The sequence below is a fragment of the Rhodohalobacter sp. 8-1 genome (assembly GCF_038150125.1).
GTDB lineage: Bacteria > Bacteroidota > Rhodothermia > Balneolales > Balneolaceae > SW132.
In genome coordinates this window covers 1-57,671 of sequence record NZ_JBBVMF010000014.1, presented here as the reverse complement: position 1 = coordinate 57,671, position 57,671 = coordinate 1, and the positions used below count along the sequence as shown (strand labels likewise).

Annotated in this window: 41 protein-coding genes (1 of these 41 running past the window's edge); 16 read left to right on the top strand and 25 right to left on the bottom strand. The window is 44.0% G+C overall.

Annotation, left to right across the window (positions count from 1 at the left end; all coding sequences use genetic code 11):
• The 7 genes from AABW11_RS13580 to AABW11_RS13550 all read left to right on the top strand — a co-directional run.
• A protein-coding gene (locus AABW11_RS13580; RefSeq protein WP_340105660.1) for a plastocyanin/azurin family copper-binding protein crosses the window boundary here: on the top strand, positions 1-1,632 show its 3' portion. It extends 348 nt beyond the left edge of the window; only the last 1,632 of its 1,980 coding nucleotides appear in the window; the start codon falls outside the window, past its left edge; the stop codon is at positions 1,630-1,632.
• A gap of 470 nt (positions 1,633-2,102) precedes the next feature.
• Complete coding sequence (locus AABW11_RS13575) at positions 2,103-5,234, top strand: SusC/RagA family TonB-linked outer membrane protein (RefSeq protein WP_340105659.1); 3,132 nt, start codon at positions 2,103-2,105, stop codon at positions 5,232-5,234.
• Between the two features lie 18 nt (positions 5,235-5,252).
• The gene (locus AABW11_RS13570) at positions 5,253-6,821 is read left to right on the top strand and encodes a RagB/SusD family nutrient uptake outer membrane protein (protein ID WP_340105658.1); all 1,569 of its coding nucleotides are present in this window, start codon (positions 5,253-5,255) and stop codon (positions 6,819-6,821) included.
• A gap of 108 nt (positions 6,822-6,929) precedes the next feature.
• Entirely contained in the window at positions 6,930-8,384 is a 1,455-nt protein-coding gene (locus AABW11_RS13565) for a fasciclin domain-containing protein (RefSeq protein ID WP_340105657.1), read from the top strand.
• A gap of 189 nt (positions 8,385-8,573) precedes the next feature.
• Positions 8,574-12,161: a VCBS repeat-containing protein gene (locus tag AABW11_RS13560; protein ID WP_340105656.1), complete on the top strand. Its 3,588-nt coding sequence runs from the start codon at positions 8,574-8,576 to the stop codon at positions 12,159-12,161.
• Positions 12,162-12,303: 142 nt separating this feature from the next.
• Positions 12,304-12,858: a hypothetical protein gene (locus AABW11_RS13555; RefSeq protein WP_340105655.1), complete on the top strand. Its 555-nt coding sequence runs from the start codon at positions 12,304-12,306 to the stop codon at positions 12,856-12,858.
• 17 nt (positions 12,859-12,875) lie between these two features.
• Positions 12,876-16,484 carry a VCBS repeat-containing protein gene (locus AABW11_RS13550; RefSeq protein WP_340105654.1) on the top strand — a complete coding sequence of 1,203 codons (3,609 nt, stop codon included), beginning with the start codon at positions 12,876-12,878 and terminating at the stop codon, positions 16,482-16,484.
• Between the two features lie 241 nt (positions 16,485-16,725).
• Here the strand turns inward: AABW11_RS13550 and AABW11_RS13545 are convergent, their stop codons facing one another.
• The 13 genes from AABW11_RS13545 to kduI form a co-directional block, all read right to left on the bottom strand.
• Positions 16,726-17,541 carry an SDR family oxidoreductase gene (locus AABW11_RS13545; RefSeq protein WP_340105653.1) on the bottom strand — a complete coding sequence of 272 codons (816 nt, stop codon included), beginning with the start codon at positions 17,539-17,541 and terminating at the stop codon, positions 16,726-16,728.
• A 96-nt stretch (positions 17,542-17,637) separates the two neighbouring features.
• The gene (locus tag AABW11_RS13540; RefSeq protein ID WP_340105652.1) at positions 17,638-18,933 is read right to left on the bottom strand and encodes a TRAP transporter large permease; all 1,296 of its coding nucleotides are present in this window, start codon (positions 18,931-18,933) and stop codon (positions 17,638-17,640) included.
• Positions 18,934-18,963: 30 nt separating this feature from the next.
• The gene (locus tag AABW11_RS13535) at positions 18,964-19,458 is read right to left on the bottom strand and encodes a TRAP transporter small permease (protein ID WP_340105651.1); all 495 of its coding nucleotides are present in this window, start codon (positions 19,456-19,458) and stop codon (positions 18,964-18,966) included.
• A gap of 23 nt (positions 19,459-19,481) precedes the next feature.
• Positions 19,482-20,513: a TRAP transporter substrate-binding protein gene (locus tag AABW11_RS13530; RefSeq protein WP_340105650.1), complete on the bottom strand. Its 1,032-nt coding sequence runs from the start codon at positions 20,511-20,513 to the stop codon at positions 19,482-19,484.
• The gene (locus tag AABW11_RS13525) at positions 20,470-21,138 is read right to left on the bottom strand and encodes a bifunctional 4-hydroxy-2-oxoglutarate aldolase/2-dehydro-3-deoxy-phosphogluconate aldolase (RefSeq protein ID WP_340105649.1); all 669 of its coding nucleotides are present in this window, start codon (positions 21,136-21,138) and stop codon (positions 20,470-20,472) included. Before AABW11_RS13525 ends, AABW11_RS13530 begins: the two co-directional genes overlap by 44 nt.
• A 159-nt stretch (positions 21,139-21,297) precedes the next feature.
• Entirely contained in the window at positions 21,298-22,470 is a 1,173-nt protein-coding gene (uxuA, locus tag AABW11_RS13520; protein ID WP_340105648.1) for a mannonate dehydratase, read from the bottom strand.
• A 70-nt stretch (positions 22,471-22,540) separates the two neighbouring features.
• Positions 22,541-23,578, bottom strand: a complete 1,038-nt coding sequence (locus tag AABW11_RS13515; protein WP_340105647.1) for a sugar kinase — start codon at positions 23,576-23,578, stop codon at positions 22,541-22,543.
• Between the two features lie 433 nt (positions 23,579-24,011).
• The gene (locus AABW11_RS13510) at positions 24,012-25,049 is read right to left on the bottom strand and encodes a sugar kinase (RefSeq protein ID WP_340105646.1); all 1,038 of its coding nucleotides are present in this window, start codon (positions 25,047-25,049) and stop codon (positions 24,012-24,014) included.
• Between the two features lie 15 nt (positions 25,050-25,064).
• Positions 25,065-26,465, bottom strand: coding sequence for a glucuronate isomerase (gene uxaC / locus AABW11_RS13505; protein WP_340105645.1), 1,401 nt, complete (start codon positions 26,463-26,465; stop codon positions 25,065-25,067).
• A 145-nt stretch (positions 26,466-26,610) separates the two neighbouring features.
• Positions 26,611-27,639 carry a LacI family DNA-binding transcriptional regulator gene (locus AABW11_RS13500; protein ID WP_340105644.1) on the bottom strand — a complete coding sequence of 343 codons (1,029 nt, stop codon included), beginning with the start codon at positions 27,637-27,639 and terminating at the stop codon, positions 26,611-26,613.
• Positions 27,640-27,711: 72 nt separating this feature from the next.
• A complete protein-coding gene (locus tag AABW11_RS20165; RefSeq protein WP_445263776.1) occupies positions 27,712-27,939 on the bottom strand; it encodes a DUF4861 family protein in 228 nt (75 codons plus the stop codon).
• 350 nt (positions 27,940-28,289) lie between these two features.
• Positions 28,290-29,078, bottom strand: a complete 789-nt coding sequence (locus AABW11_RS13495; protein WP_340105643.1) for a gluconate 5-dehydrogenase — start codon at positions 29,076-29,078, stop codon at positions 28,290-28,292.
• Positions 29,079-29,111: 33 nt separating this feature from the next.
• Positions 29,112-29,951 (bottom strand): 5-dehydro-4-deoxy-D-glucuronate isomerase, encoded by an 840-nt coding sequence (kduI, locus tag AABW11_RS13490; RefSeq protein ID WP_340105642.1) that lies wholly within the window; start codon positions 29,949-29,951, stop codon positions 29,112-29,114.
• A 160-nt stretch (positions 29,952-30,111) separates the two neighbouring features.
• Between kduI and AABW11_RS13485 the strand changes: the two genes are divergently transcribed.
• The 4 genes from AABW11_RS13485 to AABW11_RS13475 all read left to right on the top strand — a co-directional run bounded on the left by AABW11_RS13485 (position 30,112) and on the right by AABW11_RS13475 (position 32,464).
• Positions 30,112-30,498 (top strand): VOC family protein, encoded by a 387-nt coding sequence (locus AABW11_RS13485; RefSeq protein ID WP_340105641.1) that lies wholly within the window; start codon positions 30,112-30,114, stop codon positions 30,496-30,498.
• Between the two features lie 223 nt (positions 30,499-30,721).
• Positions 30,722-31,012, top strand: coding sequence for a hypothetical protein (locus AABW11_RS13480; RefSeq protein ID WP_340105640.1), 291 nt, complete (start codon positions 30,722-30,724; stop codon positions 31,010-31,012).
• Positions 30,906-31,193 (top strand): pectinesterase family protein, encoded by a 288-nt coding sequence (locus tag AABW11_RS20160; RefSeq protein ID WP_445263777.1) that lies wholly within the window; start codon positions 30,906-30,908, stop codon positions 31,191-31,193. The genes AABW11_RS13480 and AABW11_RS20160 overlap by 107 nt, the downstream gene beginning before the upstream one ends.
• Before the next feature lie 23 nt (positions 31,194-31,216).
• Complete coding sequence (locus tag AABW11_RS13475; protein WP_340105639.1) at positions 31,217-32,464, top strand: tagaturonate epimerase family protein; 1,248 nt, start codon at positions 31,217-31,219, stop codon at positions 32,462-32,464.
• Between the two features lie 13 nt (positions 32,465-32,477).
• On the opposite strand, the gene AABW11_RS13470 is transcribed toward AABW11_RS13475, so the two are convergent.
• The 8 genes from AABW11_RS13470 to AABW11_RS13435 all read right to left on the bottom strand — a co-directional run bounded on the left by AABW11_RS13470 (position 32,478) and on the right by AABW11_RS13435 (position 42,996).
• Positions 32,478-33,977 carry a xylulokinase gene (locus tag AABW11_RS13470; RefSeq protein ID WP_340105638.1) on the bottom strand — a complete coding sequence of 500 codons (1,500 nt, stop codon included), beginning with the start codon at positions 33,975-33,977 and terminating at the stop codon, positions 32,478-32,480.
• A gap of 121 nt (positions 33,978-34,098) precedes the next feature.
• Positions 34,099-35,673, bottom strand: a complete 1,575-nt coding sequence (locus AABW11_RS13465; protein WP_340105637.1) for an MFS transporter — start codon at positions 35,671-35,673, stop codon at positions 34,099-34,101.
• 274 nt (positions 35,674-35,947) lie between these two features.
• Positions 35,948-36,721 carry a DUF885 family protein gene (locus tag AABW11_RS13460; protein WP_340105636.1) on the bottom strand — a complete coding sequence of 258 codons (774 nt, stop codon included), beginning with the start codon at positions 36,719-36,721 and terminating at the stop codon, positions 35,948-35,950.
• 9 nt (positions 36,722-36,730) lie between these two features.
• Complete coding sequence (locus AABW11_RS13455; RefSeq protein ID WP_340105635.1) at positions 36,731-37,732, bottom strand: DUF885 family protein; 1,002 nt, start codon at positions 37,730-37,732, stop codon at positions 36,731-36,733.
• Between the two features lie 36 nt (positions 37,733-37,768).
• On the bottom strand, positions 37,769-39,025 hold the full coding sequence (locus tag AABW11_RS13450) for an NAD(P)/FAD-dependent oxidoreductase (RefSeq protein WP_340105634.1): 1,257 nt from the start codon (positions 39,023-39,025) through the stop codon (positions 37,769-37,771).
• A 357-nt stretch (positions 39,026-39,382) separates the two neighbouring features.
• On the bottom strand, positions 39,383-40,387 hold the full coding sequence (locus tag AABW11_RS13445; RefSeq protein ID WP_340105633.1) for a 4-hydroxyproline epimerase: 1,005 nt from the start codon (positions 40,385-40,387) through the stop codon (positions 39,383-39,385).
• Between the two features lie 66 nt (positions 40,388-40,453).
• Entirely contained in the window at positions 40,454-42,025 is a 1,572-nt protein-coding gene (locus AABW11_RS13440) for an aldehyde dehydrogenase (NADP(+)) (RefSeq protein ID WP_340105632.1), read from the bottom strand.
• 32 nt (positions 42,026-42,057) lie between these two features.
• On the bottom strand, positions 42,058-42,996 hold the full coding sequence (locus AABW11_RS13435; RefSeq protein ID WP_340105631.1) for a dihydrodipicolinate synthase family protein: 939 nt from the start codon (positions 42,994-42,996) through the stop codon (positions 42,058-42,060).
• A gap of 519 nt (positions 42,997-43,515) precedes the next feature.
• On the opposite strand from AABW11_RS13435, the gene AABW11_RS13430 reads away from it, so the two are divergent.
• Positions 43,516-44,403: an AraC family transcriptional regulator gene (locus AABW11_RS13430; protein ID WP_340105630.1), complete on the top strand. Its 888-nt coding sequence runs from the start codon at positions 43,516-43,518 to the stop codon at positions 44,401-44,403.
• Positions 44,404-44,562: 159 nt separating this feature from the next.
• Here AABW11_RS13430 and AABW11_RS13425 read toward each other — a convergent pair whose 3' ends face one another.
• Positions 44,563-44,901 (bottom strand): hypothetical protein, encoded by a 339-nt coding sequence (locus AABW11_RS13425; protein WP_340105629.1) that lies wholly within the window; start codon positions 44,899-44,901, stop codon positions 44,563-44,565.
• Positions 44,902-45,311: 410 nt separating this feature from the next.
• Entirely contained in the window at positions 45,312-46,694 is a 1,383-nt protein-coding gene (locus AABW11_RS13420; RefSeq protein ID WP_340105628.1) for a BspA family leucine-rich repeat surface protein, read from the bottom strand.
• A gap of 555 nt (positions 46,695-47,249) precedes the next feature.
• Here AABW11_RS13420 and AABW11_RS13415 point away from each other — a divergent pair.
• From AABW11_RS13415 to AABW11_RS13400, 4 genes are all read left to right on the top strand, one after another.
• Positions 47,250-50,828, top strand: coding sequence for a BspA family leucine-rich repeat surface protein (locus AABW11_RS13415; RefSeq protein ID WP_340105627.1), 3,579 nt, complete (start codon positions 47,250-47,252; stop codon positions 50,826-50,828).
• Positions 50,829-51,341: 513 nt separating this feature from the next.
• On the top strand, positions 51,342-52,004 hold the full coding sequence (locus tag AABW11_RS13410) for a response regulator transcription factor (protein ID WP_340105626.1): 663 nt from the start codon (positions 51,342-51,344) through the stop codon (positions 52,002-52,004).
• Between the two features lie 413 nt (positions 52,005-52,417).
• Positions 52,418-52,873: a hypothetical protein gene (locus tag AABW11_RS13405; RefSeq protein WP_340105625.1), complete on the top strand. Its 456-nt coding sequence runs from the start codon at positions 52,418-52,420 to the stop codon at positions 52,871-52,873.
• 16 nt (positions 52,874-52,889) lie between these two features.
• A complete protein-coding gene (locus AABW11_RS13400; RefSeq protein WP_340105624.1) occupies positions 52,890-55,733 on the top strand; it encodes a sensor histidine kinase in 2,844 nt (947 codons plus the stop codon).
• 25 nt (positions 55,734-55,758) lie between these two features.
• Here AABW11_RS13400 and AABW11_RS13395 read toward each other — a convergent pair whose 3' ends face one another.
• Both AABW11_RS13395 and AABW11_RS13390 read right to left on the bottom strand, forming a co-directional pair.
• Entirely contained in the window at positions 55,759-56,682 is a 924-nt protein-coding gene (locus tag AABW11_RS13395; RefSeq protein ID WP_340105623.1) for a hypothetical protein, read from the bottom strand.
• A 39-nt stretch (positions 56,683-56,721) separates the two neighbouring features.
• Entirely contained in the window at positions 56,722-57,609 is an 888-nt protein-coding gene (locus AABW11_RS13390; protein ID WP_340105622.1) for a YfaP family protein, read from the bottom strand.
• Positions 57,610-57,671: the final 62 nt, after the last annotated feature.

Here is a 57,671-nt window from a genome sequence, read left to right as displayed (position 1 = left end):
GGAGAGCTGGTGAAGCTTTCAGACCACGATAGTGATGACATAGCCGACAGATTTGAAACTATTTACCGCTGGCCTTTGACGGGCAATTATCATGAATATTCCTACGGACCGAAATTTCTGCCTGATGGGGACATGGTTGTTACACTGAATCTTTCGTGGGTCGGGTATGGTGCAAGTCTTACGGACTGGCGGGGGTGGATGCTGAAGATCACAGAGGAAGGCGAAATGACGCCGTTTGCTACGGGTATGCGATCTCCTGCAGGGTTTGGATTTAATAACGAGGGCGAGATTTTCTACACCGAAAACCAGGGTGACTGGATTGGATCCGGCTGGATGACGCATCTCGAAAGCGGAGATTTTGCAGGTCACCCCGAGGGGCTCCGTTGGACTTCAAATGAAGGATCTCCGCTTGATTTAACGATGGAAGAGATTGACGATTCCGAAGGGCTGACGCTGTATGAGCAGTCACAAATCATTCCTGAGATAAAAAATCCAGCTGCTTGGTTTCCGCATACAATCATGGGCATTTCAACATCCGATATTTTGTACATCGATGGTAATGACAAAGTTGGTCCGTTCAATGGTCAGTTTTTAGTGGGTGACCAGGGGCATTCCAAAATAATGCGGGTTGCGCTTGAAAAAGTAAATGGAGAGTACCAGGGAGCGGTCTTTGGTTTTCGGGAAGGGTTTCAATCCGGAATCATTAAACTGGCCTGGGGGCCTGATAGAGATATATACGTGGCTATGACCAGCAGGGGTTGGGGAGCAACCGGTGGTGATCCGTATGGCGTTCAGCGGCTCGACTGGAATGGAAATGTACCGTTTGAAATGCAGACAATTGAGGCAGAATCAAATGGATTTACTATTAATTTTACTGAACCTGTAGATCCCGAAACAGCAACGAATATGTCAAATTACAGAATTACAGATTTTACCTATCGGTATGATGCGGTGTATGGCAGCCCGATTATCAGGCGTCAGAGCAAAACAATCCCACGGATAGAACTCTCTGATGATCGTCGATCGGCGCGGCTGTATATCGATGGAATGCGGGAAGGTTACATCTATGAAGTACAAACGGAGGGGATCTTATCGGAAGAACAGACACCCATGCTTCATTCTGTTGGTTATTATAGCCTGAACAATCTGCCTGAAGGCGAACGGTCTGCTGTAGCTGAGGGTGTTGGAATATCAACGACAGAAGAAACTGGTGAATTGTCTGCAAAGAAAATTACGGAAATGCCCGATGTCTGGAATGGTGAAGCAGATGTAGAGCTGACGCTTTCCACAGAACCGGGTCTCAAGTACGACAGAGAGCTTATACGTGTGGATGCCGGAAGCAAACTGGCGCTCACCTTCAATAATGACGACGATATGGCTCATAATGTGGTCATTACAAAACCAGAATCTGCTGATGCTGTGGGGCAAGCCGCCATGAATCTGGGTCTCAATGCTAATGATCTTGAATATGTTCCCATCTCTGACCGAGTTCTTTATCATACATCTATGCTTGAACCCGGACAGGCCGAAACCATTTACATTGATGTGCCTGATGTCCCGGGCGATTACACATTTGTCTGTACCTTTCCCGGACACTACTTGACGATGCGAGGAGTATTAAGGGTCGAATAGACACTTTTTTTGAGGTTGTAAATCATTGGTTTTAAAGGTATTAGTGTGAAATTTACACCTTTTATTTTTTACTGATATTTTCTCAGAACCAGCACATTTTATAAAAATTATATTTTTGAAAGTGCTGAAATTTCCACCCATCTTTTCAGAAAATTATATCAAAAGCAGATCAAATTGTACAACTTTTCTAAGTTCCGGATAGGATTAAGTTATTGGTGTATAGCAAGAAAGCGCTTACACATCTATTTTCCCGATAAACTCAGAATTCATTACAACAGTGATATTTAAATGCTGAATCCTGATGTAAGAGTTGTCTGCAAAAACTTTTAAATATGGAAGGGCTTTTTTATCATTAAGTTGATTTTTCAGTCTGTTGATCTGCTCTTTCAAACACTGTTTTTAAAAGTAGCATAAACTGATCAGGATGTCTGGGAAATCCGAATCAAAATAATAACTGAGGATATAATAATATGAATGGAAAACGGCCACGAAAAGTGACTTTCTATGAAGGCGCTTTCAAACATCTTTCTGCATGTCTCGGTCGAGCAGGTACTCCGGCCCGGCTTCTAATGACTGCAATCCTGATATTTGGAATTGGTATTACCAGCTCTATCGCACAGGATCGTGTTACTATTACCGGTACAGTAACCGATGCGGCAGACGGCTCTGATCTGCCCGGTGTGAACGTAATTGTACAAGGCTCAATGGAAGCAACGGGTACTACGATAGGTACAACTACAGGAATGGACGGAACCTACTCTGTAAATGTTCCCGAAAACCTAAATGTTCTTATATTCACATATATTGGATACCAAAGAGTAGAAGTTACCATCGACGGTAGAACACAAATTGACGTTCAGATGGAAGAAGATCTTCAGTTACTCGATGATATTGTTGTAGTAGGATACGGTGTCCAGGATACAAAAGAAATCACATCTTCTGTAACCTCGATTGATGAAGCAGAATTTAATCAGGGAAACGTAAATGACCCTGCACAGCTTTTACAAGGTAAAGTGCCTGGACTTACAGTAAGTAATAGGGGCGGAAATCCGAATGCGGGCTCAACAATCAGGCTTCGCGGGCTATCAACGGTTGGTGCCAATACTGAGCCGCTTGTTGTAATTGACGGTGTTATCGGAGCATCACTGGATAATGTTGATCCAAGCGACATTGAGTCTGTAAACGTCCTTAAAGATGGTTCAGCTGCCGCTATTTACGGTACACGTGGTTCCTCAGGCGTTATATTGGTAACGACGAAATCTGGTACCCAGGTTGCCAGGGGTGGCGAAGGCGCTAATGTTCAGGTAAGCTATAACGGGTATGTATCTGCAGCTACTGTTGCTAATGATCAGCCGGTAATGACACCCACCGAATATATTGAAGCAGGTGGTAATGACCTTGGCGGCAGAACTGACTGGCAAGATCTCGTAACTCGCACAGGTGTTTCAAATGTACACAATCTTTCGGTATCAGGCGGTACCAGACAAACAAATTACCGCGTATCTACGAATTTAAGAGATGTTCAGGGGATACTTGAAGATTCAGGGTTTGACCAAATTAACGCACGAGCTAACATCGGCCACAATGCGTTTAATAATCGCTTGAATCTTAATCTTACTGCGTCTACCACAAAGCGTGATCGTCAAAACTCATTTGAAGAAGCATTGAGATATGCAGTTCTATACAATCCAACTGCACCGGTGCGTTTTGATAATGGCCAGTATTTCCAGGCTATCTTATTTGACAACTTCAACCCAGTAGCTATCATTGACCAAAACGTCAACGAGGGTCAGTCAAAAGATATCAATTATAATCTTCAGGGTCGGTTTGATGTACTTAACAACCTTTCTGTATTTGCAAATTATGCACGACAGTTTAATTCGTTTTCAAATGGAGAATTTTATCCAAGCACTTCATTTTTTAGAGGACTTAACAGAACAGGTTTGGCAAGACGATATTTTCAAGATGGTGATTTCACCCTTTTCGAATCGTATGCTACATTCACAGAGTCGTTTTTCAGTAATCTTGATGTAACGCTGACGGGTGGATACTCTTACCAAGAGCAGTTTACTGAAGGTCTTACACTTGAACTGGGTAACTTCCCATCAAATGTTAACGGATATTATGATATTGATCTATCCGGTGATCGTGTATTAGGTGGACCCGGTAACGTACTTGTTGAAAGCTTTGCAACTCCTGATGAAAAAATCATTGCATTTTTCGGCCGATTAAACACAACATTTGACAATGGCATCTTCCTTAATGCTTCTATTCGTCATGAAGGATCTACCAAACTTGGTCCAGAAAATCAGTGGGGTTGGTTTCCGGCCGCAAGTATCGGAACAGAGTTGACTAACTATTTCGACATCGACGAAGTCAACCAGCTGAAAGTGCGTTTCGGTTTTGGTGTAACAGGTGCACTGCCAGGACCAAACGGTTTGGCGCAAGATCTTTATGCGTATGACTTTGCTGCAGGCGGTACCGTCAACTTTATTCGTAACGCAAACGATGAACTTAAGTGGGAGGAGAAAACCGAATATAATCTTGGGTTTGATTACGGACTTTTCGAAAACCGTATGACTGGTTCTTTAGATATCTATCAAAGAGATATTTCAGATTTCATTCTTGATGTTCCCGTACCAACGGATCAGTTTGCTTCTGGTAGTCAGTTTCAGAATGCTGGTGAGCTTCAGACACAAGGACTTGAGTTTTCTATCAGCTATGATGTTTTTGCAGAGGATAATCTTCTTTGGAATACCGGATTTGTATTTGACACATACAACACAGAGCTGATTTCTTTCACTACAGAAGAGACTATGCGAGCGAACCTCGGTGCGCCGGGCCAAAACGAGACATTGATGATTCGTGTGGCTGAAGGCGAAGAGATAGGTCAAATCTGGGGTCCTGTGATAGACAAAATTGCAAGTGGAGGCGAACGCATACCTCTTGGTAGGGATACTAATGGCAACATAATTCTCTCTGGTCCATTGGCAGCAGGAACACCTATAATGAAAGATTTAAATGGAGATGGAATTATAGTATCAGATCAAGGTAGTGCTCTCGCAGATAATGGCGATTTTCAGCAGCTAGGAAGCGGAATTCCTGATTTTTCACTTGGATGGACTAACCGTGTTAACTACAAGAACTGGGACTTAAACCTTTTCTTCCGGGGTGCATTCGGACACAGTCTGGTAAATACATACCGTGCTTTCTATGAGCCAATTGATCCTGGTGCTATAAACTCCTATAACAGAGTTATTACAGATAAATCCGTGGATGGCTTGACGGTATCACAGTTTAGCTCACTATATGTTGAAAAAGCTGATTTTGTGAAACTTGATAATGTCACGTTGGGTTATAATGTCGATAGTTCAAATATTGACTTTCTGAGTCGACTTCGATTTTATGCTACGGTTCAAAATGCTTTCACAATCACCAACTATACCGGTATAGATCCGGAACCAGTTCTTCAAGATCGTGGATCAGTAGATAACGGTGGGCGATTGGGTGCTTTTGCGGATGTACTGTCACCAGGTATTGACAGACGAAACAATTATTTCACATCCCGAACTTTTACGTTCGGCGTTAATATCGAATTTTAATTAAAACCCCAGATCATAATGAAACATCTAAATAGGTTTTTAATATTTGCTCTGGTCTGTGTCGGGTTTTCCTCCTGCACTGATCTGAATGAGTCTCTTAACTCAGATTTTACGAGCAGCTTCGATCCAAATAACCCTGGATATGGTGAAAGTGTCAATCAAAACCCGCCGGTTCCTGATGATGGATTGAACTCTGCCTTTTCACAGCTACTTGGAGGTACGGCAAGCCATAATGGATATTTCTCTGTTGCTGAAATACCTACTGATCAAGTAGTTATTACACAGAAAGGCGGTGACTGGTTTGATGGTGGTATTTGGTTAAACATGCACCGTCATGACTTCAGGTCTACGAACCCGGGACTCAATAACGCCTGGGGAGCCAATTATGGTGGTGTCAGCCAGATTAATCAGTTGCTTGCTGAGATAGGACTTGATGATAATCAAAGAGCACAGCTTCGTACACTGAGAGCGTATTTCTACTGGAGACTGACCGATATGTTTGGTAGAATAAAAATCATTACAGAGCCGGGTGTGGACTCACCACAGGTAGATCGTCCTGAAGTGTTTAATTTTATCGTCTCTGAGATTGAAGCATCTCTTCCCGATTTAAATGAATCGGCTGGATATGCCAGAATATCCAAAGGTGCAGCAAATGCACTTTTAGCCAGACTGTACCTAAACGGTGAAGTTTATACCCGTCCATATCCATATGCGCCAGGAACGGGTAATACATACTGGCAAGAAGCAATTGACGCAGCGGATGAAGTCATCAACTCGGGGCTATATAATTTGGCTACTGCGTATGATGATGCATTTGGTCCTCTTAATGCTGGTAGTTCTGAGCACATTTTCGTTGTGCCTTTCGATGAAGCAACGGGTCAGGGTATGAACCTTGCACAGATGACACTTCACTATCCAAGTCAGTTAACATATGATTTGGCTGAACAGCCATGGAATGGATATTCTTCACTTGAAGCTTTTTATAATTCCTTCACTGAGGAAGATGCTAGAAAAGAAGCGTTCTTTGTTGCAGGCCCTCAGACTGACCTTGATGGCAATCCAATTCTGGACGTAGCGTTTAATCCGGAAAATGAAGCCGAAACAGGCGATAGAGAAAGCCTTGCAGCCATTAATTATACACCAGCAATAAATGAGCTTGCGCCGAATGGGGCTCGTCAGGCAGGTGTTCGTCTTGGTAAATTCTCTTTCAAGCTCGGACAGCAGCCAAACATGGATAACGACTATCCACTCTTAAGATATGGCGATGTTTTGTTAATGAAAGCAGAAGCAACTGCTAGACAATCAGGTAACTGGTCTAATGCACTTCCCGAAGTCAATCAGATTCGAGCCAGAGCTGGTCTTGATCCGCTGGGTTCGCTTGATGAAGATTCATTTTTCGAGGAAAGAGGTAAGGAAATGTTTATGGAGTCTATCCGGCGTACGGACATGATTCGCTTTAATCGCTGGGGAGATGCATGGTGGGAAAAGGGAGCACATAGCGCTCCTCATCTGAATATTATGCCAATTCCGAACTCTCAGATTCTTGCTACAGAAGATGGTTCATTGACTCAGCATGATGACTACTGATTCTGGTTTGTCGAGTAGTAACATGAATAGTTAGCCATATTTTAATGATGGCAGACTTTAAAAAAATTTTAGCACAATCCATATAAATTAGATTAAATCCATTAGAAAATGAATCACACTATCAAAAGAATATGCCTAATCATGGGCTCTGTTATGCTAGTTTTCTTTTCATTTATTGCTTGTAATGATGATAACTCCATTTCCGGGCCAAATGAAAACTTGGACGTTGTTGAGACAATGCAAGATTCAGGTGAATTTTCAACATTATTATCAATAGCAACAGATCTTGGTCTTGTTGAAACTCTCAGAAATAATGAATTAACAGCATTTGCACCAACAGATGCAGCCTTTGATGCACTCCCGGATGGACTACTAGAGGACCTCACAGATGAACAGCTAACAGAAATCATAACCTATCATTTGGTTAATGGGACTGTAGGATCTACCCAGATTGATACATTGCAAGAAGATGGAACTCGAATAGGCGAGTCGATTGGAACTCTTCAAGGCGAGTCGATTTATATTCGGAACACTGGGAGTAGCGTTATCGTAAATGGAACTGCTTCAGTTGCCTTAGGTGATTTATCAGCAACTAATGGTGTCGTGCATGCCGTCAATGAAGTTTTACTTCCTGATGCATATGGAACTGTCGTGGATAATGCTGTGAAACGATTTGATTTATCAACATTGGTGGGATTATTGACTGATCAGGGGCTTGTATCAACATTAGCAGACACAGACTCAGAATTTACTGTATTTGCTCCTACGAATGCAGCTTTTTCAGCAATCAGATCAACACTTGGAGTTTTTACTGATGAACAAGTGGATAGTACACTTCTCTACCATGTTCTAGATTCTGCGGTTCTATCGTCTCAATTATCTGCCTCACAATCAGTAGCTACCTTAAATGATGGCGAAGAAATACTTATCGAAGTTTCCGAAGGTGTTGTAACAATCAACGGCAGTGCTACTGTGAAAGTCGCTGATGTTAACAGCACTAATGGAGTGATTCATATCATTGATGAAGTGCTGATACCCGAAGCTCTAAAAGATATACAACCACCCGCAGATGCAAACCCAATTGTTGGTGAGTGGTCCGTAGACCCTACTCCAGGCTCTCTCGCTGTTGGCCCATCACCAGATAACTTAACCTGGTATTCCATAACATCCTCAGAAATTGCAGAAAGAGGTTGTTTTTATGACGACCTCTATGTCTTTAATAGCGATGGCTCTTTTGAGAATCAGATGCAAGACGAAACATGGGTTGAAGCATGGCAAGAAGGCGTTGAAGCTGACGGATGTGCTGCACCAGTTCCACCTCATGATGGATCAACGGTAGGTACATGGGAAGTTGATGGTTCCAGTGTTACTATTTCCGGTGAAGGTCTGTTCTTAGGCCTTGCAAAAGTACACAACGACGGTGAAAATGGTGACCCAGCCAATGACACGATTACTTATCAATATTCATTGTCAGAAGACGAAAGTATGCTTGAAGTTACTATCCAAGGGTGGTTAGCAGATGTCCCTGACGCTACATGGTACTTTAGGTTTGTAAGGCAATAAAATTGTAATTCACACATTTTATTTCTTATTAAAGAAGCCGGCTTTTATTGCCGGCTTTTTTATTTTTAACCATATTATTGTCAGATAATAAGTGTGATTCTAATTTCGAACGAATCATGGTTTTTAGATATTAAACTAGCGTTGAACACGTTGCAATTTCCGCATATAGAAATGAAGTATCACGCTTACTTGAAAGAATTATCTTCTGCAGTTTTTATAGGAATGGTTTTTCTACTGTCTGGTTGCTCGGGCGAATCAGGGCATAAGAATTCACTATTCAGAGAAATAGACCCTGTAGAGTCAGGTGTAGATTTTGCAAATGTGCTTTCCCCAACCGAAGAGTTCAACATGTATCTCTTCAGAAATTTTTATAATGGTGGAGGTATAGCTGTTGGTGATGTTACAGGTGACGGTCTGCCGGATCTGTTCTTTACTGGTAACATGGTTTCAAATCGACTATATGAAAATCTGGGTGGTTTTAAATTTCAAGATATTACTGATCAGGCCGGTTTGAATTCAGACGGATACTGGTCAACAGGAGTAAGTTTTGCCGATGTAAATTCAGACGGTCATCTTGACATTTTTGTTGCTCTTTCCGGTCCTCCGTCTAATAATGATGGCAGGCATAATCGTCTTTACATAAACAATGGTGATAAAACATTTTCAGAACAATCAGAGGCGTGGGGAATTGCTGATGAAAGTCTGGCAACTCACGGTGTTTTCTTCGATTATAACTCAGATGGCAGACCTGACTTATACCTCATTAGTAATTCGACTGAAGAGATTGCCGGGTTTAGTAATGCTTCGTCCGACTTACGTACTCAACCAGGCGGAGCAGGGTCCAGTAAACTTTATAGAAATGATGGGTCTGAATTCACTGATGTGACATCCGATGCCGGTATTTATAATAGCGTTATTGGATTTGGCCTAAGCGCAACAGCATCAGATGTGAATCGTGACGGTTATACAGATTTATATGTAGCAAACGACTTTATTGAAAGAGACTATCTCTATATAAACAATGGTGATGGCACGTTTACAGAGAAATTGGATGAAGCCATTCGAAGTTTAAGCTCCAGTTCTATGGGATCTGATATAGCTGATATCAACAATGATGGATGGCCGGAAATATATGTTTCTGATATGCTCCCGGCAACAGAAGATCGCTTAAAGTCAAAAATGCAGATTGATTCATGGGATGATTATCGCAATTTATTTAGCCGTGGTTTTCACCATAAATTTACAAGAAACACCCTTCAGCTTAATAGGGGGGATGAGGAATTTTCCGAAATTGGCAGGCTTGCCAATGTATATGCTACCGATTGGAGCTGGGCAGTTTTGATGGCTGATTATGACCTGAGTGGCAACAATGATATTTATGTTGCAAACGGAATCTATAAAGATCTCCTTGACCAGGATTATATTGATATTATCGCTAACCCAAGAAACATTCAGCAGCGTATTATGGCGGGAGAAGATAATGTGATCATGAATTTAATGAATGAAATGAGCTCTGTGCCTGTATCGGATTATATTTTTTCAAATGAAGGGAATCTGCAATTTGCCGACAGCACGAGCAGCTGGGGATTAGACGCCCCGGGATTTTCCAGCGGCGCGGCGTGGGCCGACCTTGACGGCGACGGAGCGCTGGATTTGGTGGTTAGCCAGGTGAACGGCCCCGCCCGTATCTACCGCAACCGTGCAGCGGAACGCCACCCGGAGCGCACCTGGCTACAGGTTGATCTTGAAGGTGAGGCGCCCAACACGCAGGCGATCGGAGCACAGCTCCAGGTGTGGGGCGGCACAGACGGCTACTGGTATCGCGAGCACTACTTGCAGCGGGGCTTCCAGTCGAGCGTGCAGCCGGGGCTTCACGTGGGCCTTGGCGAGACCGCCAGCATCGACTCGCTGGTCCTTCGCTGGCCCGACGGGCGCACCAGCCGCCTGACTGCTGTTGACGCACCTGCCCGGATTACCCTGCGGCAGTCGGAGGCGACCCATGCGCCCGCCCCGCCGCCACCGCCAGCCACCATGCCGGGTGATTTCTCGCCCCAGGACCTGCAAGAGTCCGGATCCGCCGGCTGGCGGAGTAGGTCCTGGCAGAGTCCGGGTTCTGAGCCTGTTCCTTCCGACTCTGGCAGGAGTGCAGAGGAGCACACTCTGCCAGATCGGGAAGCCAGGGACCTCCAAGCGTCGAGCGGCAGCGAGACCTTGAAGCGTTCGGAGACGGGAATCACAACGCCAGACTCTGGCAGGAACGCAAACGAGCGTACTCTGCCAGGTCTTCTGCACCCGGAGCAACTCCCGCCAATAACCAACTGGTCGCACCAGCGCTACCCCTACAGCGACTTCGACCGCGAGCGGCTGCTGCTGCACATGCGCTCGACCGAAGGGCCGGCCCTGTGCACCGGTGATGTGAACGGCGACGGCCTGGAGGATGTCTTTGCCGGCGGGGCGCGTGGTCAGGCCGGCGTGCTGTGGGCGCAGGGCAGTGGCGGGGCATTCAGCCCGCATCAGCCGGAGCTGTTTGCCGCAGACGCCGGCAGCGAGGATATCGACTGCGCGATGTTTGACGCCACCGGCGACGGGACCGACGACCTGTATGTGGTGAGCGGGGGGAACTCCTATTCGACCAGCTCGTCGCTGCTGGCCGACCGGATGTACGTGTCGAACAGCGAGGGCGGGCTGAGCAAATCCCCGCAGCTGCTGCCCACCACCCGGGGATATGATTCGGGCTCGGTGGTGGCCCCGCACGATTTTACGGGCAACGGAATTCCGGACCTGTTTGTGGGCACGCGGCTGCGATCGTTTGCCGTCGGCCTGCCGGCCAACGGCTACCTTCTGGCTGGCAACGGCGACGGCACCTTCAGCGACGTGACCGAGGCCTGGGCACCCGGGCTGCTGGAAGCGGGCATGATCACCGATGCGCTGTGGGCCGACCTGACGGGCGACGGGTCAGACGAACTGGTTATTACGGGCGAGTGGATGCCGGTGCAGGTGTTTGCCAACACCGGGGAGATGCTGGAGGAAATTACCGCCAACCTGGGCCTGGCGACTACCCATGGCTGGTGGAACGCGGTGGCGGCCAGTGATGTGAACGGCGACGGACGACTGGACCTGATCGGGGGGAACCACGGGCAAAACTCCATTTTTAAAGCAAGTCATGACCACCCGGTTAAGATGTGGGCGGGCGACTTTGCCGGCAACGGGATGATCCAGCAGATTCTGAGCTATCCGAAAGAGGGCACCGACTACCCGGTGGCACTGCGCCACGACCTGATTGCCGAGATTCCGCGGCTGGCAGAAAAATACCCTGACTATGCCAGCTACGGAGGGCAGTCGGTGCAGCAGATCTTTTCAGAAGGAGAGCTGAGCAATGCATTGGAACTGCAGGCCACCGAGCTGCGAAGCATGATCTTTTGGAACGAGGGGGGAGGCTTCAGGGGCGAGCCGCTGCCGGTGAGGGCACAGCTGGCACCGATGTATGGGATTCACACCGGGGATCTGACAGGCGATGGCCGCCCGGAAATCCTGATGGGCGGGAACCTGTATGCGGTAAAACCCCAGGCGGGCCCGTACGATGCCTCAGAAGGGGTGGTGATTGGATACAAAAACGAGAAGCTGGGAAGTTATCCCCCGCAACTAAGCGGGTTTGAAATTGATGGTGAAATCCGACAAATAGCGTCGTTAACTGTCAATGGGAGCCGGTATTTTATCATTGCGATGTACGATGATAATCTTGTGATTCGTTCACAAAGCAATAATCATCTTGAATGACTGAATATTCTATTCCATTATTGCAGGGCTCAAACTGTTAGTGGCTTTTGGATCAGAATGAATTCCAAATAATTCAGGGTTCATGTTGGTTGATAATCATCTATTGACTGTAGTTTTAAAAGGTAAATTAAAAATATCGTATATGAGATTTGGTGTATTTATTTTCACAGTATTTGTGTTTTCAATTCTCTTATTTGGGTGTTCAAATAAATCTGAATACGAAAGAAAAGTTCAGGAAGGGCTTAATTCAGAAAAAGAAGTGAATGAGATATTTCTTGGCTACGAATTTGGTATGTCACGAGAAGAATTTCTTGAATCAAGCTGGGAAATGAATCAGCAGCAAATTATTTCAGGCGGGGTAAATATTGTTTATCTGCTGGAAGATCTGAAAAGTACTGTAAGTCTTGAGTTCTATCCGCAGTTTCAAAATGGTGTGATTTCAAAAATGCCCGTGAGCGCATCCTATATCTCCTGGTCTCCCTGGAATGAACAATATAATGCAGATGAACTGTTGAAAGACCTGAAAGTCTATTATGAAGAGTTCTACTCAACTACATTTAGCCAGGTTGATGTCCCCGGCATCGAAACTACGCCCTGGATAAGTATTGAAGGAAATCGTGAAATTCGTATGTACAAAAAATCGGTAAATACTGTACAGATTGACTTCATTGATATCTCAAAAGCCTACCGGAATTAAAAAGCGTTATGAGTTATATGTCAGATAGTAAACTTTCGCTTCTTGTGCTGATCTTTGGACTCACGATATTTATATCATCCTGTTCAGAATCAAACCGGTCAACTCTTTTTGAAACCCTGGGCCCTGCTCAAACGAATATCAGCTTTGAAAACAACCTTCTATTCCAGGAAGAGTTCAATATTTATACCTATCGCAATTTTTATGATGGCGGAGGTGTTGCTGTCGGCGATCTGTCGGGTGATGGCCTTCCGGATATCTATTTTGTGAATAACATGGGGGAGAATCGTCTTTACTTTAACCGGGGTGATTTTCAGTTCGAAGATGTAACAGATCAAGCCGGTGTTGCCGGAAACGGAGATTGGTCAACCGGGGTAAGTTTGGCAGATATCAACGGAAATGGCCTTCTCGATATTTATGTGTCCAATTCGGGAATGTCTGAAAATCGGCGAAATGAACTGTTTATCAATAATGGTGATGGTATGTTTACGGAATCTGCCAAAGAGTACGGTATTGATGACAACGGGTATTCCATCCAGGCAACATTTTTTGATTATAACGGCGACGGTCTGATTGATCTCTATCTTCTCAATAATGCAAATGAGCCCATTACCAATTTTGAGATATCTGAAGAACTGAGAGAAGTCAGGGATTCTTTGGGCGGTGACCGTTTATACAAAAACACCGGCGATGGTTTTACAGATGTATCTGAAGAGGTTGGTATTTACAGCAGCATTACCGGGTTTGGGTTGAGCGTAACCGTATCTGATGTAGATAGAAACGGATATACAGATCTATTTGTAGCCAACGATTTCTTTGAACGCGACTTTTTGTACAAGAATACAGGCAATGGTCTTTTGACGGAAAGTATTGATGATCAGGTTATGCGAAGCATGAGCGCAGCCTCTATGGGTGCCGATATCGCAGATATAAACAACGATGGATGGCCTGACATTTATGTCCTTGATATGCTTCCGGATGATGATGCCAGAACGAAGACGGTAACTACGTTTGAAGGGTATGAAAGATATCAAAATAAAACGGACTGGGGCTACGGTCACCAGATGACAAGAAACGTACTGAATCTCAATCAGGGAGATTTTTCGTTTCGGGAGATAAGCCGATATGCCGATATACACTCAACGGATTGGAGCTGGGCTGCATTGATATCGGATTTTGACCTAAACGGACACAACGACATATTTGTGACAAACGGGTTGGTACATGATATTACAGATCTTGATTATTTGGAAGATTTACGATCACCGGACCGAATGAGATCTTTGAAAAATGAAAACCAGGACGATTTTCAAGCATTTATTGATATCATCCCTTCAAATCCGCTATCCAATTTTCTTTTCTCAAATGAAGGTGATCTTGAGTTTAGCGACCAAACTAAAAACTGGGGGCTGGACGCCCCGGGATTTTCCAGCGGGGCGGCATGGGCGGATCTTGACGGCGACGGAGCGCTGGACCTGGTGGTCAGCCAGGTGAATGGCCCGGCCCGTATCTATCGCAACCGTGCGGGCGAGCTTTACTCTGAGCGAACCTGGCTCCAGGTGGAGCTTGACGGAGAGGCACCCAACACTCAAGGCATTGGGGCACAGCTTCAGGTGTGGGCCGGCGAAGACGGCTACTGGTACCGCGAGCATTTTCTCCAGCGGGGCTTTCAGTCGAGCGTGCAGCCCGGCCTGCACGTGGGCCTTGGCGAGACAGCCAGCATCGACTCGCTGGTTCTCCGCTGGCCCGACGGACGCACCAGCCGCATGACTGCTGTTGACGCACCTGCCCGGATTACCCTGCGGCAGTCCGGGGCAACAGATCAGCCCGCTCCGCCACCGCCTCCGGCCACCATGCCGGGCGATTTCAAGGCCAAGGACCTGCAAGAGTCCGCGAGGACCTGGCAGAGTCCGGAGAACGGCCCCATCACGCCAGACTCTGGCAGGAACGCAACAGAGCGTACTCTGCCAGGTCAATCAGGCCAGGACCTCCAAGCGTCGAGCGGGAGCGAGACCTTGAAGCGACCGGAGCAAACCGAGAACCTTCAAGCGTCCGACAGGTCCTTGAAGCGTTCGGAGACGGGCTTCACAACGTCCGACGCTGACAGGAGTGCAAATGCGCACACGCTGTCAGGTCTTCCGCTGCTTCAACCGGCAGATCTCCCGGGCCTCTCCGATTGGTCCCACGAGCGCTACTCCTACAGCGACTTCGACCGCGAGCGGCTGCTGCTGCACATGCGCTCGACCGAAGGGCCAGCCCTCTGTACCGGCGATGTGAACGGCGACGGGCGGGATGATGTGTACACCGGCGGTGCTCGTGATCAGGCGGGCACGCTGTGGACGCAAAACAAAGAGGGAGCCTTCAGTCCGCACCAACCGGAGCTGTTTGCCGCGGACACCGGCAGCGAGGATATCGACTGCGCGATGTTTGATGCCACCGGCGACGGGACCGACGACCTGTATGTGGTCAGCGGCGGGAACTCCTACTCGACCAGCTCGTCGCTGCTGGCCGACCGGATGTATATCTCGAATGGCCGGGGCGAACTCAGTAAATCCCCGCAGCTGCTGCCCACGCCCCGTCGGTATGACGCGGGCTCAGTGGTCGCCCCGCATGATTTTACCGGTGACGGGATTCCGGATCTGTTTGTGGGCACACGGCTTCTCCCGTTTGCCGTCGGCCTGCCGGCCAATGGCTACCTGCTGGCGGGCAACGGCGATGGCACCTTCAGCGACGTGACCGAAGAGTGGGCGCCCGGACTGCTGGAAGCAGGGATGATCACCGATGCGCTTTGGGCCGACCTGACGGGCGACGGGGCAGACGAACTGGTGATTGTAGGGGAGTGGATGCCGGTGCGTGTGTTTGCCAACACCGGGGAATCCCTGGAAGAGATCACAACCGACCTGGGCCTCGACGATACTCACGGCTGGTGGAACGCGGTGGCTGCCGGCGATGTGAACGGCGACGGGCGACTGGATCTGGTAGGAGGCAACCACGGACAAAATTCTATTTTTAAAGCAAGTGATGACCACCCGGTTAAGATGTGGGCGGGTGACTTTGCCGGCAACGGGATGATCCAGCAGATCCTGAGCTATCCCAAAGAGGGCGTCGACTACCCGGTGGCGCTGCGCCACGATTTGATTGCCGAGATTCCCCGGCTGGCCGAAAAATACCCTGACTATGCCAGCTACGGCGGTCAGTCGGTACAGCAGATATTTTCAGAAGAGGAGCTGTCTGGCGCCCTGAAACTCCGGGCCACAGAGCTGCGCAGCATGATCTTCTGGAACGAGGAGGGAGGGTTTCGTGGGGAGCCGCTGCCGGTGCGGGCGCAGCTGGCGCCAATGTACGGCGTGCACCTGACCGATCTAACCGGCGACGGGGCCGATGAGATCCTGATGGGCGGGAACCTGTATGAGGTGAAACCCCAGGCTGGCCCGTATGATGCAAGTCGCGGAGTGGTTGTTGGTTACCTGAATGGCGAGTTAGGCACATACACCTCTCAACAAAGCGGGGTGAAAATTAACGGGCAAATACGAACTATTCAGTCGTTTGACGGAGACCGTGGAAGGCAGAAAATTATAATAGCTCGATATAATAATTCTCCTGTTATTCTTCAGATTGATATAAATTGAAGGGTTTTTAAAAAGGAAGGTTCGTACAGATACTCTTTTTAAGATAGGACCCATATTACATTCCAAGCTAAGCTTTCTCCTGTGATGGAATCACTCGTTTAGAATCCCTTGAAAAAATCAAAAAGATTCTGAAAGAGAGGAGGTTTGAAATCGGTACACTATGAAAGTTTGCAGAACTGATCTCACGGATTCGTACTGAAATTTGAAAAGTCAAGTGTAATCAACCCGTAGAAATAACCGATTAAACGCCGCTAAACGCGCTAAATCCTCCATCAACAGGGATCACAGTACCCGTCACAAACGTGGATGCACTACTGCAAAGCCAAATGGCTGTTCCGATTAGTTCCTCAGCTTCTCCAAATCGCTTCATCGGGGTATTGTCTATAATAGTTTGTCCGCGCGCGGTTAAGCTGCCGTCTGGCTTTAGCAATAGATCCCGGTTTTGTGTACCGATAAAAAAGCCGGGTGCAATCGCATTTACCCGAATACCATCACCATATTTCAGTGCTGTTTCAATGGCCAGCGACCGGGTAAAATTATCGACAGCAGATTTAGCGGCCGAATAGCCCATCACCCTCGTTATTGCCTGTTGTGCCGCCATTGACGATATGTTTATAATCACACCTTCTTTTTTATTGATCATCGATTCGGCAAAAATCTTTGATGGGAGGTATGTTCCTTTGAAGTTTAGATCTATAACTTTTTCAAGGGCTTCATCATCCATATCCAAAAAAGTTTGATCCGGATTGATGGTGGCGCCCGGCATATTTCCTCCGGCTGCATTGATCAGAATATCAACTGTATCCCAATGGTCCGTGATTTTCTTATTCGCTTTTTTGACAGATTGTTTATCAAGTACATCTGCAACGAGGGCAACAGCTTCTCCGCCATTTGCCTTAATTTTATCAACCTGCTGTTTTACCGTTTTCTCTGTGCGGCCAAGTATACCAACCCGAGCACCGGCAGCCGCAAGTCCGTCACTCATAGCTCCCCCTAAAACACCATTTCCACCGGTTATGACCGCTACTTTTCCAGTTAAATCAAATAAATTATTCATGAGATGAAATTAGAATTCAGTTTGTAAGTAGTTGTGCAATTAAAATATAGCTATGAAGCCATAATATCAGATCTGATCATCAATTCTTTGAATGACTCAAAATCCAAACAAACGAGGCAGCCACAGACTGATTTCAGGGAAATATGTGACCAGCATCAACGACACGATCATCGCGATAAACAGGGGCATAAGAGGTTTGATAACTTTTACAATAGTTGTGTTGGCTATCCCCACGCCAATGAAGAGTACGGAACCTACTGGCGGCGTGCAGAGCCCAATGCATAAATTTAAAATCATGATAATGCCAAAGTGAGTGGGGTCAATTCCCAGTTCTGTGACAATAGGCAAAAAGATTGGCGTAAAAATGAGTACGGCAGGCGTCATGTCCATAAATACACCCACGAAAAGCAGGATGAAATTAATCATCAAGAGAAGAATTATTTTATTGTCACTCAGGGAAAGCAGCGTCTCAGTTACAGTAACAGGAATATCTTCGTAAGACATCACCCATGACATACCGATTGATGTGGCAATAAGCAGCATTACAATGGCGGTTGTATTGACCGATTGAAGAAAAATGTCGGGCAGATTCTTTACCCGAAGTTCTCTGTATATAAATCCAAGAATCAGGGTGTAAACCACAGCTATGGCCGATGCTTCTGTGGCCGTAAAGATTCCTGCGATGATTCCCCCAATAACTATGATTAGAAGAAACAAGGAAGGGATAGCGTCAATAAAACTTCTGAAGAGCTCTTTGAATTCGGTTCGTTCACCGACCGGAAACCCCTTTCTTTTCGCCCAAACACCGGCTACCGTCATTAACATCAGTCCTGTGAGAATACCGGGCAAATAGCCGGCAAGGAAAAGAGCTGCAATAGAAACGCCGCCACTGGCGAGGGAATAGATAATCAAAATGTTAGAGGGAGGAATCAACAGCCCGGTTGTTGATGACGTTATATTGACGGCCGCACCAAACTCTCTTGTGTAGCCCTCTTCTTCCATTTTCGGCCCTAAAATTGTGCCGATAGCAGACGCAGCCGCCACAGAGGAACCGGCGATTGCGCCGAACAACATCGCAGCAACAATATTTACGTGAGCGAGGCCACCTGGTAGTGATCCCATCATATTCTTCGCAAGTTTAATTAGCCTGTGAGCCAAGCCTCCGCTATTAATTAACTGGCCGGCAAGAATGAAAAATGGGATCGCAAGGAGTGTGAAACTGTCAAGTCCTGTTGCCATTCGCTGGGCAAGCGTTGTAAATGCAGGTATTGTCTCGATGCTTACTACAAGAGTAAAGAGGCTGGATAGTCCAATACTCCACGCTATTGGCACGCCGATTCCCAATAGAATAATGAAGCTTATAATAAGTACCAGTATTTCTGTTATTCCCATAGTAAGCCGAAAGATTGTAGTGTTTAGAAATTATTCAACAGTTTTCGAGCCGGGAGATTTATCCATTTTAAGGTTCATTATATCCAATACCTTATAATAGATTATAAGCAAACCGCTGATCGGCAGAATAGAGTACACATAAGCCAGGGGGATTTGAAGCGATGCAGATGCTTGATCCAGTGTAAAGGTGATATAAACAAGTCTTGAACCGCCAATAATCATAACAAAAAGCGCGAAAACCATTATAAACAGACTGATGACTACATTGAGGCGATAATTGGCTTTTCCACTTAATTTCTCGGGAAGCAGATCAATGGCCAGGTGCATTTTTTGACCTGAAATGTATGCAGCTCCAAGGGTGCCGATCCATATTAACAGATAGCGGGCCAGCTCGTCGGTAAAATCACTTGCTTCACCCATGATATACCGGGTGAATACCTGCCATACCACACTTAATAGCATCAAAGCCATTAAAAAGGCAAGAAAGTGACCAATATAGATGTCAGATTTTTCTTTTAATGTCATGAATATGTTTGTAATAACTTATTCTATTGAAGATTTTGAATCTGTTCTACCAGCTTATAAATGTCGGGTTCATTTTGTTTGAATTGCTCATATATCGCCCTGGTTGCTTCAATAAAAGGTTTTTTATCAGGGTAAATAATTTCAACACCGGCTTTCTGAACCGTCTCAAGGGCTTCTGTTTCGGCATCAAGCCATAGTTGTTTTTGGAATACAGCTGATGAATCTGCTGATTCCTGTAGCCATTGTTGCTCCTGAGTATTCAAGTTATCCCAAACTTCTGTACCGATAATGACCACATCGGGGAGCATGGTATGTTCATCCAGGCTGTAGTATTTTGCCACTTCATAGTGGCGCGAGGTTAAAAATGAAGGAGGATTATTTTCAGCTCCGTCAACAACGCCCTGTTGAAGGGCTGTATAGAGTTCGCCAAACGAGATTGGAGTGGGCGACCCGCCTAATTCTCGCATCATGTTTACAGCCATCTGGCTCTGCATTACCCGAATGTTCATGCCTTGCAGATCATCCGGAGTTTTTATAGGCCGATCAATAGTATAAAAACTGCGTTTACCTGCATCGTAATAGGTGAGGCCTCTCAGCCAATAAGGTTCACCCGCCAGAAGAAGCTGCTGTCCGATCTCTCCCATAAGTACCGACTCGATATGTTCTTCATCACCAAACAGGTAAGGAAGACCGAAGACTCGCATTTCGGGCACGAAGTTTTCAAGGGCACCGGACGATATTTTTGTCATACCTACGCTGCCGATCTGTACCAGTTCAAGAAGTTCACGTTCAGAGCCAAGTTGCTGATTGGGGTAGACTTTTATTCGCATCTTTCCATCTGACTTTTCATCTGCCAAGTCAGCCATAAAAATCATTGCCTCATGTACGGGATGCGAAGTGCTAAGACCATGTGCGAGACGAATCGTCGTGGTATCTGTCAGCTTTTCGCAGGCAGCCAGTGAAATAAGAAGAGCAGGTAGAACAAGCAGAATTAATACCTTCAGAGGTGATCTACTTTTTGAATCTTTTAATAATTTGAAGTGTGTTTTGCACATGATTCTCCAGGCCTTCAAAATCCTCATTATTCAAAAATTCTTTTGTTACCAATTTTGATCCCATCCCCACACACGTCACTCCTGCATCAAACCAAGCTTTCAAATTTTCTTTATCAGCTGTTACACCCCCGGTTGGCATGATGGATGTCCAGGGACAGGGTGCTTTTATAGCTTTAACAAAGCCCGGCCCTAATTGGCTTCCAGGAAATACTTTTACAATTTCAGCTCCGAGTTCTTCAGCACGTGCAATTTCAGCCAGCGAACCACATCCGGGGGACCATAATACTTTACGGCGATTACACACAAGACCGATATCTTCGCGAAGAACAGGGGTTACTACAAAATTTGCTCCAAGTTGCATATACAGTGAAGCTGTTCCTGCATCGGTTACAGAGCCCACGCCGAGTATCATCTCAGGGAGATTGTTTTCTGCATAGATATTCAGCTCTCTGAATACTTCATGGGCGTAATCGCCCCGGTTAGTAAACTCCAGCAGGCGTGCTCCACCATTGTAGCAGGACGTGAGAACTTTTTTAGAAAGCTCCAAATCATCATGATAAAATAGAGGCACCAAACCAGACCGGTTCATTTCAAGTACAACTTCAATTCGAGTAAATCTTGCCATGGTTTATCGTGGTTTAAAAGTTTAACGGTAAATATTATGTGTTGGCCGGAAAAAAAATTTGATTGTTCAATCGATTACACAATCACATCAAAAATTTAATAGATATCAATTAATAAATTTAAAAATGTGGATCTGATATGATCACAATTATTCTGGTAATTAATCGGCTTTTAAAGAAAACTGAATTCCTTTCTCGAGACCTTTTAATTTCGCTAATCCATCAAGTCGACCTATATAGGAATAACCCGGATTGGATTTTTTGTTGAGATCATCCATCATTTTATGTCCATGGTCCGGCCGGACCGGGATAATTCTATTTGATGATTTGAACGTACTCAGCAGGGAATGCATCACCTCAGCAACCCGGGAGCTGCCCCCGAGGTGATCAGCTTCATAAAAACTTCCATCACTCTCACGCTGTACACTTCTTAAATGAAGAAAGTGTATCCGTTCACCGAAGCGCTTTACTATACCAGGGAGGTCATTATCAGCTCTGACTCCAAATGATCCCGTGCAAAAAGTGAGTCCGTTATAGAACGAATCAATTGTACTTAAAAGCCATTTCACATCTTTTTCGGTACTTAAAATCCGTGGTAATCCAAGAATAGTGTAGGGCGGATCATCCGGATGGATACATAATTTCACTTTATTGAATTCAGCAACCGGCACAATTTCTTTGAGAAAGTGGGCTAGGTGCTTTCTTAACAGGTTTTCATCTATCGACTGGTACTCCTGTAGAGTGGCTTTGAAATCATCCAGACCGTATTCTTCGTGGCCGCCAGGCAACCCAGCTATGATATTATTCGTTAGCTGCTTTTTCTGTTGATCGTCGAGACTTTCGAAATATGTATGGGCTTCTTCTATCTGTTTCTTTGAATAATTATTTCCCGTCTTATTCCTCTCAAGCAGGTAGAGTTCGAATGCAATAAATGCAATTTGATCAAACCTGAGCCCGGTTGTTCCATCGCCAAGCGGGAATTCCAGGTCAGTCCGGGTCCAGTCAAGAACAGGCATAAAGTTGTAGCAGACCGTTTTAATATTGCAAGAAGCCAGGTTTTCAATCGATTCCTTATAATTTTCGATCCATTCTTTCCATCTGTCGCTTTGCTTTTTAATATCCTCATGAACAGGTATGCTTTCAACCACTGACCATTTCAGTCCATTGGCTTCAATCATTTTTTTATGAGTATTAATTTCTTCGACGCTCCACACCTCGCCCGGTTTCTTGTGATGAAGGGAAGACACAATACCAGTTGCCCCCGTTTGTTTAATGGTATCAAGTGTGATGGGATCATTCGGACCAAACCAGCGCCAGGTGTATTCTAAATTCATGTATAAACAATAGAGTTTTGATACAGATTGATTGCCTCATTTAAAAAAACAAAATATAAGACCTTTGTCCTTATCTGGATACACGTCCTGATGCATCGCCTTCCATCAGTTTTTTAACCTCATCCACAGTAACCTGGTTTGCATCTCCATAAATAGTATGTTTCAGGCAAGATGCTGCCACTGCAAATTCAAGAGCTTTTTGATCGTCATCTTTATACGTCAGCAGCCCATAAATTAAACCGGCCATAAAAGAATCTCCTCCGCCAACCCGGTCAACGATATGTGTTATTTGATAGGTTGGAGCTTCCAGAAAATCGTCTCCATTGTACAGCACACCCGACCATGAATTGTGAGATGCACTTATCGATCCGCGCAGTGTGGTGATGACTTTTTTAGCGCGTGGAAATTTTTCCATCAATTGTTTACACACGGATAGGTAGGCCTGGCTGTCCATAGAGTCACCCTGGGTTACATCTACATTCTCTGGATGGATGCCAAAATGTTTTTCGGCGTCTTCTTCATTTCCGAGTATAATATCACACCCCTCCACGAGATCTGGCATTACGTCGGATGGTTCCTTGCCGTATTTCCACAGTTTAGCCCGATAATTGAGATCGGTTGAAACCGTAATTCCAAGTTCATTCGCGGCTTTTATTGCTTCCAGACATACGTCAGCTGCTCCCTGAGAAATCGCTGGTGTAATACCAGTCCAGTGAAACCACTGGGCATCGTTAAAAACCTTCTCCCAGTCGATCATTCCTTTTTTTATCGTCGAGATAGCTGAATGAGATCTGTCATAAACTACTTTACTGCCACGGCTTACAGCACCGGTTTCAAGGAAGTAAATTCCAAGACGTTCTCCACCATAAATGATATGATTAGTTCCCACACCGCGTTTACGCATTTCCATTAACGCACACTGGCCGATGTCGTTATCAGGCAGACGGGTAATAAATTCTGTAGAAATTCCATAATTGGCCAGTGAAACGGAAACATTCGATTCTCCGCCACCATATATTGCATCAAAGGTGTTTGTTTGTGAAAATCTTAAAAATCCAGGAGGGGAGAGGCGAAGCATAATTTCACCCAGGGTAATTACTTTTTTCATAATGATTGATATTAAGTTTAAAATTAAAATAATTGTTTGCGTTAATGTAGCAGTTATCCGAATCGATTTCATTCAATCGATCCGAATCAAATGGCTGCTTTCCATTTTCGACAATAGCTCCAGGAGATGGTCGAAACTTATGACTGGTGATTCTGATCTGGTAATCGATATTAATAAGATTCATTATGCGTTCAAGTATATTGATTTGTGCATGTAGTGATTAAGTTATGAATAACAGATTGAATTGAGCAGAGATGTTCGATGGACACTTATATAATATAGATCATTAGAACCCTACCCCCGTTTCCGGTTAAGTAACATACTGATGATTATGTCACCTGTTTACTTAACCGATAACTTAACTTGCACAAATTAAACTTTTCTGACAAGACATTCATCAAAAGATAAGTAGTTAGTCGGGTATTCAAATCCTTTATCTGGACACCCGCCCTGAGGAATCACCTTCCATGAGTTTTTTCACTTCATCAACCGTTACTAAATTCACATCGCCAACAATCGTATGTTTCAAACAGGATGCCGCTAAGGCAAAATTTAGTGCTTTTTGATCATCATCTTTATATGTCAGTAATCCATAAATCAATGCACCCATAAAGGAATCCCCACCTCCAACACGGTCAACAATATGTGTGATTCTATATTTTGGAGATTCAAAAAAGTCATCACCATTATATAATACCCCTGACCAGTTGTTGTGGGATGCGCTGATTGTTTCCCTTCTGGTAGTAATGATTTTTCTGGCCTTTGGAAGCTGATCCATCAACTGACGGCAGACAGACAGGTATGCGTCCCGGTTCATCTCGCCCGTTTCTAATTCCTCCTTATTTTCCGGCTGAATGCCAAAATGCTGCTCTGCATCCAGCTCATTAGCCAAAATAATATCACAAGCTCGAACCATTTCCGGAAGAACTTCCGATGGGTTTTTACCGTAATTCCATAATTTCCCACGGAAATTAAAATCAACAGAGACGGTAAGATCGAGGGAGTTGGCCGCTTCGATCGCTTCTTTACACACATCTGCGGCGTTTTGAGACAATGCAGGTGTAATACCTGTCCAGTGAAACCATTCTGCCCCATCAAATACTTCCTCCCAGTCAATCATGCCTGTTTCCATGGCCGATAAGGCGGAGTGTGCACGGTCGTAAATAACTTTACCTCCGCGATGTACGGCGCCGTTTTCTAGATAGTAGACTCCTAAGCGTTCACCACCAAATTTTACATGTTTTACCCCTACACCGTGTTTTCTTAAATCATTTATAGCGGACTCACCTATATCGTTTTTGGGTACACGCGTCACCAGTTCCGTTGGGATACCAAAGTTAGACAGGGATACTACCACATTAGATTCTGCTCCCTCGAAATTTACATCAAAACTATTGGTTTGAGAAAACCGCAGATAGCCGGGAGGGGAGAGGCGAAGCATAATTTCGCCAAATGTGATTACTTTTTTCATAGTGTTGTGCGCTGTCTAAAATCCAAAATATTCATTAGCGTTATTATAGCAGATATCTTCCACGATTCCGCCGAGAAGATCAAGGTCGTTTGGCAGCTCTCCATTTTCAACATCAGTTCCGATCAGGTTGCAGAGTATCCGCCGAAAATATTCATGCCTGGGGAAGGAAAGAAAGCTTCGGGAATCGGTTAGCATCCCAATGAAACAGCTTAGTAGTCCCATATTGGAGAGCGTATTGAGTTGATTTTCCATTCCATCTTTTTGATCCAGAAACCACCATGCCGAACCATATTGCATTTTCCCTTTCACTGAGCCATCATTGTAATTGCCAATCATAGCTGCCATCACTTCATTATCCGACGGGTTCAGATTGTAAAGAATGGTCTTCGCAAGCTGATCGGTTGAATCGAGCTGATTTAGAAACCGAGATAGATTTTGGCTCTGAGAAAAATCACCGATCGAATCAAATCCTGTATCAGGGCCCAGTTCTTTTAACATTCTATCGTTGGTATTTCGAAGTGCGCCCAGGTGATATTGCTGCACCCAGTTTTTGCCCTCATAAAGTTTAGCCAGTTCAATCAGAATAATATATGTGAGGCCATGCTTTTGCTTCGTACTTAATTCTTTTCCACTTCGGATTTGTATGAATGCTTCATTTGCTTCGACATTTGAAATATCTGAATAGTGAATTTTCGCGAGGCCGTGGTCGGCAAGCCGACAGCCGTTTTCATGAAAATAATTGATGCGTTTGTGCAGCGCCTCAACCAATAGCGGGAGGGTGCTGATATCGGTATCACTGACCTCGCTCAGCTGATCAAGATAGTTGTTGTAAGTTTCAACCTTATCAAAAGCATAGGCTTTGTCAGGCCTAAACGCCGGCAGGATTTTATCATCAAACGAACTGTCCCTGATATTTTGGTGATGCTCAAGACTGTCAACCGGATCGTCCGTGGTGCAAACAACCTTTACGTTCATACGTTTTAGTATTGACCGTGTACTGAATTCCGGATCCTGAAGATCATTTGTACACTTTTCATAAATCCGTTCTGCTGTGGATGGCTTGAGAAGCTCGTCAATATTAAAGTATCTCTGCAGCTCCAAATGGGTCCAGTGATAAAGTGGATTCCTGACGGTATAGGGTACGGTTTCTGCCCATTTAAGGAATTTTTCTTTGTCCGGTGCGTCACCAGTGATATATTTTTCATCAATGCCAAATGTTCGCATCGCCCGCCATTTATAATGATCGCCATCGAGCCAGATTTTAGTTAGGTTTGCAAAGTTTTTGTCACTGTCTATATCAGCGGGAGTGAGATGACAGTGGTAGTCGATGATGGGTTGAACGGACGCATAATCGTGGTACAGCGTTTTTGCTATTTTTGTTTGAAGTAAAAAATCATCTGTGAGAAAGGCTTTCATAAGTCAGCTCCTTGTATATTATTCAGATTAAATGTTAATGAGGTTTTTTAGCCCTTTTAAAGTAATTTATACACCCGGTTACAAACCCCACCCTAAAAATGGATTCTGCTAATAAAATATGATTGATCCTGAATTAAATTCACAATTATTTCAATGATGATTTTCTGATGATTAATTCAGGTGATAAAACGGTTTTTGTGGCGTTATGCTCTCCTTTACTTTTCTTCGCAATGTCTAAAAAAAGGTTTGCAGCGTATTGACCAATCTTCTTGCTATGCTGATCCACCGTAGACAGCGGCGGTTCTATGAAGGAGGTAAACGACTCATTACTAAAGCCAACAATAGCAACTTTTCCCGGTATATCTATTTCGTTGGATTTTAACACTTGCATCGCCCCGATGGCCGCATAATCACTGGATGAGAAAATAGCATCCGGCAAATTTTCCCACTGTATAATTTTTTCTGTCATCTGTTTCCCAGCCTCGAGTTTCAAATCGCTTTTGAGGATCAGGTTTTCATCCACATCAATATTGTTCTGGATAAGAGCCTCTTTGTATCCGCGCTTACGTTCTTTATAAATACTGACGTGTTCAGGGCCGGAGAAATGAACAATTCCGCGGCATCCCTGGTCAATCAAATGTTGTGTCGCTTTATAAGCTCCTATATAGTCATCGATAACTACAGCGTCAACATCAAGCGATTCGAGAGACTCATGGAGCCGATCAAAAAGAATAAGAGGCACATCACGGTCGACAATTTCTTTGCAATGATCAAAATCAGTTGTGCTTTTCGCATAGGAAGACATTATACAATCAATCTGGAATTTAAACAGGGTGTTGATGTTTGATATCTCTTTTTCAGTGGAGTCATTGGATTGATAGATGATGACATTGTAGCCGGCATCATTCACAACCTCTTCAATTTCCCTAATAATGGATGCAAAGAAGTTCCTGTCTGCCATGGGTATAATGATTCCAATCACATTACTTTTCCCTTTTCGAAGCGCAGCGGCAATATTGTTAGGATGATAATTTAGTTTTTTTGCCATTGCCCGGACAGACTGTTTTGTTTTGTCGATTATTCGGGGGCTGTCTTTAAGTGCCCGGGATACAGTTGAAGCAGTAATATCAGGATGCTCAGCGATATCGTGGATTGTCGTTTGTTTCTTCTTCATTTAAATGTTCTCACCCGGAGGTTTAGATGCCCTGCATGTGAATTTTTTAAATCAAATAGCCTGTTTGTTTTATCAGCATTGGATTAAAAAATGATTCATTTCAGTTTCTGCATATTCAAAGAAGTATTCGAGATCGGTAAAATTTGAATTGCTCAACTCACAGCCTGCTGTTACATAATAGTGAATCTCTTTCCGATAGGAGGCTTTTAAATGTGCTTTTCGGCACTGAATAATTTCGGATTCTTCGTTGGGCGCTTCTTTGTACTCGATATAATTTTCCGATGGCAGGATTAATCCCATTCCAGATAGTCGTCATTGTCTTAGTTTGCTGATCATGGGTGAGAATACCAGAACACCGCCATTCTCTTTAGCCCGTTCTTCAACAGGACGATCGTTATTTATATTCACTAACTCAACAATCAAAGTGTCAGTTGTTGCATCACTATGAAGCATCACATCATTTTCATAAAGATATATTCCATCCCAGATTGTTTCAAGATCATTGGATTGATCTCTGAAATGTCAGACATCGTAGGTGTTTTTAAACATTGATTGGACAGGACCACTGTATGATAACAGAAGAAAAGCCATTATAACTGTAGCTGTAAAAGAAAAAATACTCCTTGCAGAGGTATGATAGGTTTTCATGATCAATGCTCGTTGGCTGGTTTACCAATCGTAGCCAAGATACCGCCATCAACATAAATGACTTGTCCGTTCACAAAGTCACTCGCTTTTGACGAGAGAAAAACAGCGGTTCCGGCAAGATCGGATGGATCTCCCCAACGTCCGGCCGGCGTTCGGTTGATTATGAACTCGTTGAATGGATGATCTTCTTTGCGAATTGGCTCGGTTTGTGATGTGGCAAAATATCCCGGGCCAATGGCATTCGACTGTATATTAAATCGCGCCCATTCCGTTGCCATGCTTCGTGTAAGCATCTTAAGACCGCCCTTTGCAGCGGCATAGGCACCGACCGTGTCGCGGCCAAGTTCCGTCATCATCGAGCAGATGTTTATGATTTTACCCTCATTACGGGGTATCATGTGGCGAATAACCTGTTTAGCCATCACAAAAGGGCCTACAAGGTCCACATCGATCACCCGTCTGTATTCCTCTACATCCATATCTTTAAGCGGAACGCGCTTTATAATACCGGCATTATTTACAAGGATGTCGATTTGGCCAATTTCATTTTCAACTTTATCTACATGCTCACGGGCTTTGTCTTCTTTTGTGACATCAAAGATAAAGCTGTGAACCGTGTGTCCCTCACTTTCATACTGTTCCACAGCCCTTTCCATTCGTGAAGGAGTGGTGCCATTGATAATCAGTTCTGCACCGGCTTCAGCCAGGCCTTTAGCCATCGCCATTCCAAGGCCGTGGGTGGCTCCTGTCACAAATGCTCGTTTTCCGGATAAATCAAAAAGTCTACTCATGAATGATATTGGCTTAGTTGAGTAAAAATATAATTATCGCAGGTCGGTAGGCTTGGATTTGTCCATGTCGTTAAAATCGAGGTTTTCACCGGCCATTCCCCAAATAAAGGTGTAGTTACTTGTTCCTGATCCGCAATGAATTGACCATGGGGGAGAGAGCACTGCCTGTTGATTTTTCAGCCAAATATGTCGGGTGTTGTCAGGTTCACCAAGGAAATGACAGACAACCTGGTCTTCCGGCAATTCAAAGTAGAAATAAGTTTCCATCCGGCGATCGTGGACATGCGGCGGCATGGTATTCCAGACATTGCCTTCCTCAAGCTGAGTCATACCCATTTGCAGCTGACACGTTTTCACAATGCTGTGAACGATCAGTTTTCGTATAACCCTGTGGTTGGAGGCCTGCAACGAACCCAGTTCAACAATTTCAGCATCATCCTGGGTGATCTTTTGTGTTGGATATGATGTATGTGCAGGAGCTGAATTGAGGTAAAAAAGGGGCTGCTTTCCATTTGCCTGTTTGAATTCCACTTTGCCGGCTTCTTTTCCTACATATAGAGCCTCTTTGAAATCAAGAGTATACTCATTACCATCTACTGTCACTGTTCCTGTTTCACCCACATTTATAATTCCGATTTCCCTGCGGTCTAAAAACTGATCAGCCTTCAGGGGAGGAATTGTCTCCAGTTCCAGTGCGTTGCTTCCCGGTTTGGCACCGCCGACAATAAATCGGTCATAATGAGTGTAAACCAGGTTGATAACACCATCAGAAAACAGATCCGGCATTAGAAAATCATTTCTGATCTGATCGGTATCGTACGTGTCAAAGTCATCAGGATTTGCTGCAAATCGTATCGAATAGTTTGTAGACATACAAAAGGTAGGTTAAATTACATAATGTAATCGATTGCGCATTATATAGATTAATTTGAATATTTTCACACAATTATTCCGATTATAATATTGTATCAAAATATAAACGAAAGAATGAGAATCTTTTTTATACCATTAATTTTTAAGTCTCAGCGTAGTTATGAAAATTGAACATTTTGCTATCAACGTAAGCAACCCGGTTGAAATGACTGATTGGTACGTTGAACACATAGGATTAAAAGTTGTCAAGCAGGAAAAGGAGGCACCGCATACAACATTTTTAGCTGATGACGGTGGGCGGGTGATGCTGGAAATTTACAATAATCCGCCCGATGATGTGCCTGATTATGAAAACATGGATCCATTAATTGTGCATGTTGCATTGGTGTCCGAAAACCCTGTAAAAGACAAAAAGCGACTTATGGAAGCTGGTGCATCATTCATAAGTGATGATAAGCTTGAGGATGGATCTCACCTGGTAATGCTCCGCGATCCCTGGGGATTGCCTCTGCAGCTTTGCAAAAGGGGCGTGTCTATGCTTACATAATTCGGATGAGAATGCATCATCTGTAAGAATGTTTTTGTTAGGAATTTTATCGAGCATACTTTATTCAATCAGGCTCTGAATTCGAATCAATACTTGTCAAAACCTAACTTTCGAACATCCTCTGGTTGTTGATAAGCATGTTTGAATTGGAGTAAAATTAATGCAATCTATCTGATAGATGATAACTATCCCTTTAAAAATTTTTGCTTTACGCTCTGAAAATATGTCTACCTCTGTAGATTACAAACGATTGCACAATCTGTTGGTATTCTCAGATTATTTAATTCTCTTTATAACAGCCGTATCAACACCAGGAAATGTTGAGCATGGATTTGTGATCAAAAATTCCAGGCTTACGTCAGGTGCAGATTTCGAAGGTGTATATTTGGGGCGTCCCTGGAGAAATTTTGTCCCTGTCTGTATTTATAAACACAGACAGGGACAATCGTACCATCCCGAAAGGATGGCACAACTGGAACAGGCCGGAAGCTCAGGAGACTGTTTTCTATGGTGAATTTAGCAACTCAGGTCCGGGATTTATGCCGGTCGAAAGAGTCTCCTGGGTTAAACAGTTATCAACTATCGAAGCAGGGTCTTATACACCCAAAAAAATTTTATGGATAGCATCCGATAACGGACAACCGACAGTAGTGACACCATCATTGGCTGTTGAAGGCATTAGAATAACCAATTGATTTTATTACAAACAGAAAAAAACATGTTAGGAAAATACTCATTAGGTACAGGCGATCGGTTTGGGCAACAGGGGCAGGCACAATTACAGGCCGTGTTGAAAGCAAAAATCAACGATGGCGTGACTATTTACCCGGTTTGGAATAAATCACACCGGGAGCACGAAATTATTGGTACCAACCATAATGAGGTGAGGCGGGAAGCTGATTCTGCAACCTCAGCCCTGGGTTGGCGTGACCCGTATTTTGTTGATGCAGACCACATCACGCTGGATATTGTAGACCCATATATCCAGCTATCGAATTTCTTTACGATTGATGTTGCCGATTTTATTGGAGAACCTGCCGATGAATCTGATAAAGAGGAGTTTTTGAGACAAAATAGATCACTGATTGGTGAAGTGTCAATTCCGGGGATCTCTGAATCATTTAAGGTGAGTCAAGAATTGTTGGACGAGTGGTGTGATCAGTACCTCCACGCCATCAAGGAAGCAGGCAGATTATACAGATATATCAAGCAGAAGAAATCGAACGGAGAGGCTTTATTTGAGATCTCTATGGATGAAGTAGAGACACCTCAAACACCCGTGGAATTATTCTTTATTTTGAGAGCCCTATCCGATTATGATGTGATGATAAATACAATCGCTCCGAAGTTTACGGGTGAATTTTATAAGGGCGTTGATTACGTGGGTGAGATCGATCAGTTTATAAAAGAATTTGATGAAGATTTGTGGGTTATTGATTACGCCGTCAGGGAGTTTAAACTGCCCGAAAACCTTAAACTGAGTGTTCATTCGGGAAGCGATAAATTTTCGCTTTACCCGGAAATCCGAAAGCTGATCTTAAAACATGATACGGGGCTTCATCTGAAAACATCAGGCACTACGTGGCTCGAAGAGCTGATCGGTTTAGCCGAGAGCGGAGAGGATGGACTGAATATGGTACATAAAATCTACAAAAATGCCTATGGCCGGTATGATGAACTCACAGGCCCGTATCTGCCCGTGATTGATATTGAGAAATCTCAATTACCTCAGCCAGATGAGTTTTCTTCCTGGACCGGCCGGCAGATTAAAGAAGCAGTGGAACATAATCCTGATCATCCGAAATTTCAATCTGGATTACGTCAATTTTTCCATTGCTCTTATAAAATTGCTGCCGAAGAGGGCGATGCATTTATTGATTTGCTCGATGAGAATCGTGAGAATATATCCAGCCGTGTGACCCATAATTTGTATGCGCGGCATATTCAGCCGTTGTTTGTTGGGTAAATTTTATTCCTTTTTAAAGATTTGATTGCAAAGTATTCAACCAGTTCTGATATGCATCAAGGTAGAGTTTACGTTTTTCGGGCTGAGGTTCGAGCAGGTCAATTTTTTTGAGACTTTCAAATGCCTCTTCATGGCTGGAATAAATACCTGCGCCAACGCCGGCAGCCCTGGCTGCGCCCTGTGCCCCATCTGTGTTGTAAAGTTCGAGCCGGGTTCCGGTTGTGTTTACAAACGCATCCCGAAACAGGGGGCTCAAAAACATGTTTGCATGACCTGCCCGTACGGTATCAAGGGTCAGTCCCATATCCTGCATGATTTGAAAGCCATAATAGAGTGAGAATACAATTCCTTCCTGGGCTGCCCGCAGGAAATGGGTTTTATCATGCCTGTTAAAATTGAGCCCATGTACCTGGGCCCCAATTTCCTTGTTTTCAAATATTCGCTCAGAGCCATTTCCAAAGGGCAGGATTTTCAGTCCGTCGCTTCCGATCGAAGCCTGACCCGCCAGTTCGTTCATCTGGCTGTAGGTGAGGGTTGATTCGATGCTAAACTGCTTCCGAAGCCAACTGTTTAGAATGCCTGTCCCATTAATGCAGAGCAACACACCGTATCGATTCTGTTCAGCAGTATGGTTCACGTGGACAAATGTATTGACCCGGGACTTTTCATCGTAACCAAGAGAGTCTGTAATCCCGTAGATCACGCCTGATGTACCGGCTGTGGCGGCTACTTCGCCGGGATTCAGAACGTTTAGTGAAAAGGCGTTATTAGGTTGATCTCCGGCACGGTAGGTGACCTTAGTTCCTTTTTTGAGGCCAATCTCTTCCGCAGCCTCTGCCGTAAGTTCACCATGATCACCAAAACTATTGAGAGCTTCCGGAATTAATTCTTCATCGATCGCATATGTATCCAGAATATCTCGGGCGAGTTTATTCTCTTTGAAATTCCATAAGATTCCCTCCGATAAACCAGAATGCGTTGTACAAATTCTGTTGGTAAGCTTCATGGCGATGAAATCACCCGGGAGCATAATTTTGTGAATCTTATGGTAAAGTTCCGGTTCGTTTTCTTTGACCCAGCGTAGCTTTGAGGCTGTGAAATTTCCCGGTGAGTTGAGGTAGTTGTGAAGGCACTTTTCAGGACCAATGTTATGAAATGCTTTTTCGCCAATGTCAGCCGCTCTGCTGTCGCACCATATGATTGAGGGGCGCAGTACCCGTTTATTCTTATCCACTACCACAAGCCCGTGCATTTGATAGGAGATACCAATTGCGGCAACGTCGTCTTTCGTAATGTCCGTATTTTCGAGAAGCTTTTGGGTGGCCGTAACAACGTGCTCCCACCAGAGGTCGGGGTCCTGTTCAGCCCATCCGGGTTTCAATGCCTGCATGGACATCTCTTGTTCCGGTGAAACCGTTGCCCCTGCAAGATTGCCGGTACTGGCTTCAATTGCAGATACTTTTATGGATGAACTGCCTACATCAATTCCAAGTAAATAGGAGTGTTTGGTCATAAAAGGTAAAATGAAAAGTTTAGAGGCGTTTAATAAGAAATCCTGCCCAGCCAAACGGGCTAAGCAGGATTTCTTCAACCTTCTTTAATTATACTTCAGTCTTAAGGTTTCATTGATTATTTCAAGCGTCAGACCCTGTCAGATCTACTGCTTTGTAACCACCTTTACGTTTATCTCTGATGTACATCACAAGGAAGACAATGGCCACGAGGAATGCAACGGGAGCAACCCAGAGGAACGACATGCGTCCGCCATAGTTATCTGCGGGCCTCAAGATAGCGTTTGCTTCATTAATCAGCTCCTGCTCCTGTGCAAGAGTAAGATCGTTAATAGACCGCAGTGCATTACCTGTAAGAATACCGTCGAGTTCTCCATTTTCACGATAATATTCAAGTGCTTCAGTGGACCGTTCGTATACGTTTTGTACATCTGCCAGCCGGTAGCCAAGCTCTGCTACCTCTTCAGGATTTCCGGCAGCTTCCTCAGCTCTATCAATATATCCCGGGAATCGTTCTTCAACCTGCTCCAGAACATCAACTGTTTGTTCAACATTGAGTGCATCCGGCAGATAGCTGTCGGCAATACTTCCCATGATAGCGTTTGATCCGCCAGCCGCAAAGAAACCAAATCCGATCAGCAGTACAATACCAAGCGATCCGGCTTTTGGAAACCGCTCACTCATCAGCCCAACCATTGTTGGGAAGAAATAGGCAATACCACAGCCAAATACTGTAGCAGCAAGCAACAGTGGTACAATTCCAGTTTCAATAAATGCAAACATGAAGAGTCCCGTACCTGTCAGAACTGAGGCACCAATGAGCATGCCGGTAGGGGAGAATCTTTCCACAAATGTTCCGGCAAAGAATCGAAGAACCACCATAATCACACTAATCCAGACGAACACCAGGATTCCTGGAACCCCTGCAGCAAGCAGTACTTCTGGAATCCAGCGGCTTGGTCCCATTTCGAGTGAAAGAGTGATCATTTTCAGGAATATCAAACCCCAGACAAGTGGGTGGGTAAATGTGTAGCGGAACATCTCGCCGATTGGAATACCTGCTTCTGCAGTTTCGGTTTTTGGAAACTTTTCAGGCAGTACCATAATACCGTAAACAATAATTGGTATGTAAATGATAGCAATCTGAGTAGTCCAGTGGCCAAGATCGAGAAATCCTACAGAGCCAACCTCCACCATCGCAAATCCAAGCAGGCCACCTACAACCATCGAACCGGGGAAGAAGGCATGGAAATGATTGAGTTTGGTGGTTTTGTTCTTGGGAAACAGTGCAGCTGTGAGCGGGTTACCGGCTACCTCGATTAGGCCGTTCCCGGCACCAAAGCCAATGGCACCCATAAATAAGATCCAGAACGCATTGGGTTCACCTGCGTAAAGTGAACCAAAAAGAAAGAATGTAACACCTGCAAGATGGCATACAAATGCGCCTACAGTAGCTCGTTTTAACCCTATTTTTTCCAGAAACGGTCCAATCGTCAATAGTGAAACCGCCATCCCCCAAAGAGCAGCTCCGCCAATATAACCTACCTGGGCATTGGTAAGAATGAATTCGGTTTTTAGCTGAGCAAGTATGTTACTTACAAGTACAAATGAGAAGCCTGTGGGTACGAGCGCAAGACAGATTCCCATAAATATCTTCTTGCGGTTAATATCTGATAGTTGTGAGGTTGTGCTTTCCATAAGAATATTTGAGTTCTGGTTAGTTCGTGAATATGGTAGTTAGTTGTGATCAAGCAAGAATCCGCTTACGCAGCCTTTTACCGGCAGCCTGAATCTGGCGGAATATAGCTTATGTTCTCATCGTTTTAAAAGCGCTTTCCAAATCAAATCGGAAAGCGTCATTATTTACAATTGAACATCCGGATTCGAAATACCCGGTGGTGTAACCGTATGAGTATCGTAATTGTAAATAAATAATCGATTGACCGAAAGTTAATAAATGTAAACGGCACACTTAATGAGTATAAACATAATCTGCAAATTTCCAATCTGCAATTTCATATTTCTCAAGTGCTTCTTCAGTCAGAATGGATTTTACCATTCTTACAGGTATACTGCCTTCTTTTAAGATGCGATCGTGAAACCCTTTAGCGCTCATCCCGCCGTTTTCCACAAAATCCTGGTACAGAGAGTAAAAGTGCATGCCGCCGATCATGTAAGCAATTTGATATAGTGGGCCATATCCACCGGTAAATGAGCGCCGGACCTCTGCTTCCGCATTCGCATACTCGTGCCCAACCCGTTCAACCAGGTAGTCGATCGACTGCTGGGGCGTCCAGTTTCCGAGATGGTAATTCAGTGAAAAAATAATGCGCGCATACCGGTGCGTTCTCCAGAACAGCATGCCAATGCGGTCTTCAGGCGATTCGGCAAACCCTTTATCCCAAAGAAGCAACTCCCAGTAGAGGGCCCAGCCTTCGCCCCAGAAGGATGTTCGGAACGGCGCGCGGTAGGTGCTGTAACGCCGGTTCATAAATCCCTGCAGATGGTGACCCGGAATCAATTCATGGTGAACGGTGGCGCGATTGAAGTGCGGATTATTTCCCCGCATGCTCATGCGTTTTGCGTCGTGACCCATCGTGTTTGTTGGGTATGAAATGCGGATCACTTCACCGCCGAGGAAGAACGGGCTGATGAGCTGCCGTTCCGGCGACATCATCTCCATCCGCCAGACTTCCTTTGCGAGTGGAGGGATAGTTAGCAGGTCACGGCTTTCGATAAAGTCCATCGACTCGTTTTACAGCCGCATGATCAGCTCCGGTTTCTTGCCAGGTTCAACATATTGCTCTTTTACATGTTCGAGTGCCGCCCGCCAATCGTCTCCAAACCCAAGATCACGTGACGCTTCGAGCATTTCTTGTTCAGCTTTTGCAAACTGATGTTCTGCAATATCAATGAGTTCCTGAGGAGAATAGGCAATCATTTCAAATTCGAGCCGCTTTTCAATTTCCTCGCGCCCAATTGGGTTGCCGACTATTCCACTGTCGTCAATCTGTTCATTGGCGGCGTCAAAGTACTCATCAATCGTGTCGGAGTAAGTGGTCCATGTTGATGCAAGATTTTCATACGGCTCTTCGGCCCACCATGTAAATTCAATATCGTATCCGTGGTAGAAGTCATAGGCATCTTCCACGCTTTCAAAAATATCTTCAAGCGCGTCACTGGCGGCATTTGCATCTTTTTTCAAAAGCGGGAGGGAGGATTGAAGCGCTGCTTGTAATGAATCGATCTGTTCAGTCCATCTGTCCATCTCAGCGGCGATGGTTTTGGCGTCCGGTTTTGTACCGTAACGTCTTGTGTTGATGAACAGCATAATTGATTCTATATCAGGAAGCCACTCTTCAATGGCAAGAAATTGCTCATGATCGAGTTTCATAAAATAATTTCTCCGTTCTACGTGATTTCTCAGTAAGTGGAAATCCACTTTTCCGCGATGGTCAAGCGCTTCGAAATCGATGGCATCAAGCCGGTTTAGCCAGTCTCCGTAAAACTGGTCAAACCGCTCGAAATATTCATGAGAATACCTAACGTTGTAACGACGATTGAGAACGGCGTTATCTTCATCAAAAATTTCAATGAGGGTTGACATCGGAACATCATCTGACGTTTGCTGCGCTGCCGACACGCTAATTGCCGGGAGCATCAAAACCAGGGCTGCCAATACAAGTGAAAGGGAAATCAGCTGAAATGTAGCTGCCGGACTATTGGAGGATCGGGAAGAGTGAAGGGGATTCATCATGAGAAATTGATTAAGACATCAAAAATTGTGAGCGGTTTAGTTAAATCGGTTTGGACTGATTAAATCCGAATTGAGTTCAGATTTTCCATACATCACTAAATCTGCAAGCAGTTTGCCTGATGACGGGGCCAGACTCATGCCCATCATAGCGTGACCGGTGGACGTGTAAAAGTTGGAATATCCGGCAACGGCACCAACATAGGGCAGTCCGTCAGGGGAGCAGGGTCGAAGACCGGTCCAGACCTCATGGCCTTCCAGATCCTCAGCTTCAAATTGTGGCAGGTACTCAAGCACGGAATTTTTAAGCCCGCTGATTTTCTTCGGATTGACGGACGTATCGGTTCCAACGATTTCCATTGTACCGGCAAAACGCAGAGAATTATACATCGGGGTGAGGGTTACTTTTTTCTCTGATAATATCCCGCAATAGTCAGGGCGAACAGGCGGATTTTCCAGGGTGATACTGTATCCTTTTCCCGCCTGAAGGAGGAGTTTTCGGTCTGCCATCGACATAAAAGAAGACGACCATGCACCGGCACAATTAATGAATGTCTTACCGGTAAATGTCTGATTGTCTGAGGTGATTACAGATTCAACTTTCTCGCCGTTTGTTATTATATCAGTCACCTGCGTGTTATAGGAAATCCGAACGCCGCGCTTCTCAATAATGGATTTCAATTTTTCCATCAAAGACCCCGGATGTATATGCGCGTCATTTGGATAGTATGTTGCACCTACAATTTTTATATCAAGTGCTGGCTCTAATTTTTTAACCTCCTCAGGTGATAAAATCTCTGCCGGAATTCCCAGGTTGAGGGCTTTTTTAGCGATCTCAATTTCTTTTGAAAGACCGTAGTCTGTGTTACAAAACATGAAGAGTCCTTTCTTCTTAAAGCTGAAGTCAATCTCTACATCCAGCTCAATCTGAATCAGCAGGTCGCGGCTGGCCATCAGCAGATCTCTGAGAAGGGGTCCCGATTCTTCAACATGCTTTTCGGTCGAGGATTGCTTGAATTTCCAGAGCCACTGCAGCAGGTCGAGACTGAGGCGCGGGCGGATATAAAACGGGCTTTCGGCATCAAGCATCCAGCGCAGTCCTTTGCTGATCATACCGGGAGAGGAGAGAGGAATGATGTGGCTGGGCACAATCATACCGGCATTTCCGTAGGAGCAATTATCCCTGCCGGAACTCTTCTCGATGATAGTAACCTCGTACCCGGCACGATTCAAATAATAAGCCGCGCTTACTCCCGCAATTCCTGCTCCGATTATGATTATGCCGTTGTTGGACATCTGTTTAATTTATGAGTGATTTAATTCCGGAAATGGCGTCATCTCGGCCTCCGAGCCGGGATCTCCCATTTTCGTTCGATATGTAAATCCTGCCAGTGGCTTACTCCATACATGTTAAGATGGGAGATCCCGCATCGGGGTGCGGGATGACTCAATTTAACAAAGGAAGGGATACCAGACTGTGGTGTGGAATAACAGTATTGTTGATTAAAAAACATTTATTTACGCCATTTTTAGAAAGACTAGGTCAATCAAGAATAAAATCTATTTTGACCAATAAGTTATAGGGTCCAAATTGAAATACTAGTGCCGCTGCCCCAAGGTATCTCATTGCTGTGTAAACTGAATAAGTCATACTCATATCACCTGGAACCCAAATGCATACGGATCGTCGTCATCGATAAGAATATTGTTGTAGCCTGTAATTTTGGCCCATCCTTCGATACTTGGAATAATTGCGGGTTGTCCGCCAAGTTCTGTTTCCATTTCGATGCGGCCTGTAAAGACGCTGCCGATGTAGCTTTCATGAATAAATACATCTCCTTTTTTGAGCAACCCTTTTGCGTGCCACTGTGCCATCCGGGCTGATGTTCCCGTTCCGCACGGTGACCGGTCAATGGCTTTGTTGCCGTAAAAAACGGCATTCCGGGCGGTAGATGCCTCTTTGATTGTATCACCGGCCCAAAGAATGTGGCTTAATCCATTTATTGTTTTATCAACCGGATGTAAAAATGAGTGAGCATCGTTCAGTTGTTTTCGAATCTCGCCGCTCCACTGAACAAGCTGGTCGGCTTTGAAATCCTGAATGCCTGAAAAATTCTCTTGCGGATCAATAATAGCATAGAAATTTCCGCCATAGGCCACATCAACCGTCAATTCTCCGAGGGTTGGGCATGACACAGTAAGTCCCGTGGAGTGCAGGTAACTGGCAACATTTTGCAGCTTTACCGATGAGACCCGGTCTCCATCCATAGTGTAGAATGCCCTGACCAACCCTGCCGGTGTTTCCAGATTTACGCTGCCCGGTGTTTTTGGATCAACGAGTCCTTCCTGAATCATGATTGTAACGGTTCCGATGGTTCCATGGCCGCACATCGGCAGGCAACCGCTCGTTTCTATAAAAAGCACGCCGGTATCGTTTTCCGGATCAGACGGCGGATACAAAATACTGCCCGACATCATATCGTGTCCTCGCGGTTCAAACATCAGCCCTTTTCTGATCCAGTCGTATTCACGCAGGAAATGCTGTCGTTTTTCACTCATCGATCGTCCCTCAAGCAGGGGACCACCGCCGGCAACCAGGCGAACGGGATTTCCGCACGTATGCGCATCAATACAGAAAAAACGCTTTGAAATGCTCATATGGTTATTTTGATGATCAGGCTATCATCATCCAGATTAATTATAATTTCATTTTTATTGCTTAGATTATCGCTTATACTCACCATCAACAAGGCGAAGAATATTCAGCGGATTTCCCGGTTTTAGTTCATCGGGAAGAAGATCTGTAAGGAAATTCTGATATGCCACCGGTCGCACAAACCGCCGGATAGCACCTGTTCCCACCGATGTAAACTTGGAATCGGTTGTTGCCGGGTAGGGTCCGCCGTGTTGCATAGAGTGGCAAACTTCAACACCCGTCGGTACACCGTTAAAGATAAGACGTCCCGCTTTCTGCTGGCACTGATGAATCAAATCTTTGTGAGACGTGAGGTCGTCATCATCCCCCATAAACGTGAGTGTAAGCTGCCCGTCGAGATCGGTTGCAACCTGGTGCATTTCTGCGCTATCATCGCAAGAGACGATAAGAGTAAACGGGCCAAAAACTTCTTCCCATAGTGATTTATTTTCTAAGAATGTGGCGGCATCAACAGTGGCCAGCGCGGCAGATTTATTAAGTTCGGTTTCATTAGTAGCGGGCTGTATGGTTTCTACACCCGGCTGATCCAAAAACTCCTCCCGCGTTTTGACGTAGTTTGACGCAACGCCTTTATTGAGCATACAACTTGGCTGGAAATCATTCAGTTTGTCAGACAGGGCGTTTGTAAATGTGGTGAGCCCATCCCCTTTTTGAGCGATAAGTAAGCCGGGTTTCGTACAGAACTGACCCTTTCCAAGCGTGACAGACTGAGAATATTGCAAAGCAAGTTCCTCAGCAGAAGATTTAAGCTTATTATCGAGAAGAAAAACAGGGTTCACGCTTCCCATTTCAGCATACACAGGAATCGGTTCATCGCGGTTTGCGGCTGCATTAAAGATGGATCGTCCGGCATTCAGTGACCCCGTAAATCCAACGGCTTTGATGGATGGATGGGCAACCAGTTGCTGCCCGATATCCGCTTTTCCATTCAGGCTGCTGAACACCCCGTCCGGAATGTCGTCGATGGAATCAGCGGCTTTTAAAATTGCACGCGATACGAGTTCATTTGTGCCGGGGTGCGATTCGTGAGCCTTCACAACCAAAGGGCATCCTGCGGCCAGGGCAGAGGCTGTGTCTCCGCCGGCCGTAGAAAAGGCCAGCGGAAAGTTGCTTGCGCCAAACACGGCGACAGGTCCAAGAGCCACCAGCATGTTCCGGATATCGGCTTTGGGGATCGGTTCGCGGTCAGGTTGTGCAGTATCAATCCGGGCATCTACCCACGATCCTTCGCGGAGAAGATCAGCAAACATACGCAGCTGACCTACCGTGCGTCCGCGTTCGCCTTCAAACCGCCCGTTTGGCAGGCCTGATTCAGCCGATGCGCGTTTGATTAATGTATCACCAAGAGACATAATTTCGTCGGCAATAGCCTCCAGGAAATCAGCTTTGATGCTGCCGGGAAGCCGGCTGTAGATTGGAAAAGCTTTTTCTGCTTTTTGAACAGCCTCATCAACTTCATCTGAGGTTGCAATATGAAACCCTTCATGCAGCGGTTTATTAGCGGATGGATCAAACGCCTGAAATGTTTCCTTATTCTTCTTGGAGGCCGTTTGGCCAATAAAATTAACTCCTTTAATCATAAGCAGGTGGAATTGTTAGATAGTTGGAAATTCTATGCTTGCTGAGATAGTACGCTGTAATTTTCAATCAAATCGTTAATTTTTGGTCGGTTTTTGAGGGCACCATCAATAACCGCCAATACCCTTTCTCGTTCTTCGCCAGCCAGTTTCAGCCGCGGTTCTCGTACATGTTCGGTTCCGATGCCGGTAGCTACTTCAGCAAGTTTAATATTTTGCACAAGTTTTGGGTTGATATCAAGCTCGAGAAGAGGCATAAACCACCGGTTAATTGCACGGGCTTCTTTGTATCGCCCGGATTTTACAAGATGGTATATAGCAACAGTTTCTTTAGGGAAGGCACAAACTAAACCGGCAACCCAGCCGGAGGCGCCGAGCATCAGAGATTCGCAGGCGATGGTATCCACGCCGGAGAAAACACTGATACGATCTCCAAACCGGTTGATCATCCGCGTAATATTTGATGTATCCCTTGTCGACTCTTTAATAGCTTGAATATTATCGTGTCTGGTCAATTCCTCCATCATATCTACTGTTACCTCAATGCCGTAATCTATCGGGTTGTTGTAGACCATAATTGGCAGATCTGTCGATTTAGCAACAGATTTAAAAAAGTGAACCGTCTCGCGGTCATCGGCTTTGTACTGCATAGGTGGCAGCATCATTAATCCAGACGCACCTAGTTTTTCAGCGTCATTAGCCGAACTGATAGCGTCTTGCGTAGACTTTTCCGCGATGTTCATAATTACCGGAATCTTGCCGTTGGCCAGCTCAAGGGTTTTCTGTACAAGTTCCAGTTTTTCACTGTTTTTAAGTGTACTGGCTTCTCCAAGTGACCCGCCTAATATAATTCCATGGACACCGGCATCGATTTGTGCCAAAATGTTTTTCTCGAATGATTGAATATCCAAATTTCCGTCTTCAAAAAATTTGGTAGTAACAGCAGGGTAGACACCTTTCCAGTTGACGTTCATCGATTTTTCCGATTTGGTTTAATTTTTCAAATTTGGTTTTCAATACGATAGCCAGTCTCTGGCTACCGATCTGAATTTTTTAACCTGATTGGATTCCACTGTCACTATGATGCATGATTTTTTGTTCAAAGATCAAAGAGTTGAACACTTAGTGACACTTAATGCTTAAATGCAGTAATCTGTAAACATAGCGTCCGTTCAGTCTCCCATAAATAAATGGGATCATACCGACAAATGCTTATACGATTTTAACTTATCCAATGATTATTCTCTTGCATCATTGAAAGTCGGTCATTTACTAAAAATCTCGATGGCGGCCTATTAACTTTCAGTTTCAATTTGAGCTATGAAAGAAAGTATAACAAATTTTCTTAGTCTTTTTGGTTGAGCTGTGCTTCAATTCATGTAGAATGATATTGAATAGTGATACTATCTTACAATTATGTTGGTATCATTACAAAATAATAAGTAAAATAAGTCAATATTTGCTCTAAGTATAAAAAAGCTGGATCTAAGTTTATGGACGATAATTCAATCTATTTCAGACTTCCAAAAACAAGCAGTAAAGGATTTATCGTTGAATTTCACGAGTTGCCCCATATGTATGACAGGTTGCATTACCATCCGGAACTGCAGCTGATTTACATTGTTGCAGGAACCGGCGACCTGTTTGCCGGCGATTCGTTTATTTCATACGGTCCGGGTGATCTGTTTTTGATTGGTCCATGCCAGTCGCACGTTTTCAAAAGCGATCCGGTCTATTTCGAAGAGGAAAAAGAGAAAGCTTGTAAAACCATATCGGTCTTTTTTCATGAAAAGTCTCTTGGGGATGGATTTTTTAATCTCGATGAAACATCCGATATAAAACATCTGATTGAAAGATCCGGCAGAGGCATTCACTTTGATTCATTTGTATCTAAACTTGTTGGACCCAAAATATTTAATCTTCTGGACCAGGGAGATTTCGACCGCTTACTTTCGATTCTGACCATCTTAGATGAGCTCTCTGCGACCGATAATTTCAGCTACCTCGCCACCATGAGCAGCTCGGTTCCGTTAAGCGATCAAAAGAATCAAAAGGTCAATAAAGTATTCAACTACATTCTGGACCATTTTCATGAAAACATCAAACTGGAAGATGTGGCCAATATAGCTAACTATAGCCAGGCTGCTTTTTGTCACTTTTTTAAGGAACACACGCAAAAAACGTTTGTACAGTTTTTGATTGAGGTGAGGGTCTCTAATGCATGCAAAATGCTGCGGAATACAGATTACAACATTTCCCAGATTTGTTATGAGAGCGGCTTTAACAACGTCTCAAACTTTAACCGCCAGTTTAAGAAACTGATCGGGATGTCGCCGAGTGGTTACAAGAAAAATTATAAGGAGAAGGAGCTGGTGGGGTAGAAGGGGGCTTTGAAACCTGTCAGGTTTTTGTATCTATGGTCATTGCAAGTCTTTCATATATCAAACCTGACAGGTTTAGGATTGATAAACTCGTCCCGTATACGTCTATTTGAGATGGTGATCTGTTTTCATATCAAACGAACAAAAAAATGAATTTTACTAACCTCTCATAATTTCAAGAATACTAAGAATTTGTTCACGTGTTTCGTCACTTAACCGTGCAAATTCCTCATCCGTCAGTAAATCGTTACTGTAGTACAAAAGCAGCTGCTCAACAGCTTTTGACCGGCTATACCCATCAAACATCTGGGCCAGTTTTTTGTCGCCCTCTTTGACGGTCTTGTACATCTCTATGTACCTGGTGTGGCTGTCTTTATTGCTTTGATGAATCGTCTTTTCAACATCCTCCATCACACGCTTGCAATACCGATCTAAAGCCAGCGGCCTCAGTTCCTTAAATATTTTCCAGTCACTTTCTTTGATTTGATTTCTTAGCATGGGTTGCCTCTTGTTTTTATTAAGGTTTGATGGTGTTTGAAACAAGCTCGATTTCCGGTAAAGTACTAAATGAAAGCGTTTTAGGCTAACCAAATTAGATGATCAGCAAGAGAGCTTAGCCGGGAGTTTAAATGACGCTGTATTTACGAAGGCTGTCTTTCATTGATCCGTTTTTATTATTGTCATCGGGTGTATGAAGAGACAATAGGTTACCCCAAACAAAGCAGAAGAAGTAAGATTTAGTCGTCGATTAAAATATGCCAGGCAATACTGTTTGAAATTTTATCAATGGACAGAAGTAATAAGTAGACTTTATAAAATGTTTATTGGGATAATGTCAGATAAAAAAGACCTTCGCACATTTTCAGTACAAAGGCCTTTTAGAATTTTTCTTCACGAAAATGAACAGATTAAATTGAACCGCAGGGCGCCCCCCAATTTGGCCGGGCCAAAGTCCAATTATCTGCTTCATGATCAAAGAAATCTGGCTTCTCAGAATGCTCCTCAACACACCATTCTGAAAGGTCTTGATTGAAACTTGATGCATTAAAGAACATAGTATTCATAGTACCACGATTTGTTACCTTACTTACATTCCAAGCGCCAATATTTTGATTAAAAGAAGATGCGTCGGCAAACATTGAACTCATTCGTCTCACATTCTTAGTATTCCAGTTACCAATATCTTGATTGAAAGAAGTTGCAAGGTTAAACATTGCTCCCATATTTGTTACATTTGCAGTGATCCAGTTACCTATATCGCCATTAAAATTTGATGCGCCGCTGAACATGCCAGCCATTACTGTTACATTTACAGTATTCCAGCTGCCAATGTCTTGATTGAAAGATTTATTACTGTTAAACATTCTTCTCATCGTTGTTACATTTTGAGTATCCCAACTTCCAATATCTTGGTTGAAATTACTGTAATTATTGAAATTAAATTTATCAAACAAACCACTCATATCAGTAACTAAAGTCGTACATAATATGGTCAGGTCTGCCCCCTCATCCCGGCGGGTACGCAACAATGCATTGTCCACTGCTTCATACTCAATACCATTTACTTTGCCAAAATCACCCGAGGAAGCACCAGGACAGATTACCGTAACTCCATTGTTCGCTAATTTAAACCCATCATCGTCAACAAACATATCCTGCTGGTTTGATGCGGTTTGAGCAATTGTTCCTGAATATGGCACCGAAGCTTCAGGAGCCTGTTGAATTACTGTGGCTGAAATTGCAGCTACTTTATCACGGCTGAAATTTGCTTCTCCATCAGATCGCAGCCGTGACGGCAACTGGCCAGCGGGCATATAAACGTCAAATTTTGGAGCAATGCCCATCTCGCCGGCCAGCACCCACACAACGGCCTGGATCTCACGGTATGTAAGGTCGGGATCATCAGCCTGCAACTTCTGTCGTATGCTAAAAAAGTAGTTTAGTGGTTTCCATTTATCGTTATCACCTGAGGAAAACCAGGCAACTCCTTCATGAGTGTCGCCTGAAGAGCGAAGGTCCTTTTTCCATTCAAGACACCAGGCATCATACTCGCCCGGGGTGAGAATTGAGTTTCTGCTGATATTATCAACGGAAATTTTGAAATATCCATCTTTGGTTTCATCAGAGCCACGGTTTACGGTTACAAGCGAATTTTTAGCCTCGGGAATGGCTTCAAGCCCCGCATAGAGTTCAAGTGACTCTTCGATATTTGGACTAGTACTGTTTGTGCATGAAGCTACAAGTAAAGCAGCTACACTGTATATGATGAGAAGGGTTGATTTCTGGACCATGATTGTCTGTCTCGATTAAAAATTACGGGCTTTTATGGCCCAAATGATGGATTGTCTTGAAATTTAAAGAGATAACTCAACAGTAGATATTTTGAAACGTACTTGCACTACATGAATATGTAGTATTGAGAAGGAGAATTTTTTAAACAGAATAATAAAGTGTCAATGATGACCTGGGAGAGTTCTGTAGAAGATCTTCACCGGATAAATTCGCTTCATCAGGTGAATCGCTCAGCCTTATCGCTACCTTCGATTTAACCTTATAGAAGATTATTACGTCATTCATATTCATTCTAAGATGTGATATGAGCGGATTATGTCTTCATTCTCAACCCGACACTTCAGAAATGAATTGACACTAATCTTAAGATTTTATGAGTTGCCTCAGTATAGATTTGACGTTTTAAGCACCTAAAAAAGACAGATAACTACATAAAGATGTAGTGACAAAGTGTTTCAAAATGGGCAATGTTATGAAAGGATTTGAAAATCCATGCTTGATGCCTGGCGGGGTCGTTTCTAATCCATTCACGCACAATTCAAAATGCATACGTCATGAACACTCTTATACGATTTTTCATAATCACAGTTCTTATAACTACCCTCTCACAAATAGCATCGGCCCAAACTCAATATTCCGATGTAACGATTGAAGAAGCCCGCGGTCTTGCACTGGGAACAGACGTCCGAATTAAAGGAATTGTGACACGAGCTAACGGCCGTTTTTCTCATATTCAGGATGGTGATGCAGCGATTAGTACATTTCAAGGTTCCGGTGAGTATAATGATGCAATTGGTTCGGGTGATGTAGCTCCCGGTGACTCTATTGTTATTGTAGGGGTAACTGACGAATTTAATAGCCTGTTTCAGCTTAGCAGTATCACTGATCATACAGTGACATCAAGAGGGAACCCGTTGCCTGAGCCGGCTGAGATCACTCTGGGTGATGTTGGCGAGTCTTATGAATCTGAATTGATAATGATAAGCGGGTTGTCGATCGACACCGATGACGCACAATTTCAGGGGAACACCACTTATTCACTGCTTGAAAATGGAACGCCTAACTCCAATGTAACGATGCGAGTTGTGGGGAATGGCGATACTGAGCTCATTGGAGAAAGCATACCCGATGTTTTTACATTTACAGGTGTATTGGGCCAATTCTCCACATCCGGTGATGATGGGTATCAATTAGTGCCACGTAATGTAAATGATGTATTAAACGAACAGATGAGTGAGGCGTTTGAATTAGCTGCAAATGGGGTTACAATTATTTGTGATGCTGCGGCAGTTGGTGAGTCGGGCACTGTAAATAGTGTGACATATACTAAACGTACAAAAGAACAGGTTACGACGTCAAATGCTGCTACCACCTGTACCAGCGGCATAACCGATATGTCAAGTTTGTTTGAGCTTGAATTTGATTTCAATGAAGATATTAGCAGTTGGGATGTTTCAGACGTAACAGATATGAGCCTGATGTTTGCAGGAGATGCAGAAAATATGACGTCATTCAATCAGGATATTGGCAATTGGGATGTAAGCAAGGTTACCAATATGAATAGAATGTTCCGAATGACTGACTTTAATCAGGACATTGGTGACTGGGACGTAAGTAATGTTACCAACACGTTCAATATGTTTGCCAGTTTTGATGAGAATCAACCTCATCCATTTAATCAAGATATTGGTGACTGGGATGTAAGCAGCGTGACCCGGATGGGGCAAATGTTTTTGAATGCCCAGAACTTCAATCAGGACATTAGTGCATGGGATGTAAGTAGTGTTGAAACAATGATTTCAATGTTTAATGGCGCTACAAGTTTTAACCAAGACATCAGTAGTTGGAACGTAAGTAATGTGATAAACATGGCTTTTATGTTTACAAATGCCGTTGAATTTAATCAGGAAATTGGAAATTGGGATGTGTCAAATGTTACGCTAATGGGAGGAATGTTTGATGGTGCTGTCAAATTCAATGGATATATAGGTGATTGGGATGTAAGCAATGTCACTCGCATGGGGCAAATGTTTTCGGGTGCAAAAAACTTTAATCAGGATATCAGTAATTGGGATGTGAGTGAGGTTTTCGTGATGAACTCAATGTTTGCAGACACTGATGCATTCAATCAGGATATTGGTGGATGGGATGTCTCAAAAGTTGAGTTTATGATTGGGATGTTTAACGATGCTACAGCTTTCAATCAGGATCTATCAGGCTGGTGTGTGGAATTAATTACATCTAAACCAGATGATTTTGATACAGAAAGCGGATTTGTTGGAGAGCCTGAAAAACAACCTGTTTGGGGAACTTGTCCATTCGTGCCAATTGATAATCCGGATTTTAAATTAGCAGAAAATGGAGTAACTGTAGAATGTGATAGTGCAGATGTGGGAGAGGTAGGTTCAGTAGGTGCTGTTACTTATACCAAACGTAGGAAAGATCAAATTACAACCGAAAATGCTGCAACGACATGTACAAGTGGTATTACTGATATGAGGTCACTATTTCGTGAAAAAAGTAATTTTAATGAAGATATCGGCAGCTGGGATGTTTCAAGTGTTACAACAATGAATAGTATGTTTGATCGTGCATCTAGTTACGATCAGGACATCAGTAATTGGGATGTCAGTGCAGTGACTACGATGCGTTATATGTTTCGAGAAGCTTACTCTTTCAACCAGGATTTAAATACCTGGAACGTAGGTAACGTTACAAATATGGGGGGTATGTTTAGCTTTGCCTCAGATTTTAACGGGGATATTGAAAATTGGGAGGTGACCAATGTAATTGATATGAGCAGTATGTTTTGGAATGCAACTTCATTTAATCAAAATATTGGCGGATGGGATGTAGGTCAGGTAACCGATATGTTATTCATGTTTTCAAGTGCTTCAGTTTTTAATCAAGATATAGGCAGTTGGGATGTGAGTGCGGTGACTACTATGAGTTCTATGTTTCGAGGAGCTTCAGCTTTCAACCGGAGTATGGATGAATGGGATGTTAGCCAGGTTCAAAACATGAGTAACATGTTTAATAACGCCGTTGCTTTCAATCAGGATATCGGCGGATGGGACGTAAGTCAGGTAACCGATATGAGTGGGATGCTTCAAGGCGCGACTGAATTCGATCAAGATATCGGGAATTGGAATGTAGGCAATGTGACAGATATGGGCGCAATGTTTTCCAATGCATCTGCATTTAATCAGGATATTGGTGGTTGGGATGTGAGTAAGGTAACTGATATGGGAAATTTATTTTATTATTCATCCGCCTTCGACCAGAATATTGGTGACTGGGACGTAAGCCAGGTGACCAGAATGCGAGCAATGTTCTATAATGCGTCTGTTTTTAATCAAGATATCAGCGGTTGGGACGTGAGCCAAGTGACCAATATGAATTTAATGTTTGTAAATTCATCAGCCTTCAACCAAGATTTAAGTGGCTGGTGCGTAGAACTTATTGACACTCAACCGGACAGGTTTGATACCGATAGCGGATTCTTTGGACAAGTGGAAATACAACCTCAGTGGGGAACGTGTCCATCAGTTCCAGCTGCGATTTCTCTGATAAATCCTATGGATGAGTCTGTTGACGTAAAAGCTCGTCCTATTTTTGAATGGAATGGATCAGATGGCGCCGAAAGCTACCACATTCAGGTGTCGATTGATGAGGGGTTTAGTTCCCTGGAAATCGACAGTTCTGGTATTTCAGGTACAGCCTTTGAACCTCTCGATGATTTAGAATCTATGACTGATTACTATTGGCGGGTACAGGCCGAAAACGGGTCTGGTGTCTCTGGCTGGTCTGATATTTATACGTTCAGAACAGGAATGGCCACATCTATTGATGATGACGCAGGTGTACCGACTGAATTCAGCCTGGCCCAAAATTACCCAAATCCGTTCAATCCGAGTGCCGTCATCGAGTTCGGGCTGCCGGAAGCTGCCGAGGTTCGTCTGGATGTCTACAATATGCTCGGTCAGCGTATCGCGACGTTGGTTAATGAACAACGGGCAGCCGGCAGACATCAGGTTCAGTTTAACGCGTCCAAATTATCGAGTGGTACCTACATCTATCGAATACAGGCGGGGGAGTTTCTTCAAACGAGAAAGATGATGCTGATAAAATAAAAGGGTTACCCGAGCAACGAAAATTAAGAGACATTGGCTTGAGGTACAAAACTCAAATAGAGCCCGGGTTTAAACGTCCCGGGTTTTATATTTTATCAGTCATTTGGCTATCAGAGAATCGATTAAGTATTTTCAATAATAATTTCTTAATTAGTGATTAGAGTATGCAAAGAGGGCTTGAATAACTGCCCGTCTGCACGCTGTATTTGCGGGCTGACGGGTGGAGGGTACTCATTAGCTAACACCAACGGAATTCAATCAAAAATCCAATAGGTGCAGGCAGCCGAGATATAGATGCATTTCCTGGAATGACCGAGACAAAAAGTCTTCTCAAATTTTTTATTTACTCGGACTGAATCGATAGTTGACTGCCCAATTCCACTTGGTATTTTGCTAAATAGATTGCCGTTAAGATTGATAGCTGACCAGTAATTTATAGCAATACATTACTACCCATTCATGTAGTTACATTCAGGGTGATTATTAAGAGATTACATAAAAACACCTAAGATATTGGAAGAGCCGACATTAATCAGAGTTATCATAGTTGAAGACAACCCTTACATCAGGGAGGGCTGGACCACGATACTGGATGCCGATAAGGAAATCGTCGTAAAAAGTGTGTTCAGGTCGTGTGAAGATGCATTGGAATCTAAGGATGTTGCCTGGTGCGATATTTTGCTGCTTGATATCCAGCTCCCCGGCATGCTGGGAACCGATGGAGTGGAGAAATTCCTTGAGATCAATCCCGCACTCTCCATCATTATGATTTCGGTACTTGAAGATTCCGAACATGTTTTCAAGGCTTTGAGGAGCGGTGCCATCGGGTACTTTGTGAAAAAAGTGAGCCCGGAAGAGCTGGTAAAAGCAGTAAAAGTAGCCTACGGTGGTGGCTCACCGATGTCGCCGATTATTGCACGAAAAGTGATCGATTCGATGCAGAAATTGCCAAAAGCAAAAAAAGAATATACATTATCCGACAGGGAGCAAGAGATTTTAACGTTGCTAGGGGACGGGAAGTCCTACTCGGCAATTGCTGACCAGATCTATCTTTCGGTGGATGGTGTAAGCTATCATATCCGCAACATCTACCGAAAGCTGCAGGTTAAAAGTAAAGCAGAAGCAGTAGCGAAAGGAATCACCAATGGATTGATTAAAATTGATCGTGGGGAATAATCTTAGCAGTAATTTCTAACTCAACTGCCGCAAAATAGCGATGTAGTGGCTACAAAATATGTTTCAATTAAAACAGTAGATCTTATACTGTAAAAGGCAGTCACCGTTTTTGGAACCGCGGGGGCGCGAAGTCGCTGGGGTAAGAAGGTATTGCAGAATGAAGGTTGTAAACGCCTCCAAAATTAATGGAAGATATCACACTGTTACTCAGGGAAGAGAATCCTAAGCGGGACTGTCATTACCTGAGTAATTTGATATAATTGCTAATGAGTATCCAGTTCTTAAAATAATGCATGTAGCACTACAGAGCGTTGTTTAAAAGGTTTTGAGGTAGATTTTTAAGATGTTGCGGAAGTTGAGCTAATAACAAAAACATGATTACGCCAAACACTTAAATCTAAAAAAACACACAAATGAAACGTACAAAAAAGGGGCATTATATTGAGAATGGTCTTAATGAAAATTTGAACGCATTTTTTAAATATGAGGTCGAGGGAGACAATACACATGATAAAGATGAAATAATCAGAGGAGTTGGTCATAAGAATGATAGGAATAAACATAAATCATTAGTAAAAAAGAAAGAAGGCGATGAGCTTGGTTCTTTAGAATTAGATATGAGTGATTTAAGAGATGATTTTGATCTTCTTCTTAAATTCGAGAAAATGCCTTCAAAAAATAGTATAAAGGGATTTAAATTTTTTCCGGGTTCAGATTTGGGGACAGTCCATCATATTGAATCCCAGGAAAAAGGTAAGAAGCTAATAGTGGTTATACATTGTGAAAATAGGGTGCCAACACCTCCAAATAAAGACCATGTTGATCCAAAAATAGAACATCCTGAGACATCTTTGGACTTTGATTGGTAAATCAATCTTACTAAACATGTGCAGGTTATTAATTTATATCACTTTCATACTGCCTGTATCAGGTTTAGCCCAGGGAGTGGTACAGTTAGAAAATTACACCCCCGAAGAATACGAGAACTCCCGCCAAAACTGGGCAGTCATTGAATCAGATGTAGGTTCAATATATTTTGGTAATGGTGGGGGTTTGCTACATTTCAACGGGCATGAATGGAATGCCGAACATGTGCCGGCAGGAGGTTCGGTCCGATCTTTAGGGATCCATAACGGTAAGATGTTTTGGGGCGGAAACGGCGATTTTGGCGATGTGAAAGCCGACAGCCTGAACCGGTTTTATCCGGTGAGCCTGCTCGAACGTGTTGACAGCTCCAGTCATAACTTTTCAAGTGTCTGGCAGTTTGTGAATCGGGACGATAAGATATTCGCGCGCACATACGAAGGACTTTACATCATTGAAGAGGACTCGGTTACTACTGTTCCAACCAATGCTTCTCTCAGAAGTATTTTCCCATTTCGTAACCGGCTCATGACGCAAATTACGGGCAATGGACTTTCATTTTACAATGACGGTGAGTTCACTAAATTAACTGATATAGAGATCTATAACGCAGACGTTATCTACGATACACTTCCGATTGACGATAACGTACTGCTTCTATCAAGAGAAAACGGACTGGTTGTTTATGATGGCGAAACATTTCGGCCGTTCGAACATGAGGCTGCTGACTACATCAACGAAAACCGGGTGTACCGCGCAGTACCTATCGGCCAAAACAGAGCTGCGATAGCTACGCTGGACGGGGGGATTGTCATTATGAACCATGATGGAGATGAGTACATCACCATCACTGAAGATCACGGCCTTCCGACAAATATGATTTACGATGTCTACCTGGATAATGAGGGTATTCTCTGGGCCGCAACCGATAATGGAATCGCAAAGCTGCTTGTAAATAATCCCGTGACAGTTTGGGGTGAACAGGCCGGATATTCGGGTGCTACGCTCTTTATTGGAAGCATCGGGAATACGGTGTATGCCGGTACTACTGAAGGACTGTTTTCGATCACTCCAAGTAGCCGTCTGATTAGCAGCGACTTGGTTACAGCTCGCGTATTTGATGGTATTGAAACTGAGAGCGGTCTTTTAATCTCAACGGGGAATGGCCTATTAACTATTGGTGCGGAAGAAGAAAAAAAAATATCTGATAAGCTGTACGATATGCTCGCCACCAATCCCTACATAAAAGATCAATATTTTGGGATCCGCAGAAATAGGGTAGATCTGATTACCATAGAAAACGAAGAAATTAAGACGGACACGCTGCTGACCATAGATGTGAATATTAGTCACCTCCATGTAGAGGAACAAAATCTGTGGGTAGCCAGGTGGGATAATATCATATACCGGTTTTCATCAGATGGCAGTTTAAAAGACAGCTATGATATTCCAGTCCCTGAATCAGCGTCACTTCGAAAAATTGGAACTCTTGATGGAAGAATCAGGCTGGCCACTACCGAGGGACTGTTTGTTTTTGACAGAGTAAACAATCAGTTTCTACGCGACACCACATTTAATGATCCGGACATACCAACGAAAGATCTCTCTAATTTTGAACAGTGCAGTGAGAACGAGATCTGGTTCAGAAATAATCGTCTGATCAAGCGTGCTGTTCGTGACGGTGGCAAATGGACCACAATTACGGATCCCTACCGGACCATTGCAAGGGATCAGTCCGTTGAAGCGATTCGATGCAATGAGGATGGAAGCGCATGGTTTGGCGGTTCACGCAACCTGTACCATCTGTCGGATCCAAGCTGGCAGTACGACCACGATTTTAATACGCTGATTACGGGCGCCTATGCCGAACGCGATTCGCTGATTTACGGCGGATTTGGTGAGCAGAACAGGATATCCGAGCTGAGCTACGATGAAAACAGTCTGCGGTTCACCTACGCTGCTGCCAGCTACATAGATCCGGATGAAAATAGCTACCGGGTTCGTCTCAGGGGCTTTGAAGATGGGTGGAGCAGTTGGAGCAGCGAACCCAGAAAAGATTATACGTTTATCACCGAGGGAACCTACACGTTTGAGGTGCAGGGACGAAATGTCTATCACGCTGAGGGTTCGGTTGCTGCTTACACGTTCAAGGTGCTTCCGCCGTGGTACCGAACGATCTGGGCTTACCTTTTTTATGCACTTCTGGCCGGCGGGTTTATCTACAGCGGCTACCGATTGCGCCTGAGTACAATTTTACGGGAACAGCGTATTCGTGACGGCATTGCGCGGGACCTTCATGACGAGCTAAGCTCCACATTGAGCAGTATCAACTTTTTTGCCGATGCCATTGATTCAAAAAAGCTGGGGAAGAAAGACACCAACAGGTTTTTGACGCTCATTCAGCGGTCCTCGCGTGAAGCCAAAGAGAAAATATCGGACATCGTCTGGGTGATTCACTCCGATAATGACGACTGGGAAAACCTGCTGCTGCGCTGCAAACGGTTTGCGGCCGACCTGCTGGACTCGCGAAGCATCAAGCACACGTTTAATCACTCAGGCACATTCAGCGGCAAGCCAAGCATCAATGAGCGAAAAAATATCTGGCTGATCTTTCGTGAGATTCTCACCAATATTGCCCGGCATGCTGAGGCAAAGAACGTTACAATCCGTATGAACCTGGAATCAGACTGCCTGCTAATCTTCGTTGAAGATGACGGCAAAGGGTTTGATCCGGAAGAGATTAAAGTAGATGGCAACGGCGTTCAGAATATCAAAGAGAGAGCGGGGCAACTCAATGGGTCTGCATCCCTTCAAACGAAGAAGGAAGAGGGGACCATATGGGAGATCGAGTTTCAAATAATGTGAATTATGAAATGTCTTTTCTTGGAATTTAGAAAGACAAACCTATCATAAATGAATTGCCACCATTATAAGAATTTAGTGAAGCATGTATACCAAATGCTCTTCTATCATTGTGGTTTACCAGTCTTTTCTTCAGGAATGGTTTCCAATGAAGACCCAGTTTAAAATATTCTGCATTTGAGGGGAAAAACACAGAGTTCTTTTCAGATTCATCGCCAAAATCCAATTTTTGCCAAAAATATACTGAAGTATTTAAAGCCGAGTAAAGGGTCAAGCTGTTATATTGAATCCCATATCCAATACCCAGATCTACCAAAATCTGCTCTTCAAATGCAAAAGAATTAGATCGCACACTTATGTTTGTGACAATTCCATGATGATTTAAATATGCGTTATTAGCGTTAAACTCTCCCATCATTGTGAATGTATTATAAGTTATAATTTCCATCATCAATGAAACCAATCCGATTTCAGGATCTGTTTGTATATTATTAAGATCTGTATTTAACATTGAGTAGTCAATTGAGGTGCGCTCAGTCCAATGTAATTTATTAAGTTTAAAATTTTCGTCATCCTCAAATTGATTTGAGTCTGTAGGTGTAGTATACATTCCTTGATTTTTAAAATTTTCTTGTTCCATCACTTCATCATTATTCTCCGAAGTAGAACTATTAGATCCTCTGTGACTTGATTTCTGTTTTGAGATTAATGGAGAAAAGTAAAACTCATCTCCTGTTTCCAGAATTATTTTGTGGATCATACTAATTTTATTAGTGAATAGCGGACCATCAGGATTTTCATATAGCTTGTATTTGACATCCTGGTCCCTTATTTTAGTGATTACTACCTGGAGCATGTCGCCATCGACTTTGATGAGTCGATCCTGTGCAAGAACAGTGTTTTGTAATAGTGTAAATAGAATAATTGAAAAGAGAATTTTTAAAGCTTTCATAAACATTGGGTCTAAGGTGAAATTTTTTACGAAATTGATTTAAAAGGAGAGTGTACTACCACTTTTAGTGAATGATGCTACTTGCACTCTATTCTCACTTGTAGCACTTCCATTAAAACTCCGTGATTGATTGGGACCGGTAATTGTTACGATAAAGTTTGTGGGACTTTCTCCTGAGTAGTGATCTACTTCTACTACATAGGTGCCATCGGGCGCATCATCCGTCCAAAAAATATTCTCTGGTCCAAAACCGTCCACATCATCCCGATCAAGTTCTCCACCGGTTGAAGATGATGGGTATATATAGTTGATGGTAGTTCCAGATGGATCAGTTACATGTAGATCTAGATCGGATGTGTTATCCCAGGATAAAGACAGTTGAAGGGCACCGGTACCTAACCTGAGTACATCTACACACGTGGTCACAACATTACTGACTCTGTTTTCTGAGTCGTAGATGCAAAAGTTGACGCAGAATTCCCCCTCACCGACATTTGATGGTATTCCCAGTGGTATTTGGAGATCACCCCCAGAAACAGAATTGCCGATAAAGGGAATGTCGAAGTAACTGGAGGCACCTTCAACTTGAAGATAAAACCCTGCCAAATAGCCCGAGAGATTATCAAACTCAAAGTTAATAGGTGCAGTAGAACCGTTTGAACTGGTTACCTGATCAATAGCGTTAGAAGCTATTGGCGAATCAGATGTGCCTGTTGGAGCAGGCGGATTATCATCTCTCTGTTCAGTACCGGTGGGCATGATGAGTACCTCTGCCAGGCCATCAGCATTTGCAGGATTTACAATCTCATCGTTGCTATTATCAGCTTCATCATTACTATTCACTGAACCGCAACCAGTGTGGAATCCAATAAATAGGAGTATTAAAATTGTAGCATGTACTTTTGAGTGGAAGTTTAGATTGTTCATGGATATTCCGGACTATACTGACCCCCCTTGAATCCGGCGTAAAACACACGGCCGGAGTGCTG

Coding starts and splice junctions, on each gene's coding strand:
- AABW11_RS13575 (WP_340105659.1), top strand. CDS start 2,103: ATGAATGGAAAACGGCCACGAAAAGTGACTTTCTATGAAGGCGCTTTC.
- AABW11_RS13570 (WP_340105658.1), top strand. CDS start 5,253: ATGAAACATCTAAATAGGTTTTTAATATTTGCTCTGGTCTGTGTCGGG.
- AABW11_RS13565 (WP_340105657.1), top strand. CDS start 6,930: ATGAATCACACTATCAAAAGAATATGCCTAATCATGGGCTCTGTTATG.
- AABW11_RS13555 (WP_340105655.1), top strand. CDS start 12,304: ATGAGATTTGGTGTATTTATTTTCACAGTATTTGTGTTTTCAATTCTC.
- AABW11_RS13550 (WP_340105654.1), top strand. CDS start 12,876: ATGTCAGATAGTAAACTTTCGCTTCTTGTGCTGATCTTTGGACTCACG.
- AABW11_RS13545 (WP_340105653.1), bottom strand. CDS start 17,541: ATGAATAATTTATTTGATTTAACTGGAAAAGTAGCGGTCATAACCGGT.
- AABW11_RS13540 (WP_340105652.1), bottom strand. CDS start 18,933: ATGGGAATAACAGAAATACTGGTACTTATTATAAGCTTCATTATTCTA.
- AABW11_RS13535 (WP_340105651.1), bottom strand. CDS start 19,458: ATGACATTAAAAGAAAAATCTGACATCTATATTGGTCACTTTCTTGCC.
- AABW11_RS13530 (WP_340105650.1), bottom strand. CDS start 20,513: ATGTGCAAAACACACTTCAAATTATTAAAAGATTCAAAAAGTAGATCA.
- AABW11_RS13525 (WP_340105649.1), bottom strand. CDS start 21,138: ATGGCAAGATTTACTCGAATTGAAGTTGTACTTGAAATGAACCGGTCT.
- uxuA (WP_340105648.1), bottom strand. CDS start 22,470: ATGAATTTAGAATACACCTGGCGCTGGTTTGGTCCGAATGATCCCATC.
- AABW11_RS13515 (WP_340105647.1), bottom strand. CDS start 23,578: ATGAAAAAAGTAATTACCCTGGGTGAAATTATGCTTCGCCTCTCCCCT.
- AABW11_RS13510 (WP_340105646.1), bottom strand. CDS start 25,049: ATGAAAAAAGTAATCACATTTGGCGAAATTATGCTTCGCCTCTCCCCT.
- uxaC (WP_340105645.1), bottom strand. CDS start 26,465: ATGAAAGCCTTTCTCACAGATGATTTTTTACTTCAAACAAAAATAGCA.
- AABW11_RS13500 (WP_340105644.1), bottom strand. CDS start 27,639: ATGAAGAAGAAACAAACGACAATCCACGATATCGCTGAGCATCCTGAT.
- AABW11_RS20165 (WP_445263776.1), bottom strand. CDS start 27,939: ATGGGATTAATCCTGCCATCGGAAAATTATATCGAGTACAAAGAAGCG.
- AABW11_RS13495 (WP_340105643.1), bottom strand. CDS start 29,078: ATGAGTAGACTTTTTGATTTATCCGGAAAACGAGCATTTGTGACAGGA.
- kduI (WP_340105642.1), bottom strand. CDS start 29,951: ATGTCTACAAACTATTCGATACGATTTGCAGCAAATCCTGATGACTTT.
- AABW11_RS13485 (WP_340105641.1), top strand. CDS start 30,112: ATGAAAATTGAACATTTTGCTATCAACGTAAGCAACCCGGTTGAAATG.
- AABW11_RS13480 (WP_340105640.1), top strand. CDS start 30,722: ATGTCTACCTCTGTAGATTACAAACGATTGCACAATCTGTTGGTATTC.
- AABW11_RS13475 (WP_340105639.1), top strand. CDS start 31,217: ATGTTAGGAAAATACTCATTAGGTACAGGCGATCGGTTTGGGCAACAG.
- AABW11_RS13470 (WP_340105638.1), bottom strand. CDS start 33,977: ATGACCAAACACTCCTATTTACTTGGAATTGATGTAGGCAGTTCATCC.
- AABW11_RS13465 (WP_340105637.1), bottom strand. CDS start 35,673: ATGGAAAGCACAACCTCACAACTATCAGATATTAACCGCAAGAAGATA.
- AABW11_RS13460 (WP_340105636.1), bottom strand. CDS start 36,721: ATGGACTTTATCGAAAGCCGTGACCTGCTAACTATCCCTCCACTCGCA.
- AABW11_RS13455 (WP_340105635.1), bottom strand. CDS start 37,732: ATGATGAATCCCCTTCACTCTTCCCGATCCTCCAATAGTCCGGCAGCT.
- AABW11_RS13450 (WP_340105634.1), bottom strand. CDS start 39,025: ATGTCCAACAACGGCATAATCATAATCGGAGCAGGAATTGCGGGAGTA.
- AABW11_RS13445 (WP_340105633.1), bottom strand. CDS start 40,387: ATGAGCATTTCAAAGCGTTTTTTCTGTATTGATGCGCATACGTGCGGA.
- AABW11_RS13440 (WP_340105632.1), bottom strand. CDS start 42,025: ATGATTAAAGGAGTTAATTTTATTGGCCAAACGGCCTCCAAGAAGAAT.
- AABW11_RS13435 (WP_340105631.1), bottom strand. CDS start 42,996: ATGAACGTCAACTGGAAAGGTGTCTACCCTGCTGTTACTACCAAATTT.
- AABW11_RS13430 (WP_340105630.1), top strand. CDS start 43,516: ATGGACGATAATTCAATCTATTTCAGACTTCCAAAAACAAGCAGTAAA.
- AABW11_RS13425 (WP_340105629.1), bottom strand. CDS start 44,901: ATGCTAAGAAATCAAATCAAAGAAAGTGACTGGAAAATATTTAAGGAA.
- AABW11_RS13420 (WP_340105628.1), bottom strand. CDS start 46,694: ATGGTCCAGAAATCAACCCTTCTCATCATATACAGTGTAGCTGCTTTA.
- AABW11_RS13415 (WP_340105627.1), top strand. CDS start 47,250: ATGAACACTCTTATACGATTTTTCATAATCACAGTTCTTATAACTACC.
- AABW11_RS13405 (WP_340105625.1), top strand. CDS start 52,418: ATGAAACGTACAAAAAAGGGGCATTATATTGAGAATGGTCTTAATGAA.
- AABW11_RS13400 (WP_340105624.1), top strand. CDS start 52,890: ATGTGCAGGTTATTAATTTATATCACTTTCATACTGCCTGTATCAGGT.
- AABW11_RS13395 (WP_340105623.1), bottom strand. CDS start 56,682: ATGAAAGCTTTAAAAATTCTCTTTTCAATTATTCTATTTACACTATTA.
- AABW11_RS13390 (WP_340105622.1), bottom strand. CDS start 57,609: ATGAACAATCTAAACTTCCACTCAAAAGTACATGCTACAATTTTAATA.